Source organism: Rossellomorea sp. FS2, from assembly GCF_047915635.1.
GTDB classification, from domain to species: domain Bacteria; phylum Bacillota; class Bacilli; order Bacillales; family Bacillaceae_B; genus Rossellomorea; species Rossellomorea marisflavi_A.
This window is the reverse complement of record NZ_JBLRVS010000001.1, coordinates 838,868-895,034: the sequence shown is the minus strand read 5'-3', so window position 1 is coordinate 895,034 and position 56,167 is coordinate 838,868. Positions and strand designations below refer to the sequence as shown.

The window sequence follows — 56,167 nt, the reverse complement described above, 5'->3', positions numbered from 1 at the left end:
GGGATATTTCCCCGATCCTTGTTTCATCATCAGCACGTGAAAGGACAAATCCGATCACATTTTCCTTATCGATCATGAGGAGCCACTGATCGGTTGAAACTTCCGGGGTGAAAAACCGCTGATTGAACTCTTCCCATGTGGAAGGATGATAGTCATAGTGATCGGCAAAAATCGTTTCGTAGGCTTCATAGAGAGCATGTTCATCGCTTCCGGGAATGAACGGACGGACAAGGTACGGATCGTCCGGTACAGACATCCCAGTGAGTTCCCTGCTCATCTGATGCCAGTGTCTTCCGGCGGAAAATCCCGCTTTCTCGAAAGCAGTCCGCTCTTCAGGCGTATTGGCGGAAATGATAATGCTCTTCTCTTCGGCACTCCCTGCTTTCCAGCGTTTTCCCGATTCGATCAGGGATTCGATCAGATCTTCAATGTAGCCTTCTGTCCCCTTGTCTCTCACGGTCAATAACAGCGATGGGAGACGATGATCCCGATGAGTGAGAAACGACACCCCCTTCAGCACATCATGGATCCATAGCCCGACCTTATCTTCTCTTCCCGTCTTGAGTACCAAGTCCCTGATCATCTTCAAACTGGTTTGTACTTTTCCATATACGGTTTCTTCATAGTCATGGATCAAGCTGATCACCTCAGAAAGATCGCCTGCCCGTATTGACCGTTTGACTCTGCTCATCCCTTCACCTCCACATAAAAAAACTGATGCTTTCAGAGAATGAAAAGCATCAGCTTTGATCCTTACAGTACTTCAAAGTACTCTTTGTAAAATCCGCCCATCTTACCGCTTTCGTCGATGACGAAGTAGTAATCTTCGGATTCATTTTTTAAGTCGTATACTTTCCCTGGAACCAATACATGTTCCACTGTATATTTTGCCGCATTCGTATGTAGGCACTTCACTTTTCTTCCTGTTTCATTCCCGGTCCATGTATGATGGATCATTGTTGTATCCCCTTCCTGATCTTGACTATGTTACTAGTATAGTCTTATCTTCTTCTGAGTTCAATACTCCAGGAAGAAACCTTGCCGTCCGCTTTACACGGCCTACAATTAGGATGGCGATGATTCGGTCACATATATCTTCGTACAGAAATCGTGGACCTCAAGACGATGTCATACAGATGGACCGCAGCAACAGACATTGCAGTAGTCAGCATTTCAGCATCACGCACTCAGGCAGGATCCCGATTCAACGTCGGTATCTTCTGAAGCATGGCATGAAGACGTTTTTCGTCCATTCCAAGTCCCAAGAGCTGATCTTGCAGTCTACGATGATAGCTGTCGCTTACATAAGGATGGCTTCCCCTCAGGATCTCAAGGGCGTAATGTTCCGGCGGAAGGGTTTCAGGTGATTTCCGTTTCACGATGAACGTAAGGACATTGTTATGTACCCTTCCATCAATCATCACATCAAGGAAAGCCGGGCGGTACCATCCGGGGAGAACCCCTTCCCTTTCAAATAGGTAGTCGACGGCTTCCTGATTGACTCGATAGACCACGCCTTCCATCGCCTCTCCAGGAACTTCCGTGATATCCCCCCTGCCCCCGTCATCCACGACAAAAGAGTAATCCATTCTGAAATCTTGTACAATTCCAGCTCCAAGGCAGTCCTGAAAGTGGACGTGGACCCCTGCTTTTCTGAACCGTTCCTCGTCCATACAGGATCCGTAGGCGAAATATAGGATGTCGGACGGCCTGTGTGCGAGGAAATTCTTTACTTTCCAATCACCCGAAGGAATCGTTGAACCCTGTACGTCTTCTGATGCTGCTGTAAATACGGTAGCCACATAGCTTCCGTGGTCGGTATAAACGGTTGCTTCCTTCTTGATGGCCTTGGCCGGGATCGCTTCTTTCGTCTTATTGAGCTGATCGATGACGGAAGGGTCGACCTCATACAATTCGCCGTACACCTTCTCCCTTCCGTCCTTCATGACCGGGTGTCCCTCCACTGATTCAAGGAGTATCCCATCGACGTACGCTTGATGTGAAATGGTTCGGGGATTTTGTAAAAGCGCATGATGGCGTTCATGCTTTCTTAAGTTTCCATAAACGAATACGAGCATAGAAATTCCTCCACGGATTGAATTCATTATAATCTGCTTCTTCATGATATCACAGAAACAGGGCAATGGAGTCCCGTAAGACGACCCAATGCCCTTACCCACAAAAGAAAGCGATTACATTTTATTCGTGTGCGAAATGGCCTTCTCACCCATTTCCCGCAAACGGAATTTCTGTATTTTCCCTGACGCTGTCATGGGATACGAATCAATGAACTCAATGAATTTCGGCACTTTGAACCGAGAAATCTTCCCTTTGCAAAAATCGCGGATTTCCTCTGATGTGCAGGATTGACCCGGCTTGAGGATCACCCATGCAATCACTTCTTCTCCAAACGTTTCATCCGGTACACCGGTGACCTGTACGTCGAGGATCTTTGGATGGGAGTATAGAAACTCTTCGATTTCCCTTGGATAAATATTTTCACCGCCCCTGATGATCATATCTTTGAGTCTTCCCGTGATCCTGCAGTACCCTTCTTCATCCATGATGGCCAAATCTCCAGTGTGGAGCCATCCTTCTTCGTCGATGGCCAGGGAGGTCGCCTGTTCATTTTTGTAATATCCCTTCATCACGTGGTAACCGCGTGTGCACAGTTCCCCCTGTTGACCATGACCAAGGGATTCTCCTGTGGCAGGATCGATGACTTTCACTTCGACATCGGGAAGGGCCCGGCCGACCGTCTCCACCTTCACATTCAATGGATCATCCGTCCGGGTCTGTGTGATGACCGGGGAAGACTCCGTTTGGCCATAAGCGATGGTGATTTCTTCAGCTCCCATCCGCTCCATTACCCCCTTCATCACCTCCACCGGACAATTGCTTCCTGCCATGATACCGGTTCTGAGCGTTGAAAGATCATATTCGTTGAACTCTGGGAGGTTCAACTCAGCAATGAACATCGTCGGAACCCCGTGTAACGCTGTACACCGTTCAGATTCCACTGTGCGGAGGACTTCTGATGGATTGAATTCCTGCACGGGTATCATCGCGGCCCCTACGGAAGCACATGCCATCGTTCCAAGCACACAACCGAAACAGTGAAAAAATGGAACCGGGATGCATAATCGATCCTTTTCAGTCAGATCCATGCACCTTGCGATATTGTATCCATTATTCACAATGTTGGAGTGGGTGAGCATCACTCCTTTAGGAAACCCTGTAGTACCGGAAGTATACTGCATATTGATCACATCATCAGGTTTGCACTCGGCCATCCGTGCGTTCAGCCGTTCGTCGCCCTCCCCTTCTCCGAGCTTCATGATATCGTCCCAGGAATAGGTACCGGGATAGCGCTGATCTCCGAGGACGATGACATTCTTCAACTTCGGCAGCGTAGCGCTTTCCAGCTGACCTGGTACTGAAGTTTTGAGTTCCGGGCAAATATCATAGAGCATCTCGATATAAGAGGTTGTTCGGTAACCTTCCATCAGTATGATGGAGCTGCTATCCGACTGGTCCAGCAGGTACTTCAGTTCCTCCCTTTGATAATTGGTATTCACCGTGACCAGGACAGCCCCCATCTTCCCGGTGGAAAACTGACTGATAAGCCACTCAGGGGTGTTTGTCGCCCAGATGGCCATATGATCTCCTTTATTGATGCCAAGTTCCATGAATCCTTTTGCTGCTTGACGGCAAAGTTCGTCAAAGCGGGAATAGCTCCATCTCAACCCCCTGTCCGCATAAACCACCGCATCCCGTTCCGGGAAAAGTGCCGCCTTTTCTTCCAGAAGTGTCCCGATTGTTTTCGTTAAAACCGCCACATACAACCCCTCCCCAATATGTACATACTGTTCTTACGTGAGTAATATTATCATAAAAATTAGAATTTTCAAACACAAAAGGAAGGAAGCCCATCTTTTACTCTAACGACTCTACGTGCTTACCACTGAATATCGGGATCACACCCTTACCCCAAATCCATCTGGTTTAAACACATTTCAACAATTCGTGTCAAAACCCGACTTAAGTTGTATTTTCAAAATACCCCTTTTCAAACACGGTGAATGTATGTAGAATAAATAGAAAATATAGAACATTCTATATTTTAAACATTTCCTGGGAGGTTGCTCATGAAAATCTTAAGTAATGAACAGTTGGTCGCAGCGTATCGGAATGCTGAAAAGCAGGGGAATGATCAGGATTGGATTATGCTCCTGAAGAAAGAAATTCGAAACCGTGGACTGAGGCCTTTTAGGAAATCGTGATGAGACGTTGAATGGGAAGGGTGAAGACAAATTTGTCTTCACCTTTTATTTTTGTGAAGGGGACCTGCCTTTACTTGCTTTCTTCCATTGTTCTTCCTCGATGATTCCAAGCTTATGAAACAAATAAGAATAGTAGTATACCTTTTTCTTCACTTCCATCACCTCTTTTTCCCTTGACCAAAACTATTGGGTTTAATCATATTTTATGCATTTATACAAGGTTTAGTGCAAAAAAATCCGATGCCCCCCTGGGGCACCGGCAATACATTCATCCATTCAGTTAAAAATCAGGATCAGCCTTCAAGAAGAAGATCTTCAGGATTTTCAAGCAGTTCCTTCACCATGGCAAGGAAGCCTACTGCTTCTTTGCCATCTATGATTCTATGATCATAGGATAGGGCCACGTACATCATCGGACGGTTTTCCATTGTATCCTTGTCGATTGCCATCGGACGCAACTGGATCTTGTGCATTCCTAGAATCCCTACTTGAGGTCCATTCAGGATCGGAGTGGAAAGAAGTGATCCGAAGACACCGCCATTGGTGATGGTGAAAGATCCACCTTGGAGATCGGCAAGGGCAAGCTTGTTTTTCCTTGCTTTGGTTGCAAGCTCCATGATTTCCCCTTCGATTTCGGCAAAGTTTTTGCGCTCACAGTCACGGACCACCGGAACGACCAGTCCATCTTCAGTCGAGACGGCAACACCGACATCATAGAACTTTTTGAGTACGATTTCATCTCCATCGATTTCAGCATTCACGTATGGATACTTTTTAAGGGCAGCAACAACCGCTTTTGTGAAGAAGCTCATGAATCCGAGTCTTACATCGTGGTCTTCAAAGAATTTGTCCTTTTTGCGCTTTCTGAGCTCCATTACAGCCGTCATATCGATTTCGTTAAATGTCGTAAGCATGGCAGCCGTCTGCTGAACTTCAACAAGCCTCTTAGCAATGGTCTGGCGGCGGCGTGACATTTTTTCGCGCTCAACCGGTTTACCATTATCGGATTTAGGCGCTTTTTTAGCTTCTGGCGCTGGCTTGGCCGGAGCTGAAGCAGGCTTGTTTCCATAGGCTTCGATATCCTGCTTGCGCACCCTTCCAAGAGGATCGGTCGGCACGTCGGAAAGATCGATCCCTTTTTCCCTAGCGAGCTTGCGTGCAGCAGGCGAAGCAATCGGACGATTTTTCTTTTCGGCTGCAGCAGGCTCTTCTTTGGCCGGTTCCTGCTTTTGTTCCTTCTGTTCAGGAGCTTCGGCTTTCTCCTCCGCTTTTTCCTTGGATGGGGCCGGGGCTTCCCCGCCTTCACCGACGACAGCGATGACTTGGCCAACCTCAACGGTATCTCCTTCTTCGGCTTTCAGTTCTTGGATCGTTCCCGCTTCTTCAGAGATGACTTCCACGTTTACTTTATCGGTTTCCAACTCTACGATATATTCGCCTTTTTCCACGTAATCGCCCGGCTGTTTCAGCCACTGGGCGATCGTACCTTCTGTAATGGATTCTGCTAATTCTGGAACTTTGATTTCTGCCACTGTGATGTCCTCCTCTTTCTTATCGGGTTAACGCTTCGTTCAGGATACGTGATTGTTCTTTTTTGTGTACGGTCGCTTCCCCTTCAGAAGGACTTGACCGCCTTCTTCTGCCGACATAATGAACGCTTACTCCATCAGGTGCAAGTTCCCTCAGGCGCGGTTCTGCGAATGACCATGCCCCCATATTCTTCGGTTCCTCTTGAATCCAGACAATCTCTTTCAGATTCGGGTATCTGTCCAGAATGGCAGCGATCTCCTGATTCGGGAATGGATACACTTCCTCCACACGAAGGATATGAAGCCAATCCAGACCTTCCATTTCTCCAAGTTTTTCTTCAAGATCAATGGTGATTTTACCACTTCCGAGGATGATGCGCTCTACGGCTTCGTGATTTTCACCCGTTCCCTTTTGTTCGAGGACGGAATGGAACTCCCCTCCGGCTAATTCTTCTGCTGTAACGGACGCATGTTGATTCCTGAGCAGGCTCTTCGGTGTCATGACCACAAGCGGCCTTACCTCTTCTTTCTGGAGGATGGCTGCCTGCCTTCTCAACAGGTGGAAGTACTGACCCGAAGTCGAACAGTTCGCAACGGTCCAGTTATACTCACCGCCCAGCTGGAGGAAACGTTCCATACGTGCGCTGGAATGCTCCGGCCCCTGCCCTTCATAGGCATGCGGGAGAAGCAGGACCAGCCCCGATTTTTGTCCCCATTTAGCACGGCCAGCGGAGATGAATTGATCGAACATCACCTGTGCCATGTTGGAGAAGTCCCCGAACTGTGCCTCCCATAGAACCAGGGTTTCCGGGGCAAATACGTTATAACCGTACTCGTATCCGACAACGGCCGTCTCGGTAAGCGGGCTGTTGTGAACAACGAATGAAGCATGTGTATCTTTCAGGTTATGAAGGGGGATGTACTCTTCACCCGACTGCTCATCATGAAGAACCAGATGACGCTGGGCGAACGTTCCCCTTTCAGAATCCTGACCGGTAAGGCGGATCGGCGTCCCATCCTTCAGGATGCTTGCAAATGCAAGGGTCTCTGCATGGGCCCAATCGATCTTCCCTTTCCCTTCAAAGGCGAGGCCTCTCCGCTGAAGGATTTTACCAAGCTTCTTGAAGACAGTGAATCCTTCCGGCCACTGAAGCATTTCATCGTTCAAGCCTTTCATGGTGGCAAGATCGACCGACGTTTTGATCTCAGGCAGGCCATTTGCAACATCTTCAGGCGGAGCGAGGACCGTGTCGGGATCATCATCTTTTGCCGGGACCTTATCATAGGCAGCCTTCAGCATGTCTTCGATTTCTTTGTCCATTGCAGCGATTTCGTCTTTATTGACGATTCCTTCGGAAAGCAATTTTTCTGCGAAGAGTTCCTTTACATTCGGATGTTTGTGGATGATCTTGTACATTAACGGATTCGTGACCATTGGCTCATCCATCTCATTGTGTCCGAAGCGGCGGTACCCGATCAGGTCGATAACAAAATCCTTACCGAACGTTTTACGGTATTCATACGCTAGGACCGCTGCCGTCAGGCATGCTTCCGGATCATCGGCATTAACATGGACGATCGGCACCTCGAAGCCCTTTGCCGTATCGGATGCGTATTTCGTCGATCTGGAATCCCTGCTTTCCGTTGTAAATCCGATCATGTTATTGGCGATCAGATGAATCGATCCGCCTGTACCGTACCCGCGGAGCCTGCTCATGTTGAGCGTTTCGGCCACGACACCCTGACCAGGGAATGCAGCATCACCATGGATCATGATGGCATAGGACGTTTCAGGGGATTGTTCCGGATACCCCTTATCTTCCCTCGTCTCCTGTGCTGCCCTTGTGTAACCGGCAACGATTGGGCTCACCACTTCAAGGTGACTCGGATTATTGGCAAGCGTCACCCTCGCGCGGGCTGTGGGAAGCTGACGAGGTGATATCTCTCGGTCTGCCCCAAGATGGTATTTCACATCACCGGTCCATCCGAATGTGATGCCGATAGAACCTTCTGATGGGATGAGGTCTTTACTTGGTGCGTGCTGGAACTCAGCGAAGATCATTTCATACGGTTTTCCGACTACATGGGCGAGGACGTTCAGGCGACCTCGGTGAGCCATGCCGATATTGACCGTCTTGGCACCGGCCTCAACGGAGTGCCGTACCATCTCGTCAAGAAGGGGAACCATCGTATCAAGACCCTCGATTGAAAAGCGCTTCTGCCCGACAAAGGTGCGGTGGATGAATTTTTCAAACCCGTCCACTTCGGCAAGCCTTCTTAAAAGGAGCAGCTTCTGATCTTTTGTCAATTTCGGGAAGAACTGACCAGACTCGATTTTCTCGCGCAGCCAGTTCTTTTCTTCGAGCTCGTGCACATGTGCGTATTCATAGGCAAGTTTTTTCGTATACACCTTCTTCAGGTGTTTGATGGCCAGCAGTCCGTCCGTGACATGTTCCGGTGCATTCGGGCATAGGAAATCAACCGGTATCTTCTTAAGATCCTCTTCGGTCAGGTCGAATTCGGAAAGATCAATTCTTCTCGTATCCTTCTCCCGATCGTTAAGAGGGTTGATATCGGCTGCCAGATGGCCATATGTACGGATGTTGTCGGCCAATTTGACGGCCGCCACCATCTTGCTCAGTTCTGTCGGCTGCGCCGGCAGGGAAAACGAAGCGTCAGCTGATTGGGCATCTGCCAGGACTTGTACGTCTTCAGCTTTCGGGGGGCCCCATTGATCAAAAAGTTCTTTCAGCTCGGGATCTACTGCATCGGGATCCTGCAGATATTCTTCATACACTTCGATCACATAGCCAAGATTGGGTCCATAAAACGATTGCCATGGTCCACCTTGATTGGTCGATTGCTTTTTCATCGTGAAAAACCTCCAACTGATTTGCCACTTAGTATTATTTGGATATCATGTATTCATTCCAGTTCATATTATGGAAGAATAGTAAAATTTGTTCGTATAAAACGCTTACAAGGATATTTTATCACTGTAAAGGACTATTATAAAGCCCTTAAATCAAATTTCTCAAAATTTTTACTCTACGATTCTGAAGGTAAGGAAATTCTTCGGAAAGGCCATCTCCCCTTTATTCCCATAATGTCATATAGTTGATGTGTCAATTAACCCATTATTCTGAAATAATTTTTTATGAAGCGCTTTCTCTCCATGTACACTTTCCATGGGGCGATAGACTTTTTTCATAAACCATCTTACTACTCTTCCTAAAAAAAACCAAACAATTTTTACTGAATATCAGCATTTTTTGAGTTTGTCAGTCTGCGAACCTTCCGCCCAGAGTTGAATAGAATGTCATAAATGAACGATCCAAGAAATGGGGTGCAACAATGTTTCCATGGAACGTATTCCCTTTTATGAAAGGGATGAAACAGAATATGAATCCTCAGGAAGTGGACTCATATGTACAGGATATGATGAAAAAGATGTTTCCGGGCGGATTCGAAAGCATGATGAATGCGAACAGCACCATGGGAGGAGCCTCTCCCCAGCAGTCTGCCCATCAAAGCGGCGAGGACGGAAGCATCCCAGCACATGTATTCGAATCCTTCGATGATGTATATGTACGATTTGAATTAAAAGATGAAGGGCTGATGAAGAAGGTGAAAATTTATCATACTTCCAATCAGGCGATCATTGAAAACATCCCCTCCCAGGGCGATCGCCAAGTCCTGACGCTCCCTTGTCTCGTGAAGAAAAAAGGGGCCTCTGCCCACTTTCGCGACGGCATCCTGGAGGTGAAAATCCCCAAAAGCACGGATATGCAGTTTACAGAAATAGACGTCTCAGATCGATACTGAGACGTCCACAGTTAGACCCTATTTAATTTGATGCGGATAACGGTTCCCACCGGGTTGTTCAGGTCGGCTTCAATAGCCCCTCCGTAGTTTTGAATCAGCTTGGAGGCAATCGCAAGTCCCAAGCCATATCCACCCTTCTCCCGGCTCCTTGCTTTATCCACCCTGTAGAACCGGTCAAAAATTTTCGGAAGATCGCTTTCCGGTATGCCGATCCCTTCATCTCTGACCTCGATGATGACACGGTCCCCTCCATCCTTGAGGACCATTTCAATCACAGAGCCTGTATCTGAATATTTTACGGCATTATCGAAAATAATCGTCAACACCTGTTCAAGATGCCGAGGCTGCATGACAGCCTCGGTAGGGCCGGACAGGCTGTCAGTAATTCTGAAGGTGTAGTCTGTATGAAGGAACTCGAAGTCCCCCAGCACCTTGCCGGCCACCTTGCGGACATCCGCACGCACATTGTTCAAATCCTGCTTTTCACGGTCTGCCCTTGATAATTCAAGAAGCTCCCCAACCAGGCGCTTGATCCGCTCCAATTCTTCCAGTGAAACTTGTAATGATTCCTCCAAGATGGTGGGATCTTTTTTCCCCCAACGGTTCAGGAGCGAAAGGTGACCCTCCAGGACCTGGATCGGCGTCCTGAGCTCATGGGAGGCATCCTCGACAAACTGTTGCTGCTGTTGGAACGAATTTTCGATCTGACTCATCATGGAGTTGAAGATATGTGATAATTCCGTGATCTCATCAGCCGAGTCGCCGATATCCACCCTTTCATGAAATCCTTTCCTTTCAATGGATCGCATCGTTTCAGATAAATTATTCAAAGGCTTGACGAAATTACCGGCCATGATATATCCGATGAGTGCACTGATAAGCAGGGCACCGATTCCGATGATGGACATCATCCAGAAAAGATTTCTCATGACGGTTTCGTACCGGTTCAGCGGCTGGATGATTTCTACATACCCATTGAACTCGCTGGAACGGATCGGCGACCTTCCGATGAGCATCTTCTTGTTTTCGGATTCGATGAGATTGACAGATTTGCCTCTGACCGGCTCGAATGGGACATAGAATGACGTATCACTTTCACCCCGGATCTCTAGGACCTGATTCCCCTCTGTATCGAGGATCCTAATCGTCTGATCTTTTTCGGCAATCTGCTTCATGAGATCCTGGCTGTCAAAGATGTCCTGTTTCTGGATATTCGGACCGCGCTGTTTGAAAAAAACGGTGATTTCGTCCAGTACGCGGCCAAAACTGTTCTCTTCCTCATTGATGAGCCATTTATCGATGGCATGATATTGAAAGAAACTGAATAAAAAAAAGGCTAAAAAGATAGCAGAACCAGCCGCCAATGCCCATTTAACCTTTAAAGACGTATGTTTGAACCGATAAACCAGTTTATTCATGATCTCATCACGTAACCGGTGCCCCGTACCGTCTGGATGTAACTGTCATCCCCGGGCCCATCAATCTTATTCCGTAAATACCGGACATAGACGTCTACGACATTCGTTTCGACTTCCGTATCATATCCCCATACCTTGTTCAGGAGCACTTCCCTTGTCAATACGATATTCTGGTTCTCCATGAACGCAAGAAGAAGATCATACTCCCTCTTCGTGACTTCGATTTCTTTATCCCCTTTCAGCACCTGCCTGGACTCCTTCTTGACGACGAGATCACGATAGGTGAAGCTGGTCTGATGGACGAGCTGTGCATCGTTTTCGGACCGGCGGAACACCGCCCTCAGTCTTGCGAGGAGTTCTTCGATGGCGAAAGGTTTGATAACATAATCATCCGCACCGCTGTCGAGTCCCGACACCCGGTCCATGACACTGTCACGTGCTGTGATCATGAGGATCGGGGTCGATTTGACCTGTCGGATCCTGCGGCACACCTCCAACCCGCTCAGACTCGGAAGCATGAGATCGAGGAGGATGATATCCCATTCCTGATTCAATGCAAGGTCCAGTCCTTCACGGCCATCATAGGCCTGCCCGATCTCATAGCCTTCATAAGTCAATTCAAGTTCGATGAAACGGGACAGATTTTTTTCATCTTCTATAACTAATATTCGTTTCACACCATCACCTGCTCTGCTGCCTCTATATTCCTTATTTTAGTCTATTTTTATCAAAAATAAAATCTTGAATGGCATGAATGATTTCTACACCTTGATACGCAAAGAGTGAAATGGCTGTAAGACTGAAGAATAATACAGGTATAAATCGTATCCACATGATTTTTACCTCCCTTTGATTTAACAACATTATCTCCCCTCAAGATTAAATTTCCATGAGAATGAGATGAATTTTCTTTAACGTAGCGAGAAAGATTATCGAAAATCCAATTGGTTGACATAATAATATTATAGATATCTTATGTTAGTTGTCCATCATAACGTGGTAGAGTATTCCATATGGTACATATAAACGATATGTTAGGAGTGATAATCCTGATCTGGCTGATGATATGCCTGCTTCTGTCCATAGTGGCGATTGAAGAGGGAATAAACTTCTTCTTGCGGAGGAAACTGTTTGAAAGGACCCGTGATTACAAAGGTCTGCTGAGAAGGATTCTAGAGGGTTTGGGTGCAGTGATGCGTCTGAAAAGACAAAAAAAGAAGACAAAAGCTTCAGCATGACTTTTGTCTTCAAAGGAAAGAAATTAGAATGGGTCTTATAACATAAAGATTTTACCATACGAACCTGATTCATATGTTTGGGAGTGAAATCCTTATTCATAAGCAAGATTCATTGTAATCGTAAAAAAAGTGAATACAATTAAAGTAAGATTAAAATTCAATGAGAATTTCATTTTTTTTCGTTGGACCGACGAGAATGGGATTGAAGGATCTGGAGAGGATGGTTGGATGATTGATATGAATTGTGATTTGGGAGAGGGTTATGGTCGTTATTCGGTCGGGGATGACAACGCCATCATGGCATATGTGACATCGGTCAATATCGCCTGCGGTTTTCACGCGGGGGATCCTGCAGTGATGAGGAAAACCGTTGATCTTGCGGCAACGGCCGGGGTTTCCGTTGGTGCCCACCCCGGGTACCCCGATATTCAAGGGTTTGGAAGAAGGGAAATGAACATGGATCCTGAAGACGTATCAGCCATGATTCAGTATCAGATCGGGGCACTAACTGCCTTCACGACTGCCAAGGGCATCCGTCTGACCCACGTGAAGCCTCACGGGGCACTATACAATACAGCCGCACGCGACCCCCTTATTGCGCAGGCGATCGCCAGGGCGGTCCATGCTTTGGACCCTGACTTGATCCTATATGGGCTGTCTGGGAGTGAACTGACTAGAGCTGGGAGAAGCGCTGGCCTTAAGGTGTTTGAAGAAGTATTTGCCGATCGTTCGTATGAAGAAGACGGTACTCTCTCGCCACGGCATCTTTCCGGAGCCGTGCTCGCCGAATCGGAGGCGCTGGATCAAGTGAAGGAAATGATCGAGCATGGACGTGTACGCACGAGAACGGGAGCGGTCATCCCTCTTAAGGCGGATACCATCTGTGTACATGGGGACCATCCTTCCGCCATCCGTCTGGCAGCAAGGATCTGCGAGCTCTTACATACGCTATCACCCAATTCGATTAAAGGAAGGAGAGAATTCCATGAAAATCATTCAGATTGAAACCACCAAACGTGATGAAATGATTGATATCACCCGTGCGGTTCAGGACTTTGTGGATTTCAAAGATGTGAGTACAGGGGCCGTCATCGTTCAATCCCTCCACACGACTGCCGGCATCACTGTGAATGAAAATGCTGATCCCGATGTGAAGACCGACTTCCTTAGAAGACTCGATGAAGTATTCCCATGGGAGCATCAGTCTGATCTGCACGCTGAGGGGAACACAGCCGCACATCTAAAAACATCCACTACAGGACACGGCCAAACCATCCTTATACACGAAGGCGAACTTCTTCTCGGCACATGGCAAGGAATCTATTTCTGCGAATTCGACGGACCTAGGAAACGATCATTTGCCGTTTCCCTTCTGACATGAGCGTGCTGCGTCCACCTGCCTTATAAAAAGAAAGAATCGGGATCCGTCCACGCAGGACGGATCCCGATTCTTTTTGATGCTGGAACATACAGATATGGTCAAGGTAAAAAACGGTCCCTGACTTCCTTTGAAGGAATGCTGCATTGCTCTTTTTGCCCAAACCACTTATACCTTTTCTTGGCAAATTGCTTATAGGCGGCATCGCGCAGGCGGCGGGGAATGATCCGACCGAGCTTCCCCAAAGAATAAGGGAAGCGAAGCTCACTTGAAATCCTGATGATGGCATCTGATTCCGTGAACGCGCCTCTGTCATCGATGAGGACGATGCTATCGATTTCCTCCTGAAGCCTATATTGAGCCAACAGTTCAATTCCGGTTTCACTTTGCAGGGAAGCAAATTGAAAAACCTTCCTTTTGTCGTGGCGGATGATAAACTGGACCGATCGGTCACAAAAGTTGCAGACTCCGTCGAATAAAATGATGGCCATCTCCATCCCCCCTTTCTACTAGGTCACGCACCGGTACTGGATAAATGATCAATCACATTATATCCCCTCACCTGCCATGAATCCTCTAAATAATGGAGGTGATTGATGCACCCGTTGAAGAGCTTCACCTCTTGTTGTGCGTCGAGATGGAATAGCCTCAGGATGGCTGCAATGACGCCACCGTGGGAAACCAATAGGATTCTCTTACCGGGGTAGCACTGCAGGATGGTGGATAGTCCTGCCATGATCCGGTCATTGAGGTCCTCGTCAGATTCCATCCCCGGAAAGTCAAACCCTTCATAGGACGCTCTCCTCTCCTCCCTCGTCAGTCCTTCCCCTTCACCGAACCCCCGCTCCATGAACTCATCCATGATCTCAATAGGAAGATTCATCTTTTCATTGATGATTTCTCCTGTTTCCCTGGCGCGATTCAGAGGTGTCGTGATCATCACATCCCAATCATCTCCGTACAGATGATCCCTGCACTCCCGGGCCTGTTTTCTTCCTGCTTCATTAAGGGGGATATCTGTCTGCCCCTGAAGTCTCCCTGCTTTATTCCAATCCGTCTGACCGTGTCTGATCAAGCAAATCTGTGTCAAATGAATGTACCCCCTGTCAGGTGTTTTCATCCAGTGTACTACAAAGCGGCTGTCAGTGGGGAGCATGAGGTTTGGAAAACGCATACAAGGGAAAAGGATGGAAAGGGAGGGATATGATCCATGAAACCTGAAACCATCATTCAAAAAGATGCCGGGGATGAAATCAAGGAAGTCCTCGTCGACGGCCTGCAGCGTGACCTGACGGAGGACGAACGTGCACTCGTTGATCAATGGACTTCAAGCTTTGACAAGCCTGAGAGGGCAACGATCATCAATATGCTGAAAGAGCTCCTCAATAAGCATAAACGCCATGATTGAGCGATAAAAAAATGCCGCCCTGCTTCTGAGAAGGGACGGCATTTTTTATCGGTCATGTGTGAGGTCAAGCAGACGATCGATGTCGATCCGGTAGATTGGTCGAGACAGTTCTTCTTCTCCAAGGTCCACGGTATTCTCAAGCAATTCATCTATGTTCATCATGCAGCCTCCTAACAGTGTTGCTATTCCCGTTTTGTTCGTCACATAATCATTCGTACAGCATCCATTTTTTTTGTGGGTCTTTTTGAGGGGAACGATTGAATGAACAGGATAAGTATGTTACGTTAAACGTGAATCATCGGTTGTTTGATGGTTCGAGGAGGCCAACAATGAAACGATTCTCCATGCTTCATGTCCCTGAAGATAGGAATACTGGCCGTCCATCCATCATGATCCATATCCTTCCGACCACCGGTCATTATATCGCGGTCGGGCAGTCATCCGGTCACTACGGAAAGGCTTTCGGTCGTTATGAAAAGCTTACCGCATACCATGCATACCTGGATATCATCTCTAGATAATGAGATAGACGTATAAAAGACGGCGCTTCTAAGCGTCGTCTTTTTGATTATTCTTCATTCCTAGGAAGTCTGCCACCATCCTCCTGTGACTTGCCACCATGTTGTCTGGCACGTCTTTCGGGGATATGAATTCCAGCTTCGTTCCTTCTGAACGCTGCAGCTTCAGGTCTCCTGTAAACTCTTCTGAGTGAAAACAGATTGTAACGGAATAGAATTGATCCCCATTCGCTGCTTCTATGTACTGATCTTGGCCGGAATAGACACTCACCAGATGAAGGCGCCCCACGTCAAGATTCGTTTCTTCCTTCACTTCCCTACGCGCCGTTTCCTCAGCGGATTCGCCTAGTTCCATCAGACCTCCGGGAAGACCCCATTTTCCCGCGGGGAAGGTGCGCCTTTGCAGAAGGATCCTGCCTTCCCCATCAGTCAGGATGACCGTGGAACCGACAAGATTCACCGGCCTTGTCCCGATCAGTGACCGCAGTTCTTCAATATAGCCCATTCAGACCCCCACCTTTAAAGCGATTGTACCGAATTCCCCCTCGCCTGTCATCATTTCCTACTGATTTTAGTAAGTTGGCCTTCTATCACGGTGATCTTTACCTTTTCCCCCACCCGATAATCCAAGTACCGGTCGCAGTCGACCTCATAGGTTGTTTCGTTACTGAAAGTAATGGAACATCCGGGACCAGAAACGTCGATTTCCCGACCGGTTTTAACACCCTTGGCCTTTTTTTCATCAATCGGATAATATTTTTCTTCGATGGTCAACCAACCGTTTCCCGAGCTGCCCATCCACTTAACCCATGCAAGTCCGATCAAAAAGACGACCAGTATACCAAGCACAAAGAGTTTAATACTGATTTTCTTCACGTTCACCCTCCTAGATACTGTACTAGAAGGTATATGCCGAGAAAAAGACATTCATGAAAAATGGATTTCTCTTTACAGGGAAAAGTAAATGGAGTATAGTTTGACTACCGACCGTTAGTTAGTTAAAAGGGGGGGATTACATTGAAAATGGATAACAAGAAAAAAATAAAAGAGACAGCCCTGGATTTATTCGGTCAAAAGGGCTATGAAGAAACCTCTTTAAGTGATATTGCAACTGTGGTTGGAATTAAAAAGCCTTCCATCTACAATCATTTTTCGAGCAAAGAAGAGATTTTCACTGAAGTCATTGAAGATCTCATACAGTCTGAAATCAATTCCTATCACAGGCTATATGACAATGAATATCCAGGCTCCGCCATCGAACAGGTGCGCAAGGTCTTTGACTCTTTCTGCCATCGTCTGTTGACGACACAGGAGGCGCGCTTGTGGAAACGGGTAAGCTTTTACCCTCCTGAGCCCTTCAAGGAATTCATCAGCAAAAAGTTCTATGAGCTTGAAGTTGAATACAGTCAGCTGCTCCGCTCCATTCACGACAGTGGAAAAAGGAGCGGATACTTTATGCACATCGACGTGGAACAATTCACTGCGTCATTCTTATGCCTTATTGACGGGGTATTCCTCGAGCATCACTACTATACGGAAGAGATATTCAAAGAGCGCATCGAGTCGGTCTGGAAGGTATATGAACTCGGACTGACTAACAGCAAAGGAGTGTAGAACATCATGGGTTGGATTTATGTCATCATCGGGGGGATCTTGGAAATCGGCTGGGCGACCGGACTCTCCCTTTCAGAAGGATTCACGCGTCCCGTTGCAAGCACCATCACGGCCATCCTGATCTTGATCAGTTTTTATTTCTTTTCAAATTCAATGAAGCTCCTTCCCATCGGGACGGCCTATGCAGTCTTCACGGGGATTGGTGCTGCCGGAACAGCCATCGTCGGTATGTTCATTCTCGGTGACGGGGTCAGCATGCTGAAGATCTTATTCGTTGCTCTACTCATATTCGGGATCATCGGGCTGAAGCTGAGCGACAAGGAAGAAAAAGAAGAAAGGGGGGCTCAGTAATGGCATGGCTCGCACTGATTGCCGCAGGATGCTGCGAAGTGGTCATGGTTTCGTTCATGAAGCTATCGGAAGGATTTAAAAGGATCATCCCGACAGCTGCCTGCTTCATTGCAGGAGCACTGAGCTTCTATCTCCTGTCTGTTGCCCTTTTGGAGATACCCGTCAGCACTGGGTATGGAATCTGGACGGGTATCGGATCTGCCGGTGCCGTCCTCATGGGGATGATTTTTTTCAAGGAAGCAAAGGACGTCAAGCGGATCGCTTTCATTCTCTGTATTGTAGGAAGCATCATCGGGTTGAAGTTGGTATCATAGAAATTGTAAAGCAAATAACGGATGGAGCCCCGCGGGGAGCCATCCGTTTTTTGTAATGAAAGGTCAATTGATGATACCCGTACCGACAATGTGAAGTTCCACCTTTGGATGGAAGGTGATGCGTTGGTATTCTTCCTTCCAATTCAGTTCCTTCCACACTTCGGGATGGAAAGCAATCAGTTCGCGCCCCAGACCGAGAACATCGGAATTGGCATCTTGGACTTTTTCAATCGTCTCCTCGAGCCTTTTCGTCATATTTTTGGAGATCACGTCATTCAGTCGATCTAATTCCTTTTGATCAAAAAGACGATTCGGCGGGTACTCCACCACATTGATATTAGATTTCAAGGATAGATTCACATGGATGTTACCCGGTTCCAATGAGGAGAATTCCACTTTCACCTTGGGCTTTACGATATTGAAGGTGATATAGTTCTGGATATTCGGCTCTTTTCCCGAATTCACTTTTGTCACAAAGCGGGCCACTTTTGACTTCTGTTTCATCATGATAAGCATCAATGCAGATTGTGAATAGTCCAACTCGCCGGTCATGCGCCGTTCGTCGAACAACGCCGTTCCATTCAATACGATTTCATCATTCTTATATTCAAACATGGGAAGCATGAAATCTCTCCCTTCATCGAACATGATGGTACAAATCGTTTGCAGATTGGCTTTCGGAACCTCAGTCACGGACTCGGCTGAAGAAATCGATTCGATGATATACTCAGAGATCAACACGTTGTTTTCAATCAAGTGCATGAGATAAGGTCCTGCATCCCCCCTGGTGATGGCAATCTTGGAGGAAATCGAACTATTCGGATCCCGGTAGAAGATATCGAGGAAATCATAGATATCTTCTTTTGCTAAGCTTTCCCCAAGCAGGAAGACCCTGTTCTTCGAAGGTTCAAAGTTGTCGGATACCTTCTTATCGAGGTGAATCCTGACGTCACGAATGGTATGACCTGTTCCGGAGACTTCCAGATTGGTGGGGACCCCTTCTTTGAAGTCGCGGATGACTGCAGTCCCCCTGATCTTTTCCTTATCCTCTGTCAAGTCAAAAGCGGATGAATACACAAGCCTGCTTCTTTTTAAAAGCCGCTGATCCCAGCACCCCGAAAGAATCACCTGAGACAATATAAGCAAAACAACAAGGAACTTCTTCAATTCGACGCACCCTTTCCTTTTTTCTTGATGAAAGAGAGGAGCAGCAAGGCGATGGGAATACAGCAAACCAGCAAGAAGGAGAATCTGATCACAAACATATTATAGGTATCAATCTGCTCAATCCGATAAAGGACCGCGATCGAAAAGCTGATGCTCCCGTACAGAATCAAAATCCAGGTACCCTTTTTCTTTGACAACTCCTTAAAAAAGTACCGCGTCCCTTCGATTGACAGGAATAGATAGCTTGTAAGGGAAGTGACCACGTTGACGATCCAGAGCGACAAAAATACCAGGTCGATCCTTTCAATGATCTGCAGATTCAGCGATTTCACGAAGTAAAGGACCGGTTGAGGGACGATCTCAATCTCGGTCGGACTGAACACGATGGTACTAACGATCATCATAATCGCATAGATGATCGTCACGAGCCAGTTGGCCACGGACGCGGATTTTAGAATGGCCTTTGATCCCAAGTCCTTGAAGTGATGGTACAGGATCAGCATGAGCTCAAAGCCGAGCATGGAGAAGTACGCTTCCCTTGCCCCCTTCAACCAAGAGAGTCCAAAATGGGCACCTACCGGGAATAAATATCGGAAATCCACGGGATACGTACCGACCACGATGAAAGAGATGATTAGCAGAAAGACAATTAACAACGAAACCACAACATAAATATTACTGATGGTATCGATATGCTCTCTCGCAAGGTAGATTGCCGTCAAAACCAAAAGCATCATCAGGATCCATTTTGGCGTATAGATCAGCATCCATGTTTTGATCACTTTAGTCGAGTACATAAGGATGAGCGCCGTCACCAAAACGCCGTAAATAATATAGATGAGGTTGATTCCCGTACCGATATACTTTCCCGTCAGAAGCTTGGAATATTGGAATAGCGACTGATCAGGAAACCGTTTTGCCAGGAGCCACAAAATCGTAATGATCACCTGGACCAAACAGCCTGAGAGAAAGACAGAGATCCATCCATCCTGTTTAGCCTCCAGGAAGACATTGTAGGGCAGCCCGAGGATCCCCACCCCGATCTGGGTTTGGATGATGAAAAAGACGAGTTGGGTCTGGGTTCGCTTACTTGGACTCATCATGTTTCTTCCATTCTCTCGCTTTTGATGATTTCCAGTCATATTGAGCCTGGACGTCCTTTGGCCTCTCCTTCATGAGCCAGATCGGCACCCTGATGAAGGTATCACGCAACGCCTTCACATCGAGGGGGGCCACCGGATACAAGTACGGCTGACCCAGGGAGGTGAGCGTGGCCATATGGATCAAGATTACAACAAGACCGATGATGATGCCGAAAAATCCGAACAATGACGCCAGAACCATGAGCGGGAAACCGAGCACACGGATCGATGTACTCAATTCGTTCGAGGGGATGACAAAGGAAGATATGGCTGTGATGGCCACGACGATGATCATGGTGTTGGACACAAAGTGAGCCTCCACAACAGCCGTCCCGATGACCAAACCTCCCACGACACCGATTGTTTGAGCGATAGGGTTCGGAAGGCGGATGGCCGCTTCCCGCAATAACTCCAGAGTGAATTGCATGATGGCAGCTTCTATGAGCGGCGGGAACGGGAGATATTCCAGGGAATTTTTGATCGAAAAGATGATGTCCACTGGGATGATCTCGTAGTTATAGGAAATGACAGCAATATAGCTAGCAGGCAGGCACAAAGTCGTAAGGTAGCTCACCAGCCTGATCATTCTAAGGAAGGAGCCTGTGGTCGTCCTCGTATTATAGTCTTCCGACGTCTGAAAGAAACTGAAGAACGTGACCGGAAACACAAGGGCAGTGGGACTTCCCTCCATGAGCAACAAGACTCTTCCCTCCATCAGGTTCGCTACCGCACGGTCCGGCCGTTCAGTGTTCAGGAACTGAGGAAATGGGGAAAGCGTGCTGTCTTCCAGGAACTCTTCGAAATGGCCGGGTGATTGGATGCTGTCTACATCGATATAGCTGATGCGACGCTCAATCTCCTGGATCAGTCCCGGGTTCGTCAGCTCGGAAATGAAAATAAGTGCGTATTTCGTTCTCGTGGTTTCACCGGCATTGGCGTATTTCACCGTCACCTTTTCATTGGTGATCCTCTGCCGGATGAACTGGACGTTTTCCGTGATTTCTTCCCCAAATCCCTGATGGGACCCCCGTATGACTTTTTCATTCGTCGGCTCCACCCTGTGGGCAGACTGATCCTTCGGAATGGAAACGAGAGTCATCGTTTCCCGTCCCTCTTCAATGAGGGCACATCGGCCGTCAACGAGACCGTCGAGAAGTATCTGGAAATCTTCCGTTTCCTTGACGTTTCCGCTGTGAACAACATTCCCTAGTTCACCACGGGGCATTTCCTGAATCGGTTTGATCACGATATCCTGAAGGCTCTTTACCTCGATGATCGAATCTATGTAAATCAGTTTCAACGCCCGATCATTGAATACAAGATCTCGGATGAACAGATCGTCTGTCTTGAATAACCCTTCTTTGATGAAAGCAATCTTTTCATCCAGACCATTGTGTTCGTCCTTTCCTTCTACCGGCAGAGGCTTAAGTTTCCGAATCGGCCTTTTAAGATTCTTCCCTTTCATAGCAAGCACCCTCAATATAGAGAAATTATTAGGCTTAGCGTTCTCCACGCATCTGTAAAATATTCAGGGATGGGACGTCATGGACTTCAGATCGGATGATGAAAAATATCACTTGGAAGGAAACGTTTTAAGTATGTACCTCCACCTGCTTTTTGGTATACTGTATCCATTACATACCTATCTCAGGAGTGAATCAGTTGACCAAGAAGAAATTTTATACGTGGACCCTGCAAATCTTAATTATCCTCACCATCATTTTCGTCTCAACGAAGATCTCGTTCCTGTTCCAACCGATCGCCGTTTTCGTCTCGACACTGTTTTTCCCCATCGTGATCTCAGGATTCCTCTACTTCCTGCTGAATCCCGTTGTCAATCTGTTGGAAAAGGCACGGCTGCCAAGGACCATCGCCATCATCGTCCTCTATGCCGCCATTGTCGGGATTTTGGTCCTCATCATCGGGAATGTGGCACCGATCATCTACAAGCAGATCACGGGCCTGTTCAATGAGCTGCCGAATTATGCCGATCAAACCAAACAGTTCGTCGAGTACCTGTCTGAAACGAAACAATTCAAATGGGTCATGGCACAAGACTATGTATCCATAAAAGACATCGAGAACCAGCTTATGGGCATTGCCAATTCCCTTCCTAATAATATTACGTCGGGAATCAAAGGTATCGTCAGCATCGTAACGAATATCACTGTCTTGATTGTAACGGTTCCGTTCCTTCTGTTCTTTATGTTCAAGGACGGATATAAACTTCCTGGTGCGATTGCCAAATTCATGCCGGCAAGTTATAGGGAAGAAGGCGTTAAAACGCTGAAGGAGACCGGTGCTACACTAGCCGCTTATATCCAGGGACAATTGACGGTTGCGTCATTCGTCGGGACGCTTACGTTCATCGGATATCTCATCATTGGTCTTCCTTACGCCCTCGTAATGGCACTGATCGGAGCGGCAACTAACATCATACCGTTCCTTGGACCATTCCTCGGCGCGGCACCAGCTGTGATCATCGGCCTCTTTGATTCTCCGACGAAAGCCGTCCTCGTTATCGTCGTCGTTGTCATCGCCCAGCAGATCGAAGGGAACTTCCTGTCTCCCCTCATCCTCGGAAAGCGCCTGGATACCCATCCGGCGACAATCATCATCTTATTGCTGGTAGCCGGAAATCTTGCCGGAATCGTGGGCATGATCCTTGCCGTGCCGTTCTACGCGGTCATGAAGACAATCGTTTTGAACCTTCTCAAGATCATCAGGATCCGACGCTCCACAATCAAAGAATGAAGAAAAGGCCCTGCAGGCAATGCAGGGCCTTTTCTTATTCAGAAGATCTTATACATAACATAATGCGGACCGATTTCCGGAATGAGGAATTCTTCTCCGGCTTTCTCTAGGCCTAGCTTTTCATAGTATGGTACAGCCGTGGTTCTCGCATTGCACCACCATGCCCCCGAACCCTTGGTCTCCATGACCGATTCAGCGTAGGCAATGAGCTTGCTGCCCATCCCCTTCCCTCTTTCCTTTTCCAGAGTCGCCATCCCGCGGAGCCTATATTGATTCCGTTGTGACAGTGATTTCTCTTGTTCGTGATAAAAGGATCCGATACACACCAATCGATCTTGAAGATAGATGCCGATATGGAACGTTTGCTCATCTTTGTCCCCTTCATACATACACGCATCAAGAGACTGTCCCGGCCTCAATACTTCATGCCTCAATCCATACGTTTCTTCTGCAGGGATTTCCTTTATGATCATGGCTTGACCCCCTTTGGAAGCTCTCCTATTAAATAATCACAGTCCAGCTTTTTCTCGGATATGACCTTATCCTTTATGTCCACCCTATAGGCGGAAGCGTGTGGTCGAGAAGTGAGGACTCTCGTCAATTTCCCGTCCACAAAATGAAGTGCAGCTCCGTCATCAGCCCCATACCCTTCAGGGATCAATCCCTGCTTGATAAACGAATGGAATGCCGGTCTTCTCTCTGTTTCTCCGTCATAGTGGGGGGAATGGCTTCCCTCGATAAATCCGAGGCCATGGACGATATCTAGTTCGTCTCCAAATGAGTCCGTTACACCGCTGTCGAACCAGCAGATCGAACCGGCACTCAGGCCCGACATAATAATTCCGTCTTCGTAGCCTTTTCTCAAAATTCTGTCCACACCCCACTCCCTCCAGAGGGCGAGCATGCTTTTGGTATTCCCTCCCCCTACGTAGACAATATCATGGTCGAGAATAAACCCTTCCAGGTCTCTTACTGGAGGTTTGAAGAGCGATAAATGGATAGGGATGCAAGGAAGAGAATTGAATGCATCGTAAAAGCGCTTGATGTATCCTTCCGCATCCCCGCTAGCTGTTGGCAGAAACAGGATTTTGGGCGATGTTTTTTCCGATTGATCCAGTATGTATTGATCCAGGGCAAGGTTATCGGGTTCCATTGAGAATCCCCCGCCGCCCATTGCGATGATTTGCTTCATGATGATACGCCTCCTTTGCTTACTGGTATTCGACATCCTCCTCCCTATTTCCTTTAAGTGAACGATCAACTGACTTCCATCAAAAAAGGAACCTGCCGTCATGACAGGTTCCACAGTTCGGGTTGGTCAGCCTTTTTTCGGCTTGGTTTTAGATACTTCCAATCTGGATTTCCCCATCAGGTAAACAAACACAACGGCAATTCCAAGTGGAATGAGTGCATAAGCGAACGTATGGGTGATGGAGTCAGACATGGCCTGAGTGATTTTGCTGAGAACCTCATCAGGGATCTTATCACGCATTTCAGCAGAGAATAGGCTGCTTGAATCACCAGAAGCCATTCCCCCTGATTTACCGAATGCATCCTCCAGATTCGAAGCAAAGAACTTTGATTGCATCGCACCGAAAAGTGTGATCCCGATGGTCATCCCAAGAGAGCGGAAGAACGAATTCGTTGAATTCGCTGAACCCCTGTAACGTGGTTCGAGCTTATGGATCGTTGCATTCGGCAGAAGTGAGAAGGAAAACCCTACGCCAAATCCACTGATGACCATGTAGACCGTAAGGAGCCACCTGCTCGTATCAGGACCGACCGTCGATAGAAGAGCCATCCCGATGATAAAGGAAATGATGGAGATCCACATGATATTCCGATAGCTCGTCTTGGACATGGAAATCCCCGCCACTGCACTCCCGACGACGGAACCGAGCATGAGCGGTGTGAGGACAAGACCGGCATTCGTCGCCGATCCCCCGTAAACCGCCTGAACGAAGATCGGGATCAGGATGGTCAGGATGATGAAGGTCGCTCCGTACAGGAATGCCAATGCCTGAGCAGAGGCAAAAAGCGGTCTCTTAAACATCCAGAATGATATGATCGGTTCAGCAGCCTTTCTTTCGATCATCAAGAATGCGATAAAGAAAATCAAAAATCCTGCGAACAGAGAAAGGATCTGCCAGGAAGTCCAGGCATATTCCTTTCCTCCGAATTCAAGTCCGAACATCAAGCTGACGACGGCAACCACGAGGGTGATCGCTCCTCCCCAATCAATGCGCTGATCGGAACGTTCAGGCGATTCCTTGTATGAACCCAGGATGAAAATCAATGAAAGAAGACCGATAGGGAGGTTCACATAGAAAATCCAGTGCCATGAGAAATTGTCCGTCAAGAACGCCCCGATCAACGGACCGAAGACGGAGGACGAACCGAAGACGGCTCCGAGGAGCCCGGTCATTTTCCCTCGTGCTTCAGGAGGAAAAATGTCAAAAACAATCGTGAAGGCAATTGGCATCAATGCTCCTCCACCGATACCCTGGATTGCACGGAAAATACTGAGCTGGACGATGCTTTGTGAAAGACCGCACAGGACCGATCCAAGCAAAAACACAAATAAGCCGAACACGAAGAATTTTTTCCTGCCGTACATATCAGACAGTTTCCCGAAAATCGGCATTCCCGCCATGACCGCAACCATATAGGCGGACGTTACCCATACGAACTTATCTGCACCGTTTAAGTCGGCGACAATGGCACCCAAAGCGGTCGCTACGATGGTATTGTCCATCGCAGACATAAGGATGGCCAAAAGAAGTCCCGCAAGGACTAGTTTGGACCCTTTTTGTTCTACTACCACTGTTCTACACCCTTTCTATATGTCTAAAGTGTCATATAATAATATCGTAGTTAATTATAACCCTTTTTTACATGATGTCCAATTCAAACTCTCCGCAAAAAAACAGGGAGCGTGATCACGCTCCCTGTCCGGAAATCGACAATGATTACTTTTGAACGTTGGCTGCCTGAGGTCCACGGGCCCCTTCAACGATTTCAAATGTCACGTCCTGTCCCTCTTCCAACGTCTTGTATCCATCACCTTGAATCGCGGAGAAATGAACGAATACATCGTCCTGGCCTTCGACTTCGATGAAGCCGAAACCTTTTTCGGCGTTGAACCATTTTACTTTACCCTGTAGCATAGATCATAGACCTCCCCGTGCAGCATGCACATTAAAATGTTACTATTCCTGCTCTGATTAAGATTCAAGACGGAAGATTTTCTATCAAGATAATTAACCGAACAAAAATAACTACCTATACTATAACAGTATTTTTCAGAAAACTCAATATTCTCAATTCATTTTATTCATGCAGTTTAGCGTGCACGATTTAAGGTTAGAAGAGTAGCATCACATAAAAATGGAACGGAGGAAAACGAATGATCTTGGTGTGGCTCCTGCTCATCCTTTATACAATCTTCCTTGCCCCTGGATCAGGGAGGGATGTGATCTTTCATGCCCTGATACACGGAGAATTCTCCAATGTGGAACCTCTGGTGGTGACCATTTTCTCTCTCCTCGGGGTTTTTCCCTTGCTCTTCGCTTCCATCCTCCTGCAGGATCGCAGGAGCGGTGCCTGGCCATTCGTCCTTTTATCCATGGGAACAGGAGCCTTCAGTCTCCTCCCTTATTTCCACTTAAGGGGACGTTTCAAGGAGATTGAGAAGATCGTCACTCCTGTCTGGCTCATGAGAGTGACCTCCTCCAGATCGTTTATCGGCATCATCGTGGTTTTGTTCATTTTGTCGCTATTACCTCTGACAGGAGGGATTTCTTTGAATGCCTACGGGGACGCATTCATGCAATCTTCCCTGGTCAGTGTCATGACCGTCGACTTCCTGATCCTCGTTCCCTTATCCTGGTATGCCATGAAAAGGTTCCGCGGCATTTCTTCCCCCGCTGCGTTCATCCCGATCATCGGTCCAGCCGTTCTTCTATGGAAGCAGAGGGGAAAGAAGGATAATGAAAGGACGTAATGAATACGAGGTTGGGACAAAATAATAGGTACCATTTCATGACGAACACGATCCGTATAGGTTCTTTATGCCGCTCATGATTTCCGTACAAGACTCCGCTTTCCCCGGGTAGCCCGTGAGCGTCCCCGGCAAGCCTGCGGGGCCCCGCATCAGCTACTCTTCCCGCATGAGTCTTCGTCTTGCACTCCCATCAACCGCTGCAAACAATGAAATGAAAAGTAAATGGTCATCAAACAAATTTAAAACCCGAATTCATTTGCCTGACCCTAGGCAAATGAATTCGGGTTTTACTATGACTAAAACACTTCTGTCCCAGCCTCTTTCTCGATCAATTTTCTTTCAATTCATGTATTGTACGGTCGTCGATTAGTCCTTTCTCATTGACGATTTCTATCGTCACGGACTCCTTATCTTTATCCCGGATGTCTTTCATGATTTGTTTGAGGGTCTCTTTGTTTTTGAGCGGGACCGTCACTTCCTGGATCACATCGCCCTCTTTTTCCTTTCTGCTCTTCAACTCTTTGTCTGTATAAACCAAGTCGGTACCCACTGCTTCTTTCAACGTGTTGCCTTCTAAGAAGAAGCGCGTCTGGTATGGTGTCCCCGGTTCAAGTTCCTTATCTGTCACAATGGCCGTAAAGGTAAGTTCTCCTGCTTCTTCATCCACTTGCACGCTCCCTCCCTTGATCATCTCCGCCGCATTACGATTACAGCCGGTGATCAATAGGAGAAGCACCATTCCCACTGCCAATACGTATATTTTCTTTTTCACTGTCAGATCCCCCTCTAAAGTTGTGCCTTTTCATTTTACATGAATGTCGTACGGAATCCTACTTCTATGGCGCTGTGACATGCTTCAAGTCTACTTTTATTAAATGACAGCTCGGAAAGGAATTTCCTTTCTTTTGTCGAATATACTTTCTCATCCATACAGAAAGGAAGGATTCCGATGAAGAAGATGATCGGTTGTGCACTCATTCTCTCACTCTCGCTCGCTTCACTGGGTGTTCCCGCCACTGAGGCAGCTGCCGCCAAGAAGTATAAAAACTGTACCGAACTGAACAAAGACTACAAAGGCGGTGTCGCCAGGGCGAAAGGTGTGAAGAATAAAGGCGGAAAGACAAAATACACCCCGCATGTTTCAAAAGCACTTTATGATGCCAATAAGAGTAAGGATCGTGACAAAGACTCCATCGCATGTGAAAGGTAACGAGCAAACCAAATAGGGACATCCGTCACTTCAATGTGCGGATGTCCCTATCTTTCTTCATTTAACATATGAATTCCCCTGACTGAGTATAGAATGACAGATTCCTTTAAACCAAGTGCCTGTTGCAAAGCGCTTTTAGAATGAACAGCTTCTCCCGAGAACTTAACATTTTCCAGCTTTTCGCACGAATCATCACGATTGGTTCCCCCTCCTGCATTCGATATACTCTTCTATACCTTCTTTTTAACCGTTACAAACACGTCAAATTGTTCATTATTCACCCTTAATGTGCCAAACCCTGACAGATTCATGCAGTAAAAAGGGCTCAAAGACAGAAAGGGTGTCGGTCCTTAGGGGAACCTCCCGAAAGGTTATTGGTTTTTTTTCAGCTCACTTAAAAAATGGTGAAGTATCCGTGCCGTTAATCCCCAGATGACTTTGTCTTCATGGTAGTAAAAGACCTCCTGCATCTTCCTGGCCTGCCATTCATACTGTTTGCCTCCCGGTATCCGGTCATAAGGAAACGACTCTTCCGGATGCATCTTCACATCGATCGTATAAATATCAGGATCATCATTCACCAGATTGTCCAGGGGAACCGTAAAGACCTCCCCCACTTCTGCCGGATTAGGTTGAAGCTTCTCCGGCGTGGTTTCGATCCATCCGACAAACGGATAGATCATCGTTCCAAAGGGTGTGATGATATAGTCAAGGGGGTAGACATCCATCACCTCATCCACTGAGATACCGAGTTCTTCAGAAGTCTCCCTGATGGCAGCTTCCTTTTCACCGGGATCGGACGGATCCACTTTCCCCCCTGGAAAACAGATTTCTCCGGGTTGTCTCCTCATATCCCGGGACCGGACTTCAAACAGTATATGTGGCTTCCCATCGACCCGTATCAGTGGCAGCAAAATCGCGAAGGAAGCATAAGATCCTGCTCCAAGGAGCCTAGGTTTCCGATGCTTGAAGGCTTCAAGCAACCCCTTCTCATCCATGTACTCACTCCCCATTTCCTTCTTTTCTTTTCATTATAAACCGTTCCGGGGACCTGTCACAACAATGCGGCTCCATCAACTGCCAAGGCTCAAAGGAACTCCAGTATGATATAATGAAAGAGTATATACGAGAAAGGAATTGATGCGATATGTTCGGAAAGATGGCTTCAGATGTACTGGGACTGAGCGATATTGGTTCGGTCATCCATCCACAGGATTATGATAAGGCGGATGCAGATGACTACATCATGCATGAAGACGGGGAGAAGATATACTTCCTGATCAAATCGAAGTCCGATGAATATTGTTTCACCAATAAAGCTCTCATCCACCTTGACGGTACAAGCGCCACAAGCAAGAAGCGCATGTTGAAACGCTTTGATTATTATAAGCACACAATCAGCGGCGTCATGCTTGAAACGGCCGGTACAGTCGACTTGGATGTGGAGATCAAATTCAAGATCGGTTCAGAATCTTATTCCATCGATGTGCATAAAAAATTCCTCACTGAAGTGAAGGACCTTTATAAATCCCTCATCAAAATCGGGGAGATTGCCGCTGATAACAGCGTGTATTCAACTTACGCTTCAGAGAGCCTGTCCGTTGCCTCCCAAACCCTGGGGCAGGTAAAGGCAGACCACGCAGATGTGTCCGCTCAATTCAGGGAAATCAATGAATATGCCTTTGACTGGCTGATTGAAAAGAAAAAGACCTTCGTGCAGAAGGATTATGGAAGCGTATTTGAAACGTTCATCCAAAATTGACATCCATCGACCCGGCTCACGCCGGGTCTCCTTTTGTATTGGGAATCATTGACGGGAAGAGAGGGATTTTCTTATACTGTATAAGCATTACATGATGACAGGAGAGGACTTATGGACTTTACGATACAATATCTATCATTCTATCTGATTTCCGTCGATGGAAAAGGTGAGGAAGCAGACAAGCGTCAGAAACACTTCCAGACCCTCACGACTGCAACTTATGAAGAAAGCCCCCTTAAAACATTCCTGGACGGAGAACTCACCAAGATCACGAAACGGAAGGTGGACCGTCATGCGAAATCCGAAAATGCACCAACCAAAATCGGACGGTTCATCGTTGAACCCGGTCATGAGCTGACGTCCAATCCCAACTACAATCTCTTCCACAAGACCCGGTTCGCAGAAGACAGCGACACCTTCCGAGAGGCCACCGATCAAATCGTGCAGATGTACCTCGAGACGAGCGCAATCCGGGGAGGGGCCGTGATCGTTGCCACTGCAAAGCTGACGAAATTCTTCGATGATCCTTTTGTCTTCATCATGAAATGTGATTTCGAACCGAAGGTCGCAACCATCACGGACGAAGCGACGCTCATACACAATGTCGAAATGGCCATCACCACAAAGGGGATGAAATCGGTGCAGTATCCGTATATGCCCGAAGAAGGGATGATGGACCCGGCTGAACTGAAAATCCATCAGGCATCCCATGCCCATTATTTCGAAAACTTCCTCAAGTGGGTCGAGTTCGAGAAATCCATGCCTGAAATCGTAAAATCCCAAGTGTATGGCATGGTCAAGGAACATATTTCCGAAACGTATGCCGAATCAAGCGACGAGCGAGCGGAGTTCGAGGAGGCTGTTGAGGAATGGGCCATCAGCCCGAAACGGGAGATGCAGGAGAGGTTCACCCCGGAACAAGTCGTCGAAGCCGCAGCGCAGATTGTCGAGCAGTCACCGGAAGTGGAGCTGAAGATGCGCCTTGACCATATGGCCGTGAAGGCGATGCTGTCAGACTTCGGGGACCGTCTCCATTTTGCAAAAGTGAACGACCGGTACGTCCTCATGATCGAGAGCGATACCGTGACGTTCGAGCAGGGATTTTCTCCATTGGAGTTCCTGAAACCGGATGATCTCCATGAGGTGATTGAGCGTATCCAGAATAAAACCACTTAACAATAGGGGTCCCATCGGAAAGGGACCCCTATTATTGATTCCTCCATTCAATGGCTCCCCGCATGAAAACCGTTTATCCCCGGCCAACAGGTGTACGGTAGTCAGGATTGGATTGATTCCAGCCTCCCCCTTCTTCTGCCGTGCGGTCCATACTTGTATCACCGTCTCCATCGACCCAAATGGTCTCTCCGCTCGGAAGCGTACGTTCGTATGGCTCCACCCGGTGGCTGTCTGAGTTCTCCTCGCGTATGTACTCGTGTTCTGCTTCTCCTGTTGCCATATGTTCCTGTGAAGGCGGTGAATCAACTCCTCCTTCATTCCCATTGATGTCCAGTACGTCTACCGCATCCAAAATGGAAACGCCCAATGCCCCTACCGCCACTGTTTTTCCGACGTCCCGCAGCCCCTGCTTCCAACGGGACTCATCCCCATCCATCAGTCCTCCCGCAACATGCCCCACACTTTTTGCCGTTGATACAACACTATGCCCCACCGCTTTGGCCGTATTGGAAACACCTTTTCCGAGATCGTCAAATCCCTGTTCGATTTTTCGCTCGTCCTTCGTTATCAGTCCACTCCCTACATTCCATACGCCTTCTGAGAGATTTCCCAACTGCTTCCCGGCAAATTCGCTCGAATGCTTCACGCCATCTCCCACTTCTTTGATGAACGGCGATCCGGTCACCTCACCTACACCCTTGATTAGACCGCCTGTCACCCCACCAACCAACCACCCTGCACCCTGACCCAATTCTTTCAGAAAACCCATGCATGTTATCTCCTTTGAAATATAATAGTAATATTTTACTATAAAAAGCGCAAAAATATAGATTAAATAGCTAAATATACCCAAATCTACAGAACCTTCCCAAAGATTTTGTGGGGATTCGTGCATCCCATAAAAAAACATCCCTTGCCCTTTGGCATAGGATGCTCTGATTTCGATTCCGTTCGTGGCAGGCAATGCAGTGGGGATTCATTGAATACTTCTATAGCACCTGGATCATCTCCACCCGGTTGCCGAAGGGATCGCGACATTCAAAGCGGTCATAGCCCGGAATGGGAATCGAGGGAAGGATGTCGGTACCATGCTTCTCCAAATGTTCTTTCCAATACCTTACATCATCGACCTCATAAGCAATGTGGGCTTTCGTTTGGGATCGATCGACCCCTTCTTCCGTCCCGATATGAAGGTCTGCATTACCTGTGCGAAGCCAGAAGCCACCTCTCCCTTTCAAACTCTCCGGCTTATCCATTTCCTCCAGTCCAAGCAAGCCACAGTAAAAGGCCCTGGCTTCTTCTTCCTTCCCGGAAGGAACCGTTATTTGTGCGTGGTGAATCCCTGCGATCATCGCCATCACTCTCCTTTTCTCATTTTCATTATACTTGATAGGGCAGGCCTGAGCTGATCAAATCCTTGAGGACTGTTCATAAGGATTTCTTATCAGATGGTTATTGCCGGACAGACGGCACTCTGCTAATCTAATACAATATAGACATAATACGGAAGAACGGAGATGCGATGAATGCTGACACACAATCAACTCGATGACATTTTCAACCTTCAAACCCTTTGCGAAACACATGATGGCATCACCATCAAATTAAATGGGGACATGCTCCGGAGAGAATCCTATGAGTCATATGATCTCGTGATTTACGATAACGGACGCCTCACCGGTTTCCTTGGAGTCTATCCTTTCGGGAGCACCATTGAACTATGCGGCATGGTTCATCCCGGATTCAGGAGGAGGGGAATCTTTCAATCCCTCTTCGACCGGGCCATGACAGAGATCGTTAAGAAACCTGTGAAAAAGGTGCTGGCCAATTCTCACGGACGCTCTCTTGCCGGGAAAGCGTTCATTGAAGCGAATGGCGGCGTATTCGATAACACCGAATTTGAAATGGAGTGGATCCCATGTGAGCTGCCGGTACCGGACGCCTCAATCGTTCTCCGCGGGGCCACCCGGAACGATGTACCGGAGATGAAACGTCTCGGGTTGGAATGTTTCGGCATTGAGGATGCTTCATTCGATGATGCACATATCAACGATACCCTCATGATCCTGTCTGATGGTGAAGTCGCAGGTCAAATGAAGGTAGCACGTGACGGGGGACAATGCTATATCTACTGGTTCTCTGTGTTCCCTTCTCTTCAGGGACGAGGAATCGGGCGTCAGGCATTGAGCCGGGTGGTGAGGGAGGCAGCCGGTCAATATTCCCTTATCGGGCTGGATGTTGCGGCGAAAAATGAACTTGCCCTTAAACTTTACACGTCACTCGGCTTCGTCGTTCAGAATCATCAGGACTATTATTCCCTCTCTCATTAATCACACAGCCGGGGCCTTGTAAAGGGCACCGGCTGTTTCATTTCCTATTCAGTAGAAGACATGCTTAACACTCCACACATCTCCGATCTCAAGTACTCCATGAGAGTAGTACGGGAGCTTGCGTTTATCCGTCGGCGAGCCCGGATTGAACATGGGCACCCCCGCATCCACCCTTACATAGGGGATATGTGAATGGCCGAATACGATAAGGTCGACTTCATCCGGTTCAAATGCAAGGCGCGCACGCTTTTCCGTCGTCTTTCCTGTTCCGTCTCCATGAACGACGCCGATGCGGAGGTCCTTTAACGTAATGATCGTTCTATATGGAAGGATTTGCCTTAGGCTCTCATCATCCACATTCCCCACAACGGCGGTCACCTGTCCGTATTCTTTCAACGCATCATAGTGCTCGATCGTTTGGAAATCGCCTGCGTGAATGATGTGATCTGCCGTTTTGAGGTCCTTCACGAGTGGGGACGGCAAATCCCTCCCTTTTTTCGGAAAATGGGTATCGGCCACGATCACCACTTTCATCATGGGTTGCTGCTTTCCGCAATCAGTTTCTCCACTTCTTCCTCGATGACAGTTGGATCGATCCTTTCAAAGAGCGGTCCACCTTCTTGAAGATGAAGGACATCAGATTGTACAGGACCCCACATAGCAATGTCCGACCCCAGCTGCCTGCCGAGCTCTTCTGCTTTTTCAGGAAGAAAAGGGTTCAGGAGTGCGCGTAGGTTGGCAATGATATAAATGAATCCCGTGAGAAGCTCTTTCCCGCGATTCTCATCTTCCTTGACGACCACCCAGGGTTTCGATTCATCGAAGCGTTTGTTGATCCCCCTGATGTAGGCGAAGATGCCATCAAGCGCCTCCCTGGTGGTACCTTCTTCGATGCGCTTTCCGGCCAGATCGAATTGATTTTGCACTTCTTCACGTAATTCTCTTCCGACGGAAGCAAATTCCACCTTTTCTCCGTAGGCTTTACGATAAAACTTCAGCGTGCGCTGCACCAGATTCCCGAATGCTCCGAGAAGCTCTCCGTTGTGGCTATGGATGAACTCCCTCCAGGAGAAATCCGCGTCCCTCTTTTCCGGGGCATTGATCGTGAGGAAATATCGCAGGGAATCGGGTTCATATCGATCCAACAGATCGCGCGCCCACACGGCCCAATTGCCACTGGTGGAGAACTTCTTTTTTTCGAGGGTCAGGTACTCATTGGACACCACGTGATGAGGAAGCGCTTCTACTCCGATCCCTTTCATGACAGCCGGCCAGATGATCGTGTGGAATGGAATATTGTCCTTTCCATGGACGTAATATGTACGGGTGTCCTCTTCCCAGAAACGTTTCCAGTCCTTCCCTGTTTCAACTCCCCATTCCTTGGAGGCACTATAGTATCCGCTCACCGCCTCGATCCACACGTACACCTTCTTATCTTCAAATCCCTGAACCGGAACAGCCACCCCATTTTCAAGGTCACGTGTCACGGCCCGGTCATGAAGACCTTCATTCAAATATCTCTGCGTCAGATTAAGGGCATTCTCACGCCAGTCACCCCCATGGTCCTTTACCCATTCCTCAAGTGCATCCTGAAATTCCGAGAGGGCAAAATAGAGATGGGTCGTCGATTTAATCACCGGTTCGGTCTGACATAGTTTGCACGTTCGATCCTTGAGATCCAAGGGATCCAGGACCGTCGAACAATGATCACACTGATCTCCCCTTGCCTTTGCCCCGCATACCGGACAGATTCCCTCTACGAATCTGTCTGGCAGGAAACGTTGATCCACTTCACAATAGGCCTGTTCGACTTCTTTCTCATACAGCCACCCATTTCGGTGAAGCGTCCGAAAGATTTGCTGCACCGATTCATGATGGGGCTGCTTGTCTGTTCGCGTATAAAGGTCATAGCTGAATCCGAGGGAATCGAACGTTTCTTTGAATTCTTGGTGGAACCGATCGGCGATTGCCTCCACGGGGACACCTTCCTGGCTCGCCCTGATCCCGATCGGCGTGCCGTTGCAGTCACTCCCGGATACGTAGAGGACGTCTTCGCCTTTCATCCTGTAATAGCGTGCGAGGATATCCCCCGGCAGCAGGGCTGCTACATGCCCCAGATGCAGGGAACCATTTGCATACGGCCATGCTCCTCCAATGAATACTGTCATGCTGATCATCTCCTTTTGTTGTAAACAAAAAAACCCCCGTCCTGACGCCATAAAGACGTCTAAGGACGAGGGGGATGCTCGTGGTACCACCTTAGTTCGCAGGATGCTCGCGCAAATCCTGCCTTCATGAGTACGAAGCCGATCTGGCCCTTATACTCCGGCGTGTGATAACGGGTGCCTGCCCCGTCCCACCCTACTCCAAAGGTTTCGAATGGAACGCTCCGAGACCATCTTCGGGACCAGTCTGTGCCTGCCCCTTTTCAGCTGCCGGGGCTCTCTTTCAAGACCGAATTGATCCGTACTCTTCTCATCGTCGCGATTAAGTATAGTATGCCACTTTTTTCAAAAAAGGCAAGAGGTTTTATTTCGCCAGCGTTGTGGAAAGAAAAAGGAAAACAGGGAAGGAGCATTCCAACTTGAGCTTACTTCAGAAACAATTCAAAGAACCATCCGGTCCGTTGGGATGGTTGGCAGGAAAAATCATGGAGTTCGATAATCGCAGGATCCACCGGTGGAGCTTGAAACGGTTAGGCATTAAAAACGGAGACAGGGTGCTTGAAATCGGATTCGGGACGGGTTCCTGCATCGAACGGATCGCTGCTTCATACCCTGATGCGTCCGTCGACGGAATCGATATCTCAGAAACGATGGAGGAAACGGCCAGAAAAAAGAATGAGACAGCGATCCAAGAAGGCCGGGTCCGTCTATGGAAGGGAGATATAGGCGATTTCTCCGGTGAGACGGCGTATGATAAGATCTTTGCCATCAACAACTATCCACTTTGGAGCGATCAAGAGAAATCCCTCGCAAGGATCCACTCTCTATTGGATGAAGGTGGCACCCTCCTGATCACCGTTCAGCCAAGGGGTGACGAAGCGAGCGATGAACGGGCAAAAGAGTACGGGCAAGACATTGCTTCTGCCCTTCGTTCAACCGGTTTCAAGGATCTCTCCATCTCCTATAAAAATGGGTCCCCTGCCCTGACCGTCTGTGTGACCTGCAAAAAATAAGGGCCCGGCACCAATACTAAACATCGGGCTTGATTCATTCATCCATCCTCCTTTGACTTCGCCTTTCCTCTGACATTAAAAACCAAGCGCATCCATTCTTTCATACAAGGCGGATGACGCTTGGTTTTTCACATAACAAGTCCCATGTGCAGGAGCACTCTTCTTATGCACGTACTCCTTTGGATGCATCCATCAGTGACTTGATGGCTTCCTCATCCCCTTCCTGAATGAGATCGATGATCCTGCTGCCAACCACGACGCCGTCACAGCTCTGCGACATGCTTTTCACATGATCCGGGCTCGAGATACCGAACCCTGCGAGGACCGGGACCGGGCTGTGTTCCTTCAGCAGATTGAGATGCCTGCTGATGACGCCGTCGAATTCCTTCCGTGCTCCGGTGATTCCTTTGACGGTTACGGCGTACAGGAAACCTTCCGATCTACGTGCCAGCTCCTTGATGCGTTCTTCACTGCTGGTCAGTGTCGCAAGCTGGATGATGGCGATGCCTTGCTCCACAGCATCCGCTTCTATGAGATCAAGATGCTCCAAGGGCAGATCAGGGATGATGAGACCGTCCACTCCCGCTTCCCGGCAGTCACGGAAGAAACGGGAGACGCCATAGCGGAAGATCGGGTTGATATAGGTCATGAATACCAGTGGGATCCCGACTTTAAGTCGATTTTCCTTCAGTACATCCAGTACGTCAGCGAGTGTTGTCCCATGCTTCAACGCCCGCTTTCCAGCTTCCTGGATCGTGGGGCCATCGGCGACCGGATCCGAGAACGGGATCCCGATCTCGACGGCTGTCGCCCCATGCCCCTCCAACCGTTGGAGGGTGGGGATGAGCTCATCCACCCCTCCGTCACCTGCCATGATGTAGGGGATGAACACCTTATTCCCCAGCTCCAGTTCGGTTTTCAGTGCCGTTTCCAAATACTCCTTACCCATGTTGACTACCTCCCAGCATCTCTTGAATTTGATTCACATCTTTATCTCCACGGCCCGATAAGCAGATGACGACGGATTCTTCCGGTTTCATCCCCTTCGCTAGCTCTACAGCATAGGCAACGGCATGGGAGCTTTCCAGTGCCGGAATGATGCCTTCGGTCCTGCACAGAAGCTGGAAGGCATCGAGTGCCTCACCATCGGTCACCGCCGCATAGGTCACCCGTCCCTCATCTTTTAAAAAGCTGTGTTCAGGACCGACACCTGGGTAATCAAGTCCCGCTGAAACCGAATGGGCTTCCTGGATCTGACCGCTATCATCCTGCAGCAGATACATCATGCTGCCGTGCAGGATCCCCACTGACCCCTTCGTCAAAGTTGCTGCATGTTTATCCGTTTCGACACCTGCACCGGCGGCTTCCACACCGTATAATGCCACGTCGTCTTCCACAAACGGGTGGAACATGCCCATGGCATTGCTACCTCCGCCCACGCATGCGACGATTGCATCGGGCAGCCTGTTTTCCTTTAAGAAAAACTGTTTCTTCGTTTCATTTCCGATGACGCTCTGGAAGTCCCTGACCATCTTAGGAAACGGGTGCGGGCCGAGGACGGACCCCATGATGTAATGGGTGTCATCGACATGCGATACCCAGTAGCGAAGGGCTTCATTTACGGCATCCTTCAGGGTCGCGCTCCCCTGTTTGACCCCGACCACTTCTGCTCCGAGTAGTTCCATCCGGAATACATTGAGCTTCTGCCTTCTGATATCCTCTTCCCCCATGAAGATGACGCACTCCAGATTCAGTAGGGCACATACGGTTGCCGTAGCCACACCATGTTGCCCCGCCCCTGTTTCTGCGACGACTTTCTTCTTACCCATCCTGACGGCAAGCAGGGCCTGACCGATTGTATTGTTGATTTTATGTGCACCTGTATGATTCAGATCTTCGCGTTTCAGATAGATCTTCGCACCACCGACTTTGTCTGATAGATTCCTAGCATGATAGAGGGGATTCTCCCGACCCACATAGTCTTTCAGGTAGAGCTGCAGTTCTTCATGGAAGGATGGGTCCTCCATCGCTTCTTCATAAGCGGATTCAAGTTCATTCACCGCCTTCATGAGCGTTTCAGGGACGAATTTACCCCCGTATGGTCCAAATAATCCTCGTTGATCCGGCTGTGCATACATCATTGTATTCCCTCCAATTGTTTGACTGTCTTCATCAGTTCGAAGATTTTTTCCCGGTCTTTTCTTCCGTCCGTTTCTACCCCGCTCGATAAATCTACCATTTCCGGACGGACTTCCCGGATGGCTTCACCTATATTGGATACATTCAATCCTCCAGCAAGGATGATCCGATGCCCTGACCTCTCGATCCCCTTCAGGTAATCCCACTGGAATGTGGTCCCGTTACCACCGCGATGAGGTCCCTTTCCACTGTCTACAAGAACTGGGCCTTCGGGATAAAGCCCCACCCGTTTTACATCTGCTTCCTCTTTGATTGATATAGCTTTGATGAACGGAACGGAAAGTGTGCGGCAGAATTCAGGTGTTTCATCTCCATGGAGCTGCACATAGTCAAGGCCAGCCTGTTCAAAGGTGGATTCAAGGTTTTGCTTGGATTCATTGACGAAAACACCGATTTTCATTACACGGTCCGGCAGTGCAGAGCTGATGTCCGCTGCTTCCCGTACCGAAATCCTCCTTTTGCTTTCTGCAAACACGAATCCGATGGCATCGGCTCCGGCTTCCACCGCCCATTGTGCTTCCTCAAGGGTTCTTACTCCGCATATCTTGACCTTCGTCATCCCGACACCTTCTTTACTTGAAAGGAAGCAACAAGTCCGGCAGGGTCCTTACTGCGCATTAAGGTTTCTCCGATGAGGACGGCATCGGCTCCGGCTTCTGCCACTGTCTTACAGTCCTCGATGGCCTTGATTCCACTCTCACTGATCAGTTTCACATCCCGCCCATCCACAAGGGCACTCAATGTTCCCGTCTTATGGATATCCACTTCGAATGTCTTAAGGTTTCGGTTGTTGATCCCGATCACGCTTGCCCCGAGAGCCAGGGCCCTCTGCATTTCGACTTCATCGTGGACTTCCACCAGTACTTCAAGATCTTTTCCCCGGGCATAATCATATAAGTCTTTCATCCGTCTATCATCCAGGGCGGCAGCGATCAGGAGGATGATGGAGGCACCTGCATCTTCCGCTTGATCGATTTGACATTCATCGATCATGAAATCCTTGCACAGGACGGGGATCGAGACTTCCCTGCTCACCGCAGCAAGGTCATCAAAGGTTCCTTTGAAGAATGATTGGTCGGTCAAGACCGAAATGGCCGCAGCCCCTGCACGTTCATAGCTCTTAGCTTGCTCCAAGGGGTCGACATCGGTCCGGATGTCCCCCTTCGACGGGGATGCCCGTTTGATTTCAGCGATGATGTGGAGATGCGCCTCCTGGAGGGAAGAATGGAATGGCTTTTTATTGGCACCAAGATGGTACCTCCTGAATCCTTCCGTCTTCAGCTTTGCGACTTCTTCTTTTTTCTTCTCGATGATCGTTTCCAATATGGTTGTCATGATGGGATGACCTTCTTTCTGCGATTTGCGCTATAGTGGATCATGGATTGGAGAGCGTTCAAGGCGTTTCCGCTCCGGATGCTTTCCCTGGCAAGGTGCACTCCCTCAGAGATGGTCCCTGCCTTACCGCTTGCAAAAAGCCCGATGCCGGCATTGAAGAGCACGGTATCAAGATGTGCTCCTTCACGCCCTTCAAGCACGTTCATGAGAATGGCGGCATTTTCAACCGCACTTCCTCCGGTGATTTCCTCATTTCCGTATGAGTTCAGACCCACATCCTCCGCTTTCAGGATCGTGGAAGAAATGCAACCATCCTCAAGGATGGTCAAGTGATTCTCTCCTGCCAACGATGCTTCATCCATATGGCCTGCGCCGTTCAAGACAACGGCTCTTTTCCGCCCGAGCTCCCTCAGCACTTCCGCCATCGTCTCAAGTTTATCTCTCCGGTACACCCCGACCAGCTGCGTATCCAGTTGAACCGGGTTTGTGAGGGGACCGATGAGATTGAAGATGGTCGGAATCTTTATCTCCCGCCTCACCTTCATGACCTTCTTCAGGCTCTTATGGACAAACGGTGCATATAAAAACGCGATATGCTTCCGGTTCAGAAGATCTTCCACCTCTTCCCCGTCAAAATCCAGGGCCACACCCAGACTCTCCAGTACATCTGCACTTCCTGTACGGCTCGTGATGCTTCGATTGCCATGCTTTGCGATCTTCACACCTGCTCCTGCCAGGACAAACGCGCTGGTGGTGCTGATATTGAAACTCTGTGATTGGTCTCCTCCCGTTCCGCAGTTATCCATGACTCCCTGCTCACGCTTACGGACAGGCATTGCCTGTTCCCTCAGGACTTCCACAAGAGCCGTGATCTCATCTACGGTTTCCCCTTTTATTCTCAACAGGGTCAAAAAGCAGGAGATCTCACTTTCCGTTGTACCTTCCTGAAGCATTTCCCTTACTGCTTCCTTCATCTCTTCTCTCCCCAGTGAATGACCGTCAGATAATTTGTTCAGTACGTGTTTCACGGTGATTCCCCTTTCTCATCTCGTCTATGAAGTGCTTCAATATGTCTTTCCCTGCCAGGGTCCCGATCGATTCGGGATGGAACTGCAGGCCGTAAAGCGGATACCGACTATGCTTGATTGCCATGATTTCCTGATCATCCATGGCTACGGCCAGCGTTTCGAACTGAGGTGGGAGGGTCCCTCTTTTCACCACGAGTGAGTGGTACCTCATCACCTCGAGGGGTTGAGGAAGATAGTGGAACAGGCCTCCTCCCGTATGGCGGATCATCGACGTCTTTCCGTGCTTGATGACTCCTGCCCTCTCTATCTCTGCACCAAAGGCAGCCGCGATGGCCTGATGCCCGAGGCATACACCCAATATCGGCAGACTAGCGTGAAGATTCTGGATAATGTCGATGCACAAACCCGCATCTTCCGGCCTTCCTGGGCCCGGTGAAAGAATGATGGCTTCCGGATCGAGCTCCTGGATTTCATCCAAGCTTGTGTGGTCATTCCGTTTTACCAATACCTCTTCCCCAAGCTCGGTCAAGTATTGATACAGATTATAGGTAAACGAGTCGTAATTATCGATCAATAGGATCATTCCGATACCTCCAACAGGGATTTGGCTTTATTCATCGTTTCCTCGAATTCACTTGCGGGATCTGAATCGTATACAATCCCCGCCCCTGCCTGAACGAAAGCCAATTGGTCCTTCACGACCATCGTCCGGATCGCCAAGGCGAAATCGAGATCACCAGTGAAGCTCATGTACCCGACCGCTCCGGAATAAACGCCCCGTTTCACCGGTTCCAATTCGTTGATGATCTGCATGGCCCGGATCTTCGGGGCACCGCTCACCGTCCCCGCCGGCAAGCAGGCAGCCAGTGCCTGGAGGGGAGAGATCCCTTCCTTCAACCTACCTTTCACTTCTGAAACGATGTGCATCACATATTTGTATCGTTCGACCAGCATGTATTTACTCAATCTGATCGATCCGGGATCACAGATCCTCCCAAGATCGTTCCGCCCAAGGTCGACGAGCATGCGATGCTCTGCAATCTCTTTCTCATCACCGAGAAGCTCGGTTTCGAGCCTGCGGTCTTCTTCCACTGTCTCACCGCGCTTTCTCGTCCCCGCGATGGGATTGGTGGTCACCTCAGTACCCTTAACCCTGATCAGACTCTCGGGTGAAGCGCCCAACACCACATATTCCTCAAAGTCTATGAAGAACATATAAGGTGAAGGATTGGATTTCCGGAGGCTCCTGTAAAAGGAAAAGGCATCACCATCGAACCGTGCCTGGAGTCGCTGTGAAAGCACGACCTGGAATACATCTCCCTTCAGGATGGATTCCTTTGCCCTTTCCACCTTCACCATGAACTCCTCTTTGCTCAGCTGTGCCTGAAAGGAAAGCTTCTCGATCTTTTCCTTGCGGGGATCAAGATGAATCATCCTCATCTCGGATTCTACATCCCTTATCCGATCGTCAAGATCTTCTGCATCTTCTGATGTGACGACGATAAATACCTTCTGCTCGACATGATCGAAGACGATGACCTTTTCATAAAACATCAGGTGGATATCCGGCATCTGCAATTGATCATGCGGTATGATCCCGATCTGCTCCATCTGTCTGATCACGTCGTAACCAAGGTAACCGATCCCTCCACCCATGAATGGGAAGCGACTTTCCACTGATTCAACCCGCGGCATCAGTCCGTCAATGATGGAGATCGGATCACCGCTAACATATCTCTTGCCTTGACCGTCTTCCACGATCACATCTGTACCATTCGCCCTGCATTCCATGAAGGGATCGCTGCCGACGAATGAATAACGCCCTGTTTCTTCGTTTTTGAGTGAGCTTTCAAGCAGGAATTTCTTCTTCCCGCTGATCGTTTGGAATAAGGAGATCGGGGTGAACATATCCCCGTTCAGTTCCTTCACTTTCATCGTTCTCATTCTGCTTCCTCCATTCTTTTCCACAAAAAAAGCCCTCCATGAACAGTTGTTCATAGAGGACGATGCTGACCGCGTTGCCACCTCTGGTTGGGGACAGGTGTCCCCCTCTTATTCAGGTACCGGCTTTACCTGCCTATACCCTATCCCTGTAACGTGGGAAATCCGTATGATCCTACTGCACTGTTCAGATCATCTCTCATAAGTCCATTCCAGACAAGCTGGCTTATCAGGGTCTCACCATCCCTGATTCTCTGTAAAGCATCACTTGAATGTACTCCTCTTATTCAACGATGTAACGTTTTTCAATTTTTCAGAACGAAAAAAGGGCATCTCGCATTCCTCTTCATTAGAAAAGGACGAGATACCCGTGGTGCCACCTTTGTTGACTGCAATTACAGCCCGCTTGACCGCATCGAAGCTCATGCTTGAATGCGTGTACCGGATAACGATCGGACATTCGCCAGAGCCTACCTCGGTCACCCGTTTCGGTCTGGGGGCTCGGAAGTCCATTCCCATCGTTCACCACGCCAGTTCACACCAACCACTAGCTCTCTTGAGTGGATCATCGAAGGTACTCCTCTTCGTCATAGCCATTCGCTCATTTGATTGATTATTATGTTATGCTCTTTGGTTTTAAAAGTCAACCATTTCTTTCAACTTTTCTGTTAAAGACCGTCACGGAAGCTTCAGACCTGTTATGGAACGGCATACATGATACGCACTCACAGACACACCGATTGTGCCCGCTCCAGGGAATACAGAATCACCGCAGAGCCATAAGCCGTCTAGAGGGGTACGGTGTGACATGCTGTGGAAGAGGGCATTTTCCGTCGTCTGCGGATATCCCCCGACCATGCCGTCGGGTCGTCCCGTGAATCGTTCCCACGCACGGGGGGCACCGGGGTATTGATCTACGATTGATTCACTGAAACCGGGATAAGTCCCTTCGATGACCGAAAGCATCTTGTCATGCAGCTCCTGTTTATACGCATCATACGTTTCTTTCGTCTCCCATTTCGACAGATCTGTGTGGGTCGAGACCGTCATCGTCCTGAACCCGGACGGGGAGCGGAGTCGATCTTTCCGACTCGAGAGGGATAAAAAGAGATGCTCACCTTCGCTCATGCCGCTTCCTGTACAAATTTGCTGAAACAGGGTCAAGCCGTCAGGGAGCTTCCCTTCATCCAGGACAAAATAGAGCGTCATCGTCCCCCAGGATCGATCACTCCGTTTACGTTCCACCACTCGCTGGATCACGTCCCTACTCTCTTCATGCATCAATGGGAGGAGTGCTTCGATTGGTGCTGAAAAGATAACATGACTACCCTCATACTGGTTTCCGCGATGGTCTTCTACCTGCCAGTGATCTTGCTTTTTGCAGATGTTCTCCACTCTTTTCCCGCGTTTCAGAAGAGCTCCCGACACTTCTGCCGAATTTGCGAGCTCTTCTGCCATCCGGTATAAACCTCCATCGACGTAGAAAGCTCCCTGATGATACATGTCAAGGGCGAGGCAGCCAAGAAGGAATGAGCATTCATCAGAAGTTGTCTGCATGCTGTCGATCAGCTGGCCATCAATGAATGTGTGAAAGTCCGGATGCCGGTGCAGACCGAATGATGCAAGGATCCCACCCATTGTCCGATTGATGTAGGGGACCAGCGTCAATGTACCGGGTTGAAGGCTCTTGATCAGGATCGCCCACTCCCCGGGTGTCTTTGGCGGAAGGGACGGTAGGGGGTCCATCAGCTGCCTGATCCTCGATGCGATTTTATACACCAGGGCATAAAAGCGGGCCAAATCAGACGCACAATGGGGAAAATGGCTTTGTAGATGGGCAACATGTTTATCCCGGTCCCGGTAGAAAACGAGCCTACGACCATGCAGATGCACATTCATCACCTCATCGAGGAGATGGGATTCCGGTGGATTCACCTGTAAATACTCGAAGATCCGCTGATGGATCCCCCCCTCCTCTAAGCCCATGCCCAGTGTGGCACCGACCGGAAAGAGATGCTTGCCCCGCTGGAACTTCCCGGCGCATCCACCCCATTCCCTGGATCCTTCAAGCAGGGTGACTGCATGACCCTGCTTGCTCAGGAGGGCAGCAGCCGTAAGTCCGCTGATGCCTCCTCCGACAATGATGATTTCATTCAATATTCTCACCCCTTACCGCCTGATCGGCTTCATTATCTTCACTCTACCCCACTTTCCTGCACCTATACAAAAAAGGATGGGCTAAGCCCATCCTCCTTCGTGTTGATCCTTCGTGACCAGGGATACGATGATGAATACAACCAATGAAATCAAGATCGGAAATACCACGGTATTCACGTCCATGAAGTTCGGAAGGTAATGATAAAAGAGAATATACGAAACCAGTCCCGTAACCATGGACGCAAGGGCTCCCTTCCCATTTCCCTTTCTCCAGTAGAGTCCGAGGACGATCGGCCAGATGAAAACGGCTTCCAATCCACCGAACGAAAATAGATTCAACCAGATGATCAGGTCAGGTGGACTCAGGGAAAGGAAAAAGACAAGGACCCCCGTCAGGGCCGTCACCCATAAACTGACTCTCCTGATCTGGGTTTCTTGTGCATCCTTGTTGATGAAATTCATGTACACATCCTTCACGAGGGCAGACGAAACCATCAACAACAGGGCATCGACCGTCGACATGATGGCTGCCATCGGTGCCGCAAGGACAATTCCTGATACCCACGGCGGCAGGACTTCAAGTGTCAGGGTCGGCATCACCTTATCAGCATCTTCAATTCCCGGCAGGACAGATCTTCCCAGCACTCCGGAAAGATGCATCCCGAGCATGACGATTCCGACAACGATCGTCCCGATGATGAGGGCGCGATGCATACTTCTGGAATCTTTGTATCCCATGGCCCTGACAGCCACTTGCGGTAGGCCCACGACCCCCACCCCGACGAGGATCCAGAAGGACGAAATGTATGCAGAGCTGAACTGGCGATCGGGTCCGTTAGGCGTCACGAGACCGGGATCGATCCGTTTCAAATCGTTCATGATCGCTTCCATGCCTCCACCTGCATGAACGATGGCAATCAGAAGGATCAATGTGCCGGCCATCATGACGATCCCCTGAATCGCATCTGTCACAGCAACGGCCCTGAAGCCCCCCACAATCACGTATACGAGCACCGAAACAGCAAAGAAGACAAGAGCAGTACGGTAGGACAGTCCTGTCAGGGATTCAATCAGTCGGGCACCTCCCACCCATTGAGCAATCATCGCAGAAAAAAGGAAAACGATGATGCTGATGGAGGCAAAGATGGTGATCGACTTGCTTCCGTAGCGGCCCTGGAGATAATCGATAAGCGTGACGGCATTGTATTTTCTAGACATAATGGCAAACTTTTTACCTAATACCAGGAGGACAAAATAGCCTGTCACCACCTGGCTCATGGCAAGCAGAACCCACGAGAGTCCATATGTATAGGCGGCGCCGGGTCCTCCGATGAATGTACTCGCACTACCGTATGTGGCCATCATGGACATGGCTAAAATGAAGCCACCCATCTGGCGGCTCCCGAGAAAGTATTCCTGAACAAACGATTCGGCCTTATTCACGCTTTTGGCCGTATACATCCCTACTACAAATATGATGATGAGGAATAGTATAAAGGGTATAAGAGCGATATTACTCACGATCTTCCTCCTCATCAAACGGTATATCCGTCAGCAGATATTTCACCACGAAGGCCACAAGCACTACCATCAGGATGAAACCGCCGATACAGCTGTATACGAACCAAGCAGGCATCCCGAAGATCCACGTATAATCGGAGACGGGCTGACCGCCAAGTCCGTAAGCGAATCCGTACCACCATAGGAAATTGATCAAAACAAGTGCGACCCCGATGAGGGCTTCCTGATTGGCGATGCGGAATCGTCTATCATCATGATGCTTCATGATCAATCCTCCTTAAACAACATCCTTATACAATTTACGACAGCTACTGGATAAATGCAATCACATTGGCTTTGCTTCATGGAGAATCCACCAAAAAAAAGAAGAACAGGACTATGCGGGACCTGTTCTTCCGGGGGGTATTCTCGTTTATCAGAGGGGGAACTCTTCAAATGAGAATGATTTTCAATATCATCATTATAATTTACCTTCGCAGACGTTTCAAGCTTTTTTTTCGTTTTGGTTCCACCATTTGTAGCGCTCCGCCAAATAACTGTATACCAGGATGCTTACGATGAGCCATGCCCCTCCGGCGGAATATCCTCCTATGATATCACTTGGATAATGGACGCCAAGATAGACTCTGCTCGTCCCGATCACCAGGATGAGTCCGACTGCTGCAACAATGGAGATCCATTTGTATAGATGACGGTCGAATGCCCTGTAAAGCATGAATGCAACCGCTCCATAAAAGATGAATGAACCCATTGAATGGCCGCTCGGAAAGCTGTATCCCCCCTGCTCGATCAATACGTGAAAATCAGGCCGATCACGCTTGAACAGAGATTTCAGGAGCGAGTTGAAGGCTCCTCCGATCCCCACTGTCACCGCCATGAATACAGCCAGGGGAACCTTTTTCATAAGAAGGAGGATCAGGATGCTGATGACGGTGCCCACAGCAATCCCTGTCACTCCGCCTAAAAAGGTGATGGTCGTCATGATCGTCGTCAACCCGGGTGAAATGAATCCCTGGACAAAATCGATGACCGACTTATCAAATGATTCGACTTCATTTTCCCTCAATTCATCGACGATGGAGATGAATCCCCATGTGAACAAGACGAGGAAGGCGACCCCAAGGATCAGGGCAGCCCACGTCTTTTTATTTCTTCCTTCCATGTTTCTCCCTCACTTCACGCTTTCGCTTTCTTTTTTGTCGTCTTTTTCTTTGGTTGTGATTTCGGCTTTGGCTTTGACGTATCGATGGATGCCTGGAGGGCCGCCATGAGATCCGTTACATTGTCCCTTGGGGCACGGTCAGAAGGAGTGACCACTTCCTCACCTGTCTGCTTGCCTTCGATCAGCGCCATCAAACGTTCCCGGTATTCATCTTTATAATTTTCCGGATTGAATTCGGCCGTCAACTGATCGATGAGCAGTGTCGCCGTTTCCAATTCTTTTGACGTGATCTCATCCTCGGCTGGTACATTCGGGACATCAGTTGAAGGTCTGACCTCATCAGGGTAATGAATCGTTTCCATGACAAGGGTCTTTTCAAACACACGGATCACACAGAGATGTTCCTTGGACCGCATGATGAACTTGGCAATGCCGACCTTTCCAGACTCTGATAAAGCCTTCCGAAGAAGAGAATAGGCTTTTTTCCCTCCGTCTTCGGGCGACACATAATACGTGCGGTCGTAGAAAATCGGATCGATCTCGTCCATCCGGATGAAATCCTGGATCGATACGGCACGCTCTTCATTCATTTCTTTCAGCCCTCCCAGCTCCTCCTCCTCGAGTACAACAAATTTGCCTTTTGTCAGCTCGTAGCCTTTGACAATATCGTCCTGACCAACCGACTTGTCACACACCGGGCACATCTTCTCATATTTGATCGGTGTATGGCACTCCTTATGGAGAGAACGGAGCTTGATGTCCCGGTCTTCCGTTGCAGAGTGAAGCTTGATGGGGATGTTCACGAGGCCGAAGCTGATCGATCCCTTCCAGATTGTATGCATTTCAATACCCTCCTGTAGTCAAACTAATCCTATTTTCATTAGCTTTCTCCCACTCCCTTCGTTCATTCACCCGATCTGTTGGAAATGAATAAACAGGACATACTATCGGTAAAGATTTTAAAGTAGATGCTCACAAGGAAGGTGCTAGATGATGAAGCCCATGCTGCCAACACTGACGCCGGATCCGCCCGAAGGGGACATGTGGCTGTCCGAAGTGAAGTATGACGGATTCAGGGGAATCCTCCAGATTGAAACACATGAAAGCATGACTCTCACCAGCCGGAATGGAACGAACCTCCTGCCTCATTTCCCTGAGATTGAACAGTATATCCGCCAAATGCTCGAAGACGATATGCTTCCGGTGCCCCTCATGCTAGACGGGGAAATCGTCCTTCTCCGCACGGCCCTCTCATCGGAATTCAGGGCCCTCCAGGCGAGAGGCCGAATGAAGAATCAAAAGAACATACACCGTGCGGCATCGATCAGACCAGCCGTTTTCCTGTGCTTTGACCTTCTTCACACCGGATCCAAGAATACAAAGGATCTCCCTTATGAAAAGCGTAAAGAGGCCCTACTTGCGCTATTCAGTCGGGCAGGTCTTCCAACAACTCCTTCCCCCCACCACCGGGCCCTAGTGCAAATGATCCCCTTTACCAATGATCATCACGAGCTTCTCAAGAACGTGTACGATCAGGAGGGAGAAGGCCTTGTATTCAAGAAGAAGAACAGCATGTGGGAAGAAGGGGTCCGAAGCTCCGATTGGGTCAAGGTGAAAAACTGGAAAACCTGTTCTTGCTTCATCACAGGATGGGAATCCGGAAATGATTACTTCTATGTAGGGGTCTATAAAGGGGAAGAAATCGTATCCCTGGGGGCATTCCACTTCGGTCTGAATCCCGAGGAAAAGAGATCCCTGAAACACATCATCTATGAGAATCATACCGGCAAAGATGGTACATTCTTTTCCATTTCGCCTGCGATCACCGTAGAGCTTCACTATCTTGAGCGCTATGATGATGGGTTACGCGAGCCCCATTTCAGCCGGTTCCTTTTTTCCGAAGCACCGGAAAGCTGTACCGAAGAGCGCTTCAGGATGGATGAACTGAGCCTTCCCGGCAGTATATCCGTCACCCACCCTGAAAAACCGATTTTCGAAGGTATATCGAAACTTGATTACCTGCATTATTTGCGGAAGGTATCAGGTGCACTCCTTCCATTTCTCCATGGACGGGCTCTCACCTGCATCCGTTATCCCCACGGAATCTTCGGGGAATCCTTTTACCAAAAGAACACGCCTGAACATGCCCCGGATTTTGTGAAAACGGTCAGGGACGATTCCATCGATTATACCCTGTGCCATGCGATCGACACCCTGATGTGGCTTGGAAATCAGCTGGCCCTCGAGCTCCATGTCCCCTTTCAGCTCCAGGGAAGGGACGATGTGTTCGAGATTGCCTTCGACCTTGACCCGCCTGACCGCTCGGCCTTTCCGCTTGCCGTCAAGGCAGGCCTGATCCTGAAAGATATCCTTGATCGCCTCCACCTGCGGAGCTTCGTCAAAACCTCAGGGAATAAAGGGCTTCAAGTACATATCCCCATCCCCAGGGGATATACATGGGATGACACCCGGCTCTTCACCGAATTCATTGCCCGCTACCTCGTGTCAACCCACCCTGAAGAGTTCACGGTTGAAAGATTGAAAAAAGAACGAAACGGGCGACTCTATATCGACTATGTCCAACATGGACCCGGCAAGACACTTGTATCCCCCTATTCGGTCAGGGGGAATAATGAAGGTCTCGTCTCCACTCCGCTCCTTTGGGAGGAAGTGAATCGTGATCTGGATCCCTCCCGTTTCACAATGGAAGCCGTCGTAAAGCGTTTCAGGGAGATCGGCTGTCCGTTTTCTGGCTATTATACTGCGGGGGAGCAACAACCGTTCAAAGAAGTCATGACCTTTTTACGATCAAATGGATGATCCAAAAAAACCGGCAGCCGCTCATGTTTCGAACGGATGCCGGCTTTTATCTGTTTACAGGAAAACCTTTTCTTTCACAAGTGACGCCGCATGCTCCTCCAACTGACGATACGCAACATTCTCTTCAAGCTCCTTCTTCGCTTCCAAATCATAGCGGTCCGGGAACGCACGATCCCACTGTATGGTCGCTTCGTACATATAAGTGGCATTCCCGATCAGCTCCATGGAATATGTGCCATCGGCGTGTTCATTTACGACGACCCTTACTTTGCCGCCGGGATTATACACATCGACCGCCTCTCCTTTCGCGTTATAACCGAGAAGGCATGTCACGAGAGTGGAAGCCGACATCGCCGTGCCGCATGCGTTGGTGAATCCTACTCCACGCTCATAGGTCCTGACAAAGATTGCCCCCTCCTCTATGATAGTCACATAGCTCACATTCACTCCGTCCGGGCATAACGGATTCGGTCCGTTAAGGTAGTCCGAGATGTCCTTTTGCTCATTCCCTGACAGCACATCACGGTCGACCACGGCAATCAAATGAGGGTTGGGGACGGCCAGTGCAGTGAATCTCCTATCACTCTGGAGACCCTCCACCTTTTCGTCAATCAACTTCTCTCCGTTTCCACTCATCGGGAGGGAAGATAAATCGAATAGGACCGGTGAAATCTCGACATTGTACGTGGGGATCCCAACGTACACCTCTTCCTCTTTCGATACGTGGAGATCTGCTTTCATCGTTTCCACCATGATGTCGTCCTTCCCGATCTTTTCACACACGTATCGTCCGACACAGCGCAGGCCGTTCCCACACATCGAGGCTTCAGAACCATCGGAATTGAATACTCTCATCATGGCATCACATCTATCGCTGTCAAGGACGAATAAGATCCCATCCGCTCCCGGGCCCGTTTCCCGGTTGCAAAGGGTGAGGGTCAGTGCCCTTCGATCCTCATCGGTAAAATCGTAGCCTTTCCCGACTTCATCCAACAATAGAAAATCATTTCCAGATCCATGACACTTCGTTACGTCAATTTTCACTCTTTTCCGCCTCCAGTTGTGCTATCCATAAAATCATAATAGTACTAGATTGCCATAAACGTGCCCGATGTGCAATCATAGATAAAAGCAATCTGATAGGAGGGATGAGCATGAAGGAGGAGTTCAGCTTCCGCTTTCAGGTGAAAAAGGTGGAAGAGGCATATGACGGGAACGAATCGAGGCACGTCCATGTGCTGGCAAAGGTGTTTGATCAGGAAAAAGAGCTGATCCATGAAGGGATGTATCGCGTAAAGTTCAATGAAATCGGCATTTTCCCTTTTCCTGCCGATATCGCCGGGCAAGTTCAATCAAAAGCGCTTCAGAGACTCCTCATGGTAGAGCTGAAGCACTACATCAAACCTCAAAGAAAGTTCCTGACTCCCGGCGAGTACAAACCTGTTTGGTAAGGGGGATCTCCCACGATCTTGTATAGCCGCCGGTGTCCTCAATCGATGGAAATCACTGTTAACCCGTTCAAAAAAAAACATGCACGTGCGACAGGCGCACGTGCATGTTTTTTCCTAGTGAATCGCATGGACGATGAAATTCAAGAGGAACAATGCTGCAATGATATATAGCGTCAAAGACACTTCCTTTGCCTTACCCGTTGCTACCTTCAAAATCGGATACAGAACGAATCCGAATGCGATGCCGTCAGCAATGCTGTAGGTGAATGGGATCATAGCGATGATGAAGATCGCCGGAAGGGCTTCCGTCAGATCGCCCAGGTCCATATGCCGGATATTCTGGATCATCACGCCTCCGATCACGATCAGGATCGGTGCAATCGCATGATCGGGAATCCACTTCAGGTAAGGAATAAACAAAACCGAAGCAAGGAACAGGACACCTGTGGTGAATGATGTCATGCCCGTACGCCCTCCAGCTGTCATGGCAGCTGCGCTTTCCACCGTAGAAACGGTGGGGCTGGTGCCGAAGATCCCGGAGGTCAATGCAGAAAATGCATTGGCCTGGAACGCCCGAGGATACTTATGCTCCTGCCCGATCATGGCCGTATGCCCGCTCACAAGGCCGATATTCTCGAATACGAGGACCATCGTCATGGAAAATACGGCTATCCAAAACGGGATATCCACGATGGCCTTGAACGAAATCTGGCCGAAGACATCACCGTACTGACTCCAATGGAATGCAGTCGATGACGCCGACGGCTCGATTCCGAGCACCAGTCCAAGAATGGTTCCGAAAGCGATGCTCCAAAGGAATTGGCCCTTCACATTCCGGATGAAAAGGAACATGGTGAGGAGTAATGTGAGGAGGGTTGCAACAACCTTCCAATCACTGAAGTCCCCGATCGTGATGATCGAACTCTCCCCCCTCTGGATGATCCCGCCCTTTTCAAGGCCGATGAACATGAGGAACATTCCGAGGCCGACCGTGATGGCCTCTTTCAGCACCTGGGGTATGGCCCGCGATAGCACGCCTGAAAGTCGCGTAAACGCAATGACCATGAAAAGGATCCCTGATATCAAGACCACTCCGAGCGCTTCCTGCCAGCTGAGGCCGGACGATTTCACAAGCGTGAACGTAAACATCGCATTGATTCCCATGCCTGGTACTAGAAGGATGGGGGCGTTCGCCCAGAACGCCATGACGAGACATCCGACGAATGACGCCAGGATCGTCGCCAATACGGCTCCTTCAAACGGTATACCAGCTTCAGAAAGAATCAGGGCGTTAACGGCGATGATATACACGATGGTGAAATAGCCAACCGACCCTGCAAGCATTTCCTGTTTCAGTGAAGTGCCATGCGCTTTAAACTTAAACACATGTTCAAATGCTTTCATACAATCTTCCTATAAAACTGCCCTCTCCCTACCCGCGTCACCCGGATTACTCCGGGGAGCCACAAGACTTTATTTTAGCAGATAAAGAGTGCGTTGCCAATAGTCATCCTTGTTCGATGGAACGGATCAGGTTCGCCATTTCGATTGCTGAAACAGCCGCTTCCCAGCCTTTATTCCCTGCTTTAGTCCCAGCACGCTCGATGGCCTGCTCGATCGTATCGGTTGTCAACACTCCGAAGATGACAGGTATTTCTTCCTGCATTCCCAGGTTTGCAACTCCTTTTGCCACCTCTCCGCTCACATATTCAAAGTGCGGTGTCGCACCGCGGATGACCGTTCCGAGCGTGATGACGGCATCATAGTTCCCTGTACGGGCAAGCTTCTTGGCGATCATCGGGATTTCAAATGCTCCCGGCACCCATGTGACTGAGACGTCCGCTTCCTCGACACCATGGCGCTTAAGCGCATCCTCTGCACCACCCAGAAGTTTGGACGTGATGAATTCGTTGAAACGTGATACGACGATGGCTACTTTCAGGCCAGTACCTACAAGATTTCCTTCAAATGTTTTTGTCATGTTGTTTCCCTCCATTGGTATGTTTAGAATTTTAATAAGTGCCCAAGCTTAGCTTGTTTGGTTTTTAAATATTTTTCATTTGCTTCCTTGAAAGGGAGCTGGATCGGCACCCGCTCGGAAATGGTGAGACCATAGCCTTTGATCCCCGCAATCTTCCTGGGGTTATTGGTCAGTAGCCTCATTTTCTTCACCCCGAGATCTCTCAGGATCTGGGCACCGATTCCATATTCCCTCAGATCGGCATCAAAGCCGAGCTTATGATTCGCTTCCACGGTGTCATAGCCTTCTTCCTGAAGCTTATACGCTTTCAGCTTGTTGATCAGTCCGATTCCTCGTCCTTCCTGCCTCATGTACAACAGGAGCCCTTTCCCTTCATGTTCGATCTGGGTCAGTGCCGTTGCAAGCTGGGGACCGCAGTCACAGCGGTTGGACCCGAATACATCACCTGTGAGGCATTCCGAGTGGACCCTGACAAGGACCTCCTCTTCTTCGGTCCATTCCCCTTTCATAAGGGCAACGTGCTCTTTGCCTGTGAGGACCTCTGTATAACCGATCGCCTTGAAATCACCGAAATCTGTCGGCAGACTGATCTCCACCTCGCGATTGATCAGCTTGTCCTCCTTCCTCCGGAATCGGATGAGCTCTTCGATCGTGATGAAGGAAAGGTCCCACTTCTCAGCAAGGACCTTGAGGTCGGGGACCCTCGCCATACTGCCATCCTCATTCATGATTTCACAGATCACCCCTGCGGGTGTCGAACCTGCAAGGCGGGCGAGATCGACGGCTGCTTCCGTATGTCCCGCCCTTTTTAACACACCACCGGGTTTTGCCACAAGTGGGAACACATGCCCCGGGCGCTTAAAATCCTCTGGCTTCGAGTGCGGATTCACTAATTCTTTGATGGTATGGGCGCGTTCGAATGCGCTGATCCCCGTCTTTGCAGAAGCATGATCGACGCTTATCGTGAATGCTGTCCCGTGATGATCCGTATTGGTCGAAGTCATCTGATTCAAATGGAGCCGGCCTGCAATCTCCTCATCTACGGGTGTGCAGATCAACCCCCGCCCTTCCCTGGCCATGAAATTGATGACCTCCGGCGTGACACCTTCAGCAAGGGCGACAAAATCCCCTTCATTTTCCCTGTTCTCATCATCGATGACGATGACGGGTTTACCTTCGCGGAGATCGCGGATGGCTTCTTCGATTGTGTTGAACATCCTATTCCCTCCCTGGTTAGTCAGCGAAGCCATGATCGGATAGGAAATCATAGCTCAAGCTTTTCTTTGCTGTTGTTTCAGTTTCCTTTGTAAAAAATCGGTGGATATACTTTGCCATCATGTCACACTCGATGTTGACCTCATCACCGATCTTCTTGGATCCGAGGACCGTGTCTTCTTTCGTTTGTGGAATAAGAGAGACCGTGATGGAATCATCTGTGATGCCGAATACGGTCAGGGACGTACCGTCGATGGCGACGGATCCTTTCTGGACAAAGAACACAGAAAGGTCCGAAGGGATTTTGATGGTGACGTAAAGGGCATTTTCCAGTTCCTGCAGGCTTTTGATGGTGCCGACTGCATCCACGTGGCCGTTGACGAAGTGACCGCCGAACCTGCCTCCTGCCGCCATCGCACGCTCAAGGTTCACCCGGGTTCCCGTTTTAAGGTTCCTGAGGGACGTCCCTTTGAAGGTTTCTGGCATCACATCTGCTGTAAACTCATTTTTTGAAAATGTGGTGACCGTCAGGCATACTCCGTTCACCGATATACTGTCTCCGATTGCCACATCACCCAGGACCTTTCCTGCAGCAAGCTTCAGCTCCATGGAAGAGGCGGATGAACGTACGGCCTTCACACTGCCGATTTCTTCTATGATTCCTGTGAACATGCTCGACCTTCCTTTCTTTCCTGGGGTACCGCGGTAATCTTAATGTCTTTCCCGATTGTTTCGATACTTTGGATCTCCACGGGGAGC

At 48.9% G+C, this 56,167-nt stretch carries 61 protein-coding genes and 3 other annotated features (2 of these 64 cut by a window edge); of the genes, 18 read left to right on the top strand and 43 right to left on the bottom strand.

Features of this window, described 5'->3' with window-relative positions; all coding sequences use genetic code 11:
- The 4 genes from ACNA6I_RS04810 to ACNA6I_RS04795 form a co-directional block, all read right to left on the bottom strand.
- On the bottom strand, positions 1-691 hold the 5' portion of the coding sequence (locus ACNA6I_RS04810) for a GNAT family N-acetyltransferase (protein ID WP_416312999.1). 47 nt of this gene lie to the left of the window's left edge; the window shows 691 of its 738 coding nt (coding positions 1-691); its start codon is at positions 689-691; the stop codon falls past the left edge of the window.
- A 62-nt stretch (positions 692-753) separates the two neighbouring features.
- Positions 754-957, bottom strand: a complete 204-nt coding sequence (locus ACNA6I_RS04805) for a DUF6501 family protein (RefSeq protein WP_048003787.1) — start codon at positions 955-957, stop codon at positions 754-756.
- A 230-nt stretch (positions 958-1,187) separates the two neighbouring features.
- Positions 1,188-2,078 (bottom strand): gamma-glutamylcyclotransferase, encoded by an 891-nt coding sequence (locus tag ACNA6I_RS04800; RefSeq protein WP_048003788.1) that lies wholly within the window; start codon positions 2,076-2,078, stop codon positions 1,188-1,190.
- 114 nt (positions 2,079-2,192) lie between these two features.
- On the bottom strand, positions 2,193-3,845 hold the full coding sequence (locus tag ACNA6I_RS04795; RefSeq protein ID WP_156184465.1) for an AMP-binding protein: 1,653 nt from the start codon (positions 3,843-3,845) through the stop codon (positions 2,193-2,195).
- Positions 3,846-4,148: 303 nt separating this feature from the next.
- On the opposite strand from ACNA6I_RS04795, the gene sda reads away from it, so the two are divergent.
- Positions 4,149-4,283 carry a sporulation histidine kinase inhibitor Sda gene (sda, locus tag ACNA6I_RS04790; RefSeq protein ID WP_048003790.1) on the top strand — a complete coding sequence of 45 codons (135 nt, stop codon included), beginning with the start codon at positions 4,149-4,151 and terminating at the stop codon, positions 4,281-4,283.
- Between the two features lie 293 nt (positions 4,284-4,576).
- Here the strand turns inward: sda and odhB are convergent, their stop codons facing one another.
- Positions 4,577-5,815, bottom strand: a complete 1,239-nt coding sequence (gene odhB / locus ACNA6I_RS04785) for a 2-oxoglutarate dehydrogenase complex dihydrolipoyllysine-residue succinyltransferase (protein ID WP_252264772.1) — start codon at positions 5,813-5,815, stop codon at positions 4,577-4,579.
- A 19-nt stretch (positions 5,816-5,834) separates the two neighbouring features.
- Entirely contained in the window at positions 5,835-8,684 is a 2,850-nt protein-coding gene (locus ACNA6I_RS04780; RefSeq protein WP_416312998.1) for a 2-oxoglutarate dehydrogenase E1 component, read from the bottom strand.
- Between the two features lie 509 nt (positions 8,685-9,193).
- On the opposite strand from ACNA6I_RS04780, the gene ACNA6I_RS04775 reads away from it, so the two are divergent.
- Positions 9,194-9,637 carry an Hsp20/alpha crystallin family protein gene (locus ACNA6I_RS04775; RefSeq protein WP_249931485.1) on the top strand — a complete coding sequence of 148 codons (444 nt, stop codon included), beginning with the start codon at positions 9,194-9,196 and terminating at the stop codon, positions 9,635-9,637.
- Positions 9,638-9,648: 11 nt separating this feature from the next.
- Here ACNA6I_RS04775 and ACNA6I_RS04770 read toward each other — a convergent pair whose 3' ends face one another.
- Together ACNA6I_RS04770 and ACNA6I_RS04765 are read right to left on the bottom strand one after the other, a co-directional pair.
- Positions 9,649-11,055 carry a HAMP domain-containing sensor histidine kinase gene (locus ACNA6I_RS04770; protein ID WP_048003794.1) on the bottom strand — a complete coding sequence of 469 codons (1,407 nt, stop codon included), beginning with the start codon at positions 11,053-11,055 and terminating at the stop codon, positions 9,649-9,651.
- Positions 11,052-11,732: a response regulator transcription factor gene (locus tag ACNA6I_RS04765; RefSeq protein WP_048003795.1), complete on the bottom strand. Its 681-nt coding sequence runs from the start codon at positions 11,730-11,732 to the stop codon at positions 11,052-11,054. The genes ACNA6I_RS04770 and ACNA6I_RS04765 overlap by 4 nt, the downstream gene beginning before the upstream one ends.
- Positions 11,733-12,521: 789 nt before the next feature.
- Between ACNA6I_RS04765 and ACNA6I_RS04760 the strand changes: the two genes are divergently transcribed.
- Complete coding sequence (locus ACNA6I_RS04760; protein ID WP_416312997.1) at positions 12,522-13,298, top strand: 5-oxoprolinase subunit PxpA; 777 nt, start codon at positions 12,522-12,524, stop codon at positions 13,296-13,298.
- Complete coding sequence (locus ACNA6I_RS04755) at positions 13,279-13,674, top strand: secondary thiamine-phosphate synthase enzyme YjbQ (RefSeq protein ID WP_416312996.1); 396 nt, start codon at positions 13,279-13,281, stop codon at positions 13,672-13,674. Before ACNA6I_RS04760 ends, ACNA6I_RS04755 begins: the two co-directional genes overlap by 20 nt.
- Before the next feature lie 98 nt (positions 13,675-13,772).
- On the opposite strand, the gene ACNA6I_RS04750 is transcribed toward ACNA6I_RS04755, so the two are convergent.
- Together ACNA6I_RS04750 and ACNA6I_RS04745 are read right to left on the bottom strand one after the other, a co-directional pair.
- Entirely contained in the window at positions 13,773-14,162 is a 390-nt protein-coding gene (locus tag ACNA6I_RS04750; RefSeq protein WP_048003799.1) for a thiol-disulfide oxidoreductase DCC family protein, read from the bottom strand.
- A 23-nt stretch (positions 14,163-14,185) separates the two neighbouring features.
- On the bottom strand, positions 14,186-14,761 hold the full coding sequence (locus ACNA6I_RS04745) for a histidine phosphatase family protein (protein ID WP_416312995.1): 576 nt from the start codon (positions 14,759-14,761) through the stop codon (positions 14,186-14,188).
- Positions 14,762-14,881: 120 nt separating this feature from the next.
- Between ACNA6I_RS04745 and ACNA6I_RS04740 the strand changes: the two genes are divergently transcribed.
- Together ACNA6I_RS04740 and ACNA6I_RS04735 are read left to right on the top strand one after the other, a co-directional pair.
- The gene (locus ACNA6I_RS04740; protein WP_048003801.1) at positions 14,882-15,079 is read left to right on the top strand and encodes a hypothetical protein; all 198 of its coding nucleotides are present in this window, start codon (positions 14,882-14,884) and stop codon (positions 15,077-15,079) included.
- 329 nt (positions 15,080-15,408) lie between these two features.
- The gene (locus ACNA6I_RS04735) at positions 15,409-15,600 is read left to right on the top strand and encodes a hypothetical protein (RefSeq protein WP_048003802.1); all 192 of its coding nucleotides are present in this window, start codon (positions 15,409-15,411) and stop codon (positions 15,598-15,600) included.
- Between the two features lie 28 nt (positions 15,601-15,628).
- Here ACNA6I_RS04735 and ACNA6I_RS04730 read toward each other — a convergent pair whose 3' ends face one another.
- Positions 15,629-16,102, bottom strand: a complete 474-nt coding sequence (locus tag ACNA6I_RS04730; protein ID WP_048003803.1) for an NUDIX hydrolase — start codon at positions 16,100-16,102, stop codon at positions 15,629-15,631.
- A 50-nt stretch (positions 16,103-16,152) separates the two neighbouring features.
- Positions 16,153-16,473 (bottom strand): hypothetical protein, encoded by a 321-nt coding sequence (locus ACNA6I_RS04725; RefSeq protein ID WP_416312994.1) that lies wholly within the window; start codon positions 16,471-16,473, stop codon positions 16,153-16,155.
- A 147-nt stretch (positions 16,474-16,620) separates the two neighbouring features.
- On the opposite strand from ACNA6I_RS04725, the gene ACNA6I_RS04720 reads away from it, so the two are divergent.
- The 3 genes from ACNA6I_RS04720 to ACNA6I_RS04710 are packed head-to-tail and all read left to right on the top strand — an operon-like array spanning position 16,621 to position 17,876.
- The gene (locus ACNA6I_RS04720; RefSeq protein WP_231579042.1) at positions 16,621-17,211 is read left to right on the top strand and encodes a TetR/AcrR family transcriptional regulator; all 591 of its coding nucleotides are present in this window, start codon (positions 16,621-16,623) and stop codon (positions 17,209-17,211) included.
- Between the two features lie 6 nt (positions 17,212-17,217).
- Positions 17,218-17,562 carry a DMT family transporter gene (locus tag ACNA6I_RS04715; protein WP_048003806.1) on the top strand — a complete coding sequence of 115 codons (345 nt, stop codon included), beginning with the start codon at positions 17,218-17,220 and terminating at the stop codon, positions 17,560-17,562.
- On the top strand, positions 17,562-17,876 hold the full coding sequence (locus ACNA6I_RS04710; RefSeq protein WP_148795270.1) for a DMT family transporter: 315 nt from the start codon (positions 17,562-17,564) through the stop codon (positions 17,874-17,876). The genes ACNA6I_RS04715 and ACNA6I_RS04710 overlap by 1 nt, the downstream gene beginning before the upstream one ends.
- Before the next feature lie 63 nt (positions 17,877-17,939).
- Here the strand turns inward: ACNA6I_RS04710 and ACNA6I_RS04705 are convergent, their stop codons facing one another.
- From ACNA6I_RS04705 to ACNA6I_RS04695, 3 genes are read right to left on the bottom strand one after another with little or no spacing between them, the layout of a single operon-like run.
- Positions 17,940-19,043, bottom strand: a complete 1,104-nt coding sequence (locus tag ACNA6I_RS04705; RefSeq protein WP_416312993.1) for a Ger(x)C family spore germination protein — start codon at positions 19,041-19,043, stop codon at positions 17,940-17,942.
- Positions 19,040-20,146 carry a GerAB/ArcD/ProY family transporter gene (locus tag ACNA6I_RS04700; protein ID WP_251526699.1) on the bottom strand — a complete coding sequence of 369 codons (1,107 nt, stop codon included), beginning with the start codon at positions 20,144-20,146 and terminating at the stop codon, positions 19,040-19,042. Before ACNA6I_RS04700 ends, ACNA6I_RS04705 begins: the two co-directional genes overlap by 4 nt.
- Positions 20,130-21,650, bottom strand: a complete 1,521-nt coding sequence (locus ACNA6I_RS04695; protein WP_416312992.1) for a spore germination protein — start codon at positions 21,648-21,650, stop codon at positions 20,130-20,132. Before ACNA6I_RS04695 ends, ACNA6I_RS04700 begins: the two co-directional genes overlap by 17 nt.
- A gap of 197 nt (positions 21,651-21,847) precedes the next feature.
- On the opposite strand from ACNA6I_RS04695, the gene ACNA6I_RS04690 reads away from it, so the two are divergent.
- Entirely contained in the window at positions 21,848-22,939 is a 1,092-nt protein-coding gene (locus tag ACNA6I_RS04690) for an AI-2E family transporter (protein WP_148795275.1), read from the top strand.
- A 38-nt stretch (positions 22,940-22,977) separates the two neighbouring features.
- On the opposite strand, the gene ACNA6I_RS04685 is transcribed toward ACNA6I_RS04690, so the two are convergent.
- The 4 genes from ACNA6I_RS04685 to cspD form a co-directional block, all read right to left on the bottom strand.
- On the bottom strand, positions 22,978-23,412 hold the full coding sequence (locus tag ACNA6I_RS04685) for a GNAT family N-acetyltransferase (RefSeq protein WP_048003811.1): 435 nt from the start codon (positions 23,410-23,412) through the stop codon (positions 22,978-22,980).
- Positions 23,409-24,131 carry a Type 1 glutamine amidotransferase-like domain-containing protein gene (locus ACNA6I_RS04680; RefSeq protein WP_416312991.1) on the bottom strand — a complete coding sequence of 241 codons (723 nt, stop codon included), beginning with the start codon at positions 24,129-24,131 and terminating at the stop codon, positions 23,409-23,411. The genes ACNA6I_RS04685 and ACNA6I_RS04680 overlap by 4 nt, the downstream gene beginning before the upstream one ends.
- A gap of 126 nt (positions 24,132-24,257) precedes the next feature.
- On the bottom strand, positions 24,258-25,763 hold the full coding sequence (locus ACNA6I_RS04675) for an MDR family MFS transporter (RefSeq protein WP_048003813.1): 1,506 nt from the start codon (positions 25,761-25,763) through the stop codon (positions 24,258-24,260).
- Positions 25,764-25,908: 145 nt separating this feature from the next.
- Positions 25,909-26,106, bottom strand: coding sequence for a cold-shock protein CspD (gene cspD, locus ACNA6I_RS04670; RefSeq protein ID WP_048003814.1), 198 nt, complete (start codon positions 26,104-26,106; stop codon positions 25,909-25,911).
- Between the two features lie 239 nt (positions 26,107-26,345).
- Here cspD and ACNA6I_RS04665 point away from each other — a divergent pair, with 239 nt between their 5' ends.
- Positions 26,346-26,942 (top strand): hypothetical protein, encoded by a 597-nt coding sequence (locus ACNA6I_RS04665; protein ID WP_416312990.1) that lies wholly within the window; start codon positions 26,346-26,348, stop codon positions 26,940-26,942.
- A 328-nt stretch (positions 26,943-27,270) separates the two neighbouring features.
- Here ACNA6I_RS04665 and ACNA6I_RS04660 read toward each other — a convergent pair whose 3' ends face one another.
- The gene (locus ACNA6I_RS04660) at positions 27,271-27,714 is read right to left on the bottom strand and encodes a hypothetical protein (protein ID WP_048003816.1); all 444 of its coding nucleotides are present in this window, start codon (positions 27,712-27,714) and stop codon (positions 27,271-27,273) included.
- A 177-nt stretch (positions 27,715-27,891) separates the two neighbouring features.
- Here ACNA6I_RS04660 and ACNA6I_RS04655 point away from each other — a divergent pair, with 177 nt between their 5' ends.
- Entirely contained in the window at positions 27,892-28,152 is a 261-nt protein-coding gene (locus ACNA6I_RS04655; RefSeq protein ID WP_148795283.1) for an excalibur calcium-binding domain-containing protein, read from the top strand.
- Between the two features lie 371 nt (positions 28,153-28,523).
- Here the strand turns inward: ACNA6I_RS04655 and ACNA6I_RS04650 are convergent, their stop codons facing one another.
- Entirely contained in the window at positions 28,524-29,150 is a 627-nt protein-coding gene (locus tag ACNA6I_RS04650; RefSeq protein ID WP_048003818.1) for an NUDIX hydrolase, read from the bottom strand.
- 149 nt (positions 29,151-29,299) lie between these two features.
- Between ACNA6I_RS04650 and ACNA6I_RS04645 the strand changes: the two genes are divergently transcribed.
- Both ACNA6I_RS04645 and ACNA6I_RS04640 read left to right on the top strand, forming a co-directional pair.
- Positions 29,300-29,914 (top strand): PH domain-containing protein, encoded by a 615-nt coding sequence (locus tag ACNA6I_RS04645; protein WP_048014922.1) that lies wholly within the window; start codon positions 29,300-29,302, stop codon positions 29,912-29,914.
- A 111-nt stretch (positions 29,915-30,025) separates the two neighbouring features.
- On the top strand, positions 30,026-31,090 hold the full coding sequence (locus ACNA6I_RS04640; RefSeq protein ID WP_252264779.1) for a DUF3900 domain-containing protein: 1,065 nt from the start codon (positions 30,026-30,028) through the stop codon (positions 31,088-31,090).
- A 73-nt stretch (positions 31,091-31,163) separates the two neighbouring features.
- Here ACNA6I_RS04640 and ACNA6I_RS04635 read toward each other — a convergent pair whose 3' ends face one another.
- Together ACNA6I_RS04635 and ACNA6I_RS04630 are read right to left on the bottom strand one after the other, a co-directional pair.
- Complete coding sequence (locus tag ACNA6I_RS04635) at positions 31,164-31,859, bottom strand: hypothetical protein (RefSeq protein WP_251526701.1); 696 nt, start codon at positions 31,857-31,859, stop codon at positions 31,164-31,166.
- A gap of 220 nt (positions 31,860-32,079) precedes the next feature.
- A complete protein-coding gene (locus tag ACNA6I_RS04630) occupies positions 32,080-32,442 on the bottom strand; it encodes a VOC family protein (RefSeq protein WP_048003821.1) in 363 nt (120 codons plus the stop codon).
- Between the two features lie 174 nt (positions 32,443-32,616).
- Between ACNA6I_RS04630 and ACNA6I_RS04625 the strand changes: the two genes are divergently transcribed.
- A complete protein-coding gene (locus ACNA6I_RS04625) occupies positions 32,617-33,420 on the top strand; it encodes a GNAT family N-acetyltransferase (protein ID WP_416312989.1) in 804 nt (267 codons plus the stop codon).
- A gap of 48 nt (positions 33,421-33,468) precedes the next feature.
- On the opposite strand, the gene ACNA6I_RS04620 is transcribed toward ACNA6I_RS04625, so the two are convergent.
- Both ACNA6I_RS04620 and metG read right to left on the bottom strand, forming a co-directional pair.
- Entirely contained in the window at positions 33,469-33,957 is a 489-nt protein-coding gene (locus ACNA6I_RS04620) for a YfcE family phosphodiesterase (RefSeq protein ID WP_331711589.1), read from the bottom strand.
- Positions 33,954-35,588 carry a methionine--tRNA ligase gene (gene metG / locus ACNA6I_RS04615; protein ID WP_416312988.1) on the bottom strand — a complete coding sequence of 545 codons (1,635 nt, stop codon included), beginning with the start codon at positions 35,586-35,588 and terminating at the stop codon, positions 33,954-33,956. Before metG ends, ACNA6I_RS04620 begins: the two co-directional genes overlap by 4 nt.
- Before the next feature lie 58 nt (positions 35,589-35,646).
- Positions 35,647-35,911, bottom strand: a binding site (T-box leader).
- Between the two features lie 93 nt (positions 35,912-36,004).
- On the opposite strand from metG, the gene ACNA6I_RS04610 reads away from it, so the two are divergent.
- The gene (locus ACNA6I_RS04610; protein WP_048003895.1) at positions 36,005-36,598 is read left to right on the top strand and encodes an SAM-dependent methyltransferase; all 594 of its coding nucleotides are present in this window, start codon (positions 36,005-36,007) and stop codon (positions 36,596-36,598) included.
- Positions 36,599-36,761: 163 nt separating this feature from the next.
- Here ACNA6I_RS04610 and trpA read toward each other — a convergent pair whose 3' ends face one another.
- From trpA to ACNA6I_RS04550, 12 genes are all read right to left on the bottom strand, one after another.
- Positions 36,762-37,547 carry a tryptophan synthase subunit alpha gene (gene trpA / locus ACNA6I_RS04605; protein ID WP_048003824.1) on the bottom strand — a complete coding sequence of 262 codons (786 nt, stop codon included), beginning with the start codon at positions 37,545-37,547 and terminating at the stop codon, positions 36,762-36,764.
- The gene (gene trpB, locus ACNA6I_RS04600) at positions 37,540-38,739 is read right to left on the bottom strand and encodes a tryptophan synthase subunit beta (RefSeq protein ID WP_048014926.1); all 1,200 of its coding nucleotides are present in this window, start codon (positions 38,737-38,739) and stop codon (positions 37,540-37,542) included. Before trpB ends, trpA begins: the two co-directional genes overlap by 8 nt.
- Entirely contained in the window at positions 38,736-39,356 is a 621-nt protein-coding gene (locus ACNA6I_RS04595; protein WP_252264782.1) for a phosphoribosylanthranilate isomerase, read from the bottom strand. The genes trpB and ACNA6I_RS04595 overlap by 4 nt, the downstream gene beginning before the upstream one ends.
- A complete protein-coding gene (gene trpC / locus ACNA6I_RS04590) occupies positions 39,353-40,132 on the bottom strand; it encodes an indole-3-glycerol phosphate synthase TrpC (protein ID WP_048003827.1) in 780 nt (259 codons plus the stop codon). The genes ACNA6I_RS04595 and trpC overlap by 4 nt, the downstream gene beginning before the upstream one ends.
- On the bottom strand, positions 40,129-41,160 hold the full coding sequence (trpD, locus tag ACNA6I_RS04585; protein ID WP_416312987.1) for an anthranilate phosphoribosyltransferase: 1,032 nt from the start codon (positions 41,158-41,160) through the stop codon (positions 40,129-40,131). Before trpD ends, trpC begins: the two co-directional genes overlap by 4 nt.
- Entirely contained in the window at positions 41,132-41,743 is a 612-nt protein-coding gene (locus ACNA6I_RS04580) for an anthranilate synthase component II (RefSeq protein WP_048003829.1), read from the bottom strand. Before ACNA6I_RS04580 ends, trpD begins: the two co-directional genes overlap by 29 nt.
- A complete protein-coding gene (gene trpE, locus ACNA6I_RS04575) occupies positions 41,740-43,104 on the bottom strand; it encodes an anthranilate synthase component I (RefSeq protein ID WP_370296785.1) in 1,365 nt (454 codons plus the stop codon). The genes ACNA6I_RS04580 and trpE overlap by 4 nt, the downstream gene beginning before the upstream one ends.
- A 52-nt stretch (positions 43,105-43,156) precedes the next feature.
- Positions 43,157-43,401: a binding site (T-box leader), on the bottom strand.
- Between the two features lie 52 nt (positions 43,402-43,453).
- Positions 43,454-43,701, bottom strand: a binding site (T-box leader).
- A 78-nt stretch (positions 43,702-43,779) separates the two neighbouring features.
- Positions 43,780-45,258, bottom strand: coding sequence for an FAD-dependent oxidoreductase (locus tag ACNA6I_RS04570; RefSeq protein ID WP_416312986.1), 1,479 nt, complete (start codon positions 45,256-45,258; stop codon positions 43,780-43,782).
- An 81-nt stretch (positions 45,259-45,339) separates the two neighbouring features.
- A complete protein-coding gene (panF, locus tag ACNA6I_RS04565) occupies positions 45,340-46,779 on the bottom strand; it encodes a sodium/pantothenate symporter (RefSeq protein WP_416312985.1) in 1,440 nt (479 codons plus the stop codon).
- Complete coding sequence (locus tag ACNA6I_RS04560) at positions 46,772-47,044, bottom strand: YhdT family protein (protein WP_048003834.1); 273 nt, start codon at positions 47,042-47,044, stop codon at positions 46,772-46,774. Before ACNA6I_RS04560 ends, panF begins: the two co-directional genes overlap by 8 nt.
- A gap of 219 nt (positions 47,045-47,263) precedes the next feature.
- Positions 47,264-47,941 carry a phosphatase PAP2 family protein gene (locus ACNA6I_RS04555; protein ID WP_048003835.1) on the bottom strand — a complete coding sequence of 226 codons (678 nt, stop codon included), beginning with the start codon at positions 47,939-47,941 and terminating at the stop codon, positions 47,264-47,266.
- Between the two features lie 14 nt (positions 47,942-47,955).
- Complete coding sequence (locus ACNA6I_RS04550) at positions 47,956-48,783, bottom strand: Ku protein (RefSeq protein WP_048003836.1); 828 nt, start codon at positions 48,781-48,783, stop codon at positions 47,956-47,958.
- Positions 48,784-48,931: 148 nt separating this feature from the next.
- Here ACNA6I_RS04550 and ligD point away from each other — a divergent pair, with 148 nt between their 5' ends.
- A complete protein-coding gene (gene ligD, locus ACNA6I_RS04545; RefSeq protein WP_416312984.1) occupies positions 48,932-50,761 on the top strand; it encodes a DNA ligase D in 1,830 nt (609 codons plus the stop codon).
- 54 nt (positions 50,762-50,815) lie between these two features.
- Here the strand turns inward: ligD and dapF are convergent, their stop codons facing one another.
- Complete coding sequence (dapF, locus tag ACNA6I_RS04540; RefSeq protein ID WP_048014932.1) at positions 50,816-51,805, bottom strand: diaminopimelate epimerase; 990 nt, start codon at positions 51,803-51,805, stop codon at positions 50,816-50,818.
- A gap of 110 nt (positions 51,806-51,915) precedes the next feature.
- Here dapF and ACNA6I_RS04535 point away from each other — a divergent pair, with 110 nt between their 5' ends.
- Positions 51,916-52,212, top strand: a complete 297-nt coding sequence (locus ACNA6I_RS04535; RefSeq protein WP_416312983.1) for a hypothetical protein — start codon at positions 51,916-51,918, stop codon at positions 52,210-52,212.
- A gap of 114 nt (positions 52,213-52,326) precedes the next feature.
- On the opposite strand, the gene ACNA6I_RS04530 is transcribed toward ACNA6I_RS04535, so the two are convergent.
- From ACNA6I_RS04530 to ribD, 5 genes are all read right to left on the bottom strand, one after another.
- Positions 52,327-53,616, bottom strand: a complete 1,290-nt coding sequence (locus ACNA6I_RS04530; RefSeq protein ID WP_048003839.1) for an NCS2 family permease — start codon at positions 53,614-53,616, stop codon at positions 52,327-52,329.
- Positions 53,617-53,719: 103 nt separating this feature from the next.
- Positions 53,720-54,193, bottom strand: coding sequence for a 6,7-dimethyl-8-ribityllumazine synthase (gene ribE, locus ACNA6I_RS04525; RefSeq protein WP_053426849.1), 474 nt, complete (start codon positions 54,191-54,193; stop codon positions 53,720-53,722).
- Positions 54,194-54,216: 23 nt separating this feature from the next.
- Positions 54,217-55,410: a bifunctional 3,4-dihydroxy-2-butanone-4-phosphate synthase/GTP cyclohydrolase II gene (locus tag ACNA6I_RS04520; RefSeq protein ID WP_048014935.1), complete on the bottom strand. Its 1,194-nt coding sequence runs from the start codon at positions 55,408-55,410 to the stop codon at positions 54,217-54,219.
- 16 nt (positions 55,411-55,426) lie between these two features.
- A complete protein-coding gene (ribE, locus tag ACNA6I_RS04515) occupies positions 55,427-56,080 on the bottom strand; it encodes a riboflavin synthase (protein WP_416312982.1) in 654 nt (217 codons plus the stop codon).
- A protein-coding gene (gene ribD, locus ACNA6I_RS04510) for a bifunctional diaminohydroxyphosphoribosylaminopyrimidine deaminase/5-amino-6-(5-phosphoribosylamino)uracil reductase RibD (RefSeq protein WP_148795304.1) crosses the window boundary here: on the bottom strand, positions 56,062-56,167 show its end. 1,022 nt of this gene lie beyond the right edge of the window; 106 of the gene's 1,128 nt are visible here — the last part of the coding sequence; the start codon falls outside the window, past its right edge; it ends in the stop codon at positions 56,062-56,064. Before ribD ends, ribE (ACNA6I_RS04515) begins: the two co-directional genes overlap by 19 nt.

Excerpts from the sequence above, each read along its gene's own strand:
- ACNA6I_RS04805 (WP_048003787.1), bottom strand. The coding sequence starts at position 957 with ATGATCCATCATACATGGACCGGGAATGAAACAGGAAGAAAAGTGAAG.
- ACNA6I_RS04715 (WP_048003806.1), top strand. The coding sequence starts at position 17,218 with ATGGGTTGGATTTATGTCATCATCGGGGGGATCTTGGAAATCGGCTGG.
- ACNA6I_RS04595 (WP_252264782.1), bottom strand. The coding sequence starts at position 39,356 with ATGACGAAGGTCAAGATATGCGGAGTAAGAACCCTTGAGGAAGCACAA.
- ACNA6I_RS04740 (WP_048003801.1), top strand. The coding sequence starts at position 14,882 with ATGAAACCTGAAACCATCATTCAAAAAGATGCCGGGGATGAAATCAAG.
- trpA (WP_048003824.1), bottom strand. The coding sequence starts at position 37,547 with ATGGGTAAGGAGTATTTGGAAACGGCACTGAAAACCGAACTGGAGCTG.
- metG (WP_416312988.1), bottom strand. The coding sequence starts at position 35,588 with ATGACAGTATTCATTGGAGGAGCATGGCCGTATGCAAATGGTTCCCTG.
- ACNA6I_RS04520 (WP_048014935.1), bottom strand. The coding sequence starts at position 55,410 with ATGTTCAACACAATCGAAGAAGCCATCCGCGATCTCCGCGAAGGTAAA.
- ACNA6I_RS04535 (WP_416312983.1), top strand. The coding sequence starts at position 51,916 with ATGAAGGAGGAGTTCAGCTTCCGCTTTCAGGTGAAAAAGGTGGAAGAG.
- ACNA6I_RS04755 (WP_416312996.1), top strand. The coding sequence starts at position 13,279 with ATGAAAATCATTCAGATTGAAACCACCAAACGTGATGAAATGATTGAT.
- ACNA6I_RS04530 (WP_048003839.1), bottom strand. The coding sequence starts at position 53,616 with ATGAAAGCATTTGAACATGTGTTTAAGTTTAAAGCGCATGGCACTTCA.
- ribE (WP_416312982.1), bottom strand. The coding sequence starts at position 56,080 with ATGTTCACAGGAATCATAGAAGAAATCGGCAGTGTGAAGGCCGTACGT.
- ACNA6I_RS04730 (WP_048003803.1), bottom strand. The coding sequence starts at position 16,102 with ATGGGCTATATTGAAGAACTGCGGTCACTGATCGGGACAAGGCCGGTG.
- trpC (WP_048003827.1), bottom strand. The coding sequence starts at position 40,132 with ATGACAACCATATTGGAAACGATCATCGAGAAGAAAAAAGAAGAAGTC.
- ACNA6I_RS04800 (WP_048003788.1), bottom strand. The coding sequence starts at position 2,078 with ATGCTCGTATTCGTTTATGGAAACTTAAGAAAGCATGAACGCCATCAT.
- ACNA6I_RS04630 (WP_048003821.1), bottom strand. The coding sequence starts at position 32,442 with ATGATCGCAGGGATTCACCACGCACAAATAACGGTTCCTTCCGGGAAG.
- ACNA6I_RS04685 (WP_048003811.1), bottom strand. The coding sequence starts at position 23,412 with ATGATCATAAAGGAAATCCCTGCAGAAGAAACGTATGGATTGAGGCAT.
- ACNA6I_RS04650 (WP_048003818.1), bottom strand. The coding sequence starts at position 29,150 with ATGGATGAGAAGGGGTTGCTTGAAGCCTTCAAGCATCGGAAACCTAGG.
- ACNA6I_RS04775 (WP_249931485.1), top strand. The coding sequence starts at position 9,194 with ATGAAAGGGATGAAACAGAATATGAATCCTCAGGAAGTGGACTCATAT.
- ACNA6I_RS04640 (WP_252264779.1), top strand. The coding sequence starts at position 30,026 with ATGGACTTTACGATACAATATCTATCATTCTATCTGATTTCCGTCGAT.
- trpB (WP_048014926.1), bottom strand. The coding sequence starts at position 38,739 with ATGATGTATGCACAGCCGGATCAACGAGGATTATTTGGACCATACGGG.
- ACNA6I_RS04555 (WP_048003835.1), bottom strand. The coding sequence starts at position 47,941 with ATGGAAGGAAGAAATAAAAAGACGTGGGCTGCCCTGATCCTTGGGGTC.
- ACNA6I_RS04720 (WP_231579042.1), top strand. The coding sequence starts at position 16,621 with ATGGATAACAAGAAAAAAATAAAAGAGACAGCCCTGGATTTATTCGGT.
- ACNA6I_RS04665 (WP_416312990.1), top strand. The coding sequence starts at position 26,346 with ATGATCTTGGTGTGGCTCCTGCTCATCCTTTATACAATCTTCCTTGCC.
- ACNA6I_RS04645 (WP_048014922.1), top strand. The coding sequence starts at position 29,300 with ATGTTCGGAAAGATGGCTTCAGATGTACTGGGACTGAGCGATATTGGT.
- ACNA6I_RS04635 (WP_251526701.1), bottom strand. The coding sequence starts at position 31,859 with ATGGGTTTTCTGAAAGAATTGGGTCAGGGTGCAGGGTGGTTGGTTGGT.
- ACNA6I_RS04680 (WP_416312991.1), bottom strand. The coding sequence starts at position 24,131 with ATGAAGCAAATCATCGCAATGGGCGGCGGGGGATTCTCAATGGAACCC.
- ACNA6I_RS04620 (WP_331711589.1), bottom strand. The coding sequence starts at position 33,957 with ATGATGAAAGTGGTGATCGTGGCCGATACCCATTTTCCGAAAAAAGGG.
- ACNA6I_RS04695 (WP_416312992.1), bottom strand. The coding sequence starts at position 21,650 with ATGAAAGGGAAGAATCTTAAAAGGCCGATTCGGAAACTTAAGCCTCTG.
- ACNA6I_RS04625 (WP_416312989.1), top strand. The coding sequence starts at position 32,617 with ATGCTGACACACAATCAACTCGATGACATTTTCAACCTTCAAACCCTT.
- ACNA6I_RS04580 (WP_048003829.1), bottom strand. The coding sequence starts at position 41,743 with ATGATCCTATTGATCGATAATTACGACTCGTTTACCTATAATCTGTAT.
- ACNA6I_RS04735 (WP_048003802.1), top strand. The coding sequence starts at position 15,409 with ATGAAACGATTCTCCATGCTTCATGTCCCTGAAGATAGGAATACTGGC.
- ACNA6I_RS04780 (WP_416312998.1), bottom strand. The coding sequence starts at position 8,684 with ATGAAAAAGCAATCGACCAATCAAGGTGGACCATGGCAATCGTTTTAT.
- ACNA6I_RS04655 (WP_148795283.1), top strand. The coding sequence starts at position 27,892 with ATGAAGAAGATGATCGGTTGTGCACTCATTCTCTCACTCTCGCTCGCT.
- ACNA6I_RS04750 (WP_048003799.1), bottom strand. The coding sequence starts at position 14,162 with ATGGCCATCATTTTATTCGACGGAGTCTGCAACTTTTGTGACCGATCG.
- cspD (WP_048003814.1), bottom strand. The coding sequence starts at position 26,106 with ATGCTACAGGGTAAAGTAAAATGGTTCAACGCCGAAAAAGGTTTCGGC.
- trpE (WP_370296785.1), bottom strand. The coding sequence starts at position 43,104 with ATGAGAACGATGAAAGTGAAGGAACTGAACGGGGATATGTTCACCCCG.
- ligD (WP_416312984.1), top strand. The coding sequence starts at position 48,932 with ATGATGAAGCCCATGCTGCCAACACTGACGCCGGATCCGCCCGAAGGG.
- ACNA6I_RS04560 (WP_048003834.1), bottom strand. The coding sequence starts at position 47,044 with ATGAAGCATCATGATGATAGACGATTCCGCATCGCCAATCAGGAAGCC.
- ACNA6I_RS04770 (WP_048003794.1), bottom strand. The coding sequence starts at position 11,055 with ATGAATAAACTGGTTTATCGGTTCAAACATACGTCTTTAAAGGTTAAA.
- ACNA6I_RS04760 (WP_416312997.1), top strand. The coding sequence starts at position 12,522 with ATGATTGATATGAATTGTGATTTGGGAGAGGGTTATGGTCGTTATTCG.
- ribE (WP_053426849.1), bottom strand. The coding sequence starts at position 54,193 with ATGACAAAAACATTTGAAGGAAATCTTGTAGGTACTGGCCTGAAAGTA.
- sda (WP_048003790.1), top strand. The coding sequence starts at position 4,149 with ATGAAAATCTTAAGTAATGAACAGTTGGTCGCAGCGTATCGGAATGCT.
- ACNA6I_RS04710 (WP_148795270.1), top strand. The coding sequence starts at position 17,562 with ATGGCATGGCTCGCACTGATTGCCGCAGGATGCTGCGAAGTGGTCATG.
- ACNA6I_RS04550 (WP_048003836.1), bottom strand. The coding sequence starts at position 48,783 with ATGCATACAATCTGGAAGGGATCGATCAGCTTCGGCCTCGTGAACATC.
- ACNA6I_RS04700 (WP_251526699.1), bottom strand. The coding sequence starts at position 20,146 with ATGATGAGTCCAAGTAAGCGAACCCAGACCCAACTCGTCTTTTTCATC.